Raw genomic sequence first — 56,430 nt, 5'->3', positions numbered from 1 at the left:
CGGCCGGTTCCACGCCCAATCGGCGGACCACCCAGTTCGCGGTGCTGTTGAGGAAGTGGATCATCCATTTGAACACGACCGAGAACGCGATCATCGGCCCCGCGGTCACCCGAGCGGTGCCCAGCGGCTTCGATATCGCGATGTTCTTCGGGACGAGCTCGCCGTAGATCATCGACAGCGAGGTGGCCAGCAGCAGCGCCAGCGTCAGCGAGATGCCCTGCGCCGCACCCGCGCTCAGACCGAGCGCGGTGAACAGCGGCGACAGGAGTCGGGCCAGGACGGGTTCGGCGATATACCCCGTGATCAAGGTGGTGATGGTGATACCGAGCTGGGCTCCGGAGAGCTGGAACGACAACGTGGTGTGCGCCTGCCGGACCATGCGTGCGCGGGCGTCCCCGACCGTGCGCACATGTGATTCGACGGTGCTGCGCTCCAATGCGGTGAGCGAGAATTCGGCGGCAACGAACAATGCGGTGCCAACCGTGAGGGCGATGAAGCCGATCAGGCTGAGCACGGTGAGCACGACGGACATCGTCAGCACCACCTGCGAGGCACACGATGAGCTGAATCGGATCGGGCGGCTGTGGGACGGAGGGCGCCGGGTTTGTCACCCGGCTCGGTAGAGGAGCCCTCCTGTGCGGCGCCCTCGGACGCGGGTGACAACTTGTTCCTCTCGGCAAATGGTTTGTGAAGCCGGAATCCGGCAACCACTATGCTACCGGCTCTGTCTAATGGCAGCGCCTTCGGCGCTGCCTGTTCGCGGCCCCCTGGTGTCTCGCGTCCGAGCCGTCGAGACTTGCTACTTCGTCGCATGCGTTTCGACGGCTCGGACGCGAGACGGGCCGCGAACTCCTCGCTCGTAAGACTCGCTCCGTCGTGGCCGGTTTGGGCGGGGGCTCGGCACCGGATGTATGCCCGCCCGCGGCGTGGCGCATGCGCCTCGATGATTCGGATGCGAGATGGGCCGTGAACAGGTCGTTCGTGAGACTCGCTTCGTCGTGGCCGGTTTGGATGGAGAGTTGTATGCCTGCCCGCGGCGTGGCGCATGCGCGTCGATGACTCGGCTGAGTCGATGGTCACGCCGTCGAGCAGTCGTGAGACGGGTCGTTTCAGGTGATCTGCTGAGGTGCTACCAGCCGCTCGGGAGCGGACGACCTTCGGCGAAACCCGCCGCGGACTGGACGCCGAGGACCGCCTTGTCGTGGAACTCGGCGAGGGTGCGGGCACCCGCGTAGGTGCAGGCGCTGCGGACGCCGGAGCAGATGTGGTCGATGAGGTCCTCGACGCCGGGGCGTTCCGGATCCAGACGCATGCGCGAGCTGGAGATACCCTCCTCGAAGAGCGCCTTGCGGGCGCGGTCGAAGCCGCTGTCGGTGGCGGTGCGGGCGGCCACGGCGCGCTTGGAGGCCATGCCGAAGCTCTCCTTGTAGGCATTGCCGTCGCGGTCCACGCGCAGGTCGCCGGGGGATTCGTAGGTGCCGGCGAACCAGGAGCCGATCATCACATTGGATGCGCCCGCGGCCAGGGCGAGCGCGACGTCGCGGGGGTGCCGGACGCCGCCGTCGGCCCAGATGTGCACGCCGAGTTCCTTTGCGGCGGTGGCGCATTCGGCCACTGCGGAGAATTGCGGACGGCCGACGCCGGTCATCATCCGGGTGGTGCACATGGCGCCGGGACCGACACCGACCTTGATGATGTCCGCGCCGGCCGCGGCCAGATCACGGGTGCCCTCCGCGGAGACCACATTGCCCGCGACCAGCGGTACACCGAGACCGAGATCGTGGATGGCGCTGAGGGTTTCGAGCATTTTGGCCTGGTGGCCGTGTGCGGTATCGATGACGAGCAGGTCTGCCCCGGCGTCGACGAGTGCCTTGGCCCTGGCCGCCACGTCGCCGTTGATACCGACCGCGGTGGCGACGCGCAGCTGGTTGTCGGCGTCGACATTGGGCTGGTAGATCCCGGCTCGGATGGCTCCGGTGCGGGTCATTACGCCCGCGAGGCCGCCGTCTTCGGCGACGAGTACGGCGAGTTGCGCGTGCTCGGCCTCGAGCAGGTCGAATAGATCGCGCGGCGAGGTGCTGGCCGATGCCTGCACGAAATCGGTGACCGCGACATCGCGCAGTCGGGCGAATCGGTCGACATCGGTGCAGGACGCCTCGGTGACCACGCCGACCGGCTTACCGCTGTCGACGACCACCACCGCGCCGTGGGCGCGCTTGTGCATCAGTGCGACGGCCTCGGAGACCGAACGCTGCGGATCCAGCGTGACCGGGGTATCGGCGGTAAGCGAGCGACTCTTGACGAACGCGATGGTTTCCGATGCTGCGGCGATCGGGAGATCCTGCGGGAGTACGACGATGCCGCCGCGACGAGCGACCGTCTCGGCCATCCGGCGCCCGGCGACCGCGGTCATATTCGCGACAACGATGGGAATGGTGGTGCCGGACCCGTCCACCGTCGACAGATCCACATCGAACCGTGACGCGACATCCGTCCGATTCGGCACGAGAAACAGGTCGTCGTAAGTCAGGTCGTACGGCGGCTGATGACCAGCGAGAAACTGCACTTAACCGATTCTAACCGGTACCCCACCCTCCCACGCAATCACCCAGCATCCCACCCCCGCCCCCGCGAAACACGGGGCGCGACATCGGAATCAAGATCAGGTGGCACTGGTGTCGGGGCCCTCTCGGCCGATGCCGCCATGGTTGCCACCTGATCTTGATTCGTGCGTTATGGCTCGGCTTGGACGCGGGAGAGTTGGATTGTGGTCGCGCACATGATGATTACGGCGACGGTGATGGCGGCGAGGCCGAGGTGGGTTGTGCGGAGGCGTTCGTCGAGGACGGTGATGCCGATGAAGGCGGCGGCCAGGGGCTCTGCGATGGTGACGGCGGGCAAGGATGCGACCAGGGGGCCGGATTGGTAGGCGCGTTGCTGGAGGTAGAGGCCGATGATGCCGGAGGCGACCAGGGCCCAGGTCTGCCAACTGCCCAGCACGTGGATGAGGCCGCCGTCGAAGAGTTCGGTTACATAGTCGGTGAGTGCGGCGGCCAGCCCGAACAGTGCACCGCCGACAGTGCCGAACAGGAGTGCCCGGCGGGTCGGGTTGGTGGTCTCGAGGGCGATGACGACGGCCACCACAGCCAGACCGAGCAGGACCGCCAGCGGCGGGATCCAATCACGCAGGGGCGCATTGGTATTGCCCTCGGTGGGATCTCCGATGATCAAGAAGCAGGCGAGGGCTGTGGCGAGGGCGATGGCGGTCCCCCAGGTGCGCCCGGTGATGCGGCGGTGGTTGAGCCGGGCGGAGAGTGGCAGCGCAAAGACCAGCATGCTCACCAGAATCGGTTGCACTAGCAACACCGCACCCTGGGCGAGTGCGGCGACCTGCATCGCGTAACCGCCGGTGTCGCCGACGATTCCGGCCCACCAGCGCGGACTGCGCAACAGCGAGCGCATGAGCGACTCGTTCTCCGGAACCGCGGCCGCCGCATGCTGCTGCGCGACCGCGGCCACCGCGAAGAGCAATGCCGCGATCAGTGCGCAGATGACCGCGCCGACCTGATTGTTCGCCACCTGGTCAGTTTGCTCCGCGATTGCGGCTGCTGGGCACCCCCTGCGCTCGCCCGGCGCGTCGACGCGTACGCCCAGGCGTGTCGCCGCTGGTCGCGGCGGTGCGACCGGAGGTACCGCGACCGGAAGGAGTCCCCGTGCCATGGCTGGTGGCCGCGCCGCGCGCGGCAGAGCTAGATCCGGCTGCACGTGTCGTGGCCGCCTTCGTCGATCCGGCAGCCCGACCCGGCGCGGCCGATGCCGCGCTCGTGGTCCGACCCGGAGCCGTCTTCGCCGCGCCGGTGCCACGGCCCGGTGCGGCCGCACCCGCGGTCCGCCCCGTGGCAGGGGTAGCCGTCGATCCGCGACCCGAAGTTCCGGCACCGCGTCGCCCTGACGTCGCGGTGGAGTTGGGCGAACCACCCGAGGACTTCTGCGCACCACCGGCACGACCGTTCGAACCGGCACTACGCCGCCCGACACCAGCTGAGCCCGCACCGCCCGAGCGTGCGCGGCCACGACCGCCGGATCCCGCACCACCCGACCGACGGCTCGGCTTGCCGACCGTCAACTCACCCTCGTCGCCCACCGTGACCGCCGAGGCGGCCGCGACGATCGGCACACCGGACGGCTGTTTCGCGCCGGTGATCTGGATCAGCCGCCGATCGCCAGGACGGACCTGCACTCCGTCCACATCGACGCCCGCCTTGCGGGTCATCTTCTCGACCTCGGCGCGCTCCTGCTCGGTGACCAGCGTGACGACGACGCCGTCCTCACCGGCGCGGGCGGTACGGCCCGCGCGATGCAGGTACGCCTTGGATTCCGCGGGTGGATCCACGTGCACGACAAGGGAAATCCCGTCCACGTGGATGCCGCGCGCGGCCACATCGGTGGTCACCAGCACCGGTGTCGTGCCGTCGGCGAATGCGGCCAGCGTCCGCACACGGTTGTTCTGTGCCTTTCCGCCGTGCAGCGCACCCGCGGCGATTCCGGTCGCACGCAACTGCTTGGCGAGCCGGTCGGCACCGTGTTTGGTGCGTACGAACATGATGGTCAGCCCGTCGCGGGCGGCGATCTGTGCGGTGATCTCGCGCTTATCGGTCTTGCGCAGATACAGCAGATGATGCGACATCGTCGCGACCGAGGCCGACGGCGGTGCCGTGGAATGGGTGACGGGAGCGCGCAGATAGCGCTTGACCAGCTTGTCGACCTCACCGTCGAGGGTGGCCGAAAACAGCAGGCGCTGACCATCCTTCGGCGTCCGGTCGAGCAACTTGGTGACCTGCGGCAGAAAGCCCATATCGGCCATGTGGTCGGCCTCGTCCAGTGCGGTGATCCGCACATCGGACAGGTCGGCGGAGCGCTGGTTGATCAGATCCTCGAGCCGCCCCGGCGTGGCGATGAGCAGGTCGACTCCGCGCGCGAGCCGGTCGGCCTGCCGCTTGATCGGTGCGCCGCCGACCACCGAGGCGACCCGCAGCCCGAGTGACAATGCCGCATTCTCCAGCGCCTTTTCGATCTGGGCCGCCAGTTCGCGGGTCGGCACCAGCACCAGACCGCGTGGACGGCCCGGCTTGGCTTGGGCGCCGGTGAGCAGGGCGAGCATCGGCAGTCCGAAGGCCAGGGTCTTGCCGGAACCGGTGGGGCCGCGCCCGAGCACATCCTTACCCGCCAGCGCATCGGTCGCGGTCGCGGCCTGGATCGGGAACGGCGTCTCGATGCCGTCACGGCGCAGCGCCTGGACGAGCACGGCGGGTAGGCCCAGATCCGCGAAGGTGGTGGCAGGGGTGGAGGAGGTCAACGGGGTTGTGTGCCTTTCATGTCTCGGCGCGGGCGGATCCGGGCACGTGTGGTGCCGCCGAGATGGTTGGGCCCGATCATCGGGATGCGGTAGGACCGGGTGTATCGGGGAGAACCGGAGGAATCAGTTACGCAGCAGTCGATCCAGTTCGACCAGCCAGGGTACCGCCACTGCCATGGTCGGGACCACCAGGATGGCCGCTGACCCCAGATACGCCGCCGCGGCGACTCGAATATCGCCGATCCGTCCACCCAGGCGTTGGATGCGGATCAAGGTGGTCGGCCCGCCTGCGGCGAGCGCGCCCTGCGGAGCGGTCGATTTGGCGCAGGCGACCAGCGCGCGGGCCAGCGGCTTCGGGCCGGTCACCTTCACTGCCGAATCGTCGGCGAGCAGTTCGATCAGCAGTTTCACCGAGCCGAGCGCGGCTTTGCTGCGCACTACCCGGGGGAAGGCCTCGTGCACCGCGGTGAACGCCTCGAGCACCAGGTCGTGCCGGGCGCGCAGATGCGAGCGCTCATGGCTGACGATGGCGGTGACCTCGGCGTCCTGCAGGCTGGTCAGCGTGCCTTCGCTCAGCACGACCCGCTGGCGCAGGCCGGGCAGACAGTAGGCGATCGGTTCGGTCGAGGCGAGCACCCGGATGTCGGCCGCGCGGCGCTGCGGTCCGCTCTGGTCGAGCAGATCGACGAGCATGCGGTGACGCGCCCGGCGTCTGCGGGTGTGCACGCCGACCCGCACGATCGCGTACATCAGCCGCGCGCCGACCAGCAGGGTCAGCGCGAAGACGAAGACGTAGGCCAGCCACAGCGGCAGTCCGAGCGCATCGATTTCCCGGGCCGGGGAGGTGGTCGGGCGACCATCCGGTCCGGGAACGAGTAATTGAGCGGCGATGGCCAGGCCCGAGCCGAACGCGCTGAGCACGGCGGCGAGCGCGATGGCCTGCCACAACACCAGCGCGGCGCGCGGCGTCCGGTACGGCCAGGTCGCGCGGCTCAGCAGCGCTGGGGCAGGCCCCGCGAGAAGCAAAGCGAGACCGGCGAAGACCGGCGCGGTTGCGTTCATCGACTCAGCTCACTGCGTTGTGGGGCCAGGGCACTCACCTCATTGTGAGGCCAGGATCCCAAGACTACTGCTTCGGTGGCGCAGTATCTTCGGATGCCTCGAGCTTAGCGAGTGCTTCTCGCAACGCGTCCGTATCGTCCCTACCGACCTGTTCGACGAAGTGCACCAGCGCCGCCGCGCGGCTGCCCGCCGCATCGGCCTGCTGCAGTGCGTCGACCATCAAGCTGGCCACCAGTTCGTCGCGGGTGTGCACCGGCGCGTAACGGTGGGCGCGGTCGTCGCGGCGCTGAACCACCAGGTTCTTCTTCGCCAGCCGTTGCAGCACCGTCATCACCGTGGTGTACGCGAGCTCACGGCGGGCGGCCAAAGCCTCGTGTACCTGCCGTACGGTCTGCGGCTCGTCACTGGACCACAGTTGGTCCATGACCGCTTTCTCGAGTTCACCAAGTCCTGCCATTCCACAAGTTTACGGACTCAACGACGCAATTGCGTACTACACCCCGTCGTAACTGCTGGATAGCTGGTGTGTCATTTGTCATACCCGGGCAAAACATGCCGGGTTCCGATGGGCACGACCATCGGACGGCCGGAGACCGGATCCTCGAGTATCGAGGCGTCGAGATCGAAGACCTCGCGCAGCAGCGCGGCATCGATGATGTCGGCGGGCGCGCCCTGAGCGACAATGCGTCCGTCGCGCATGACGATGAGTCGGTCGCTGTAGCGAATGGCCAGGTTGAGATCGTGCAGCACCATCACGACGGTGCGGCCGAGGTCGTCGTGCAGCCGGTCGATCAGGTCCAGGACCTCGACCGAATGTGCGAGGTCGAGGTAGGTGGTCGGCTCGTCGAGCAGCAGGATGTCGGTGCCCTGGGCCAGTGCCATCGAAATCCAGGCGCGCTGGCGCTGACCGCCGGACAACTCGTCGAGTGAGCGATCGGCCAGGTCGGCGATGCCGGTCGCCGCGAGTGCGGACATGACCTCGGCCTCGTCGGTGGCCGACCACTGCCGGATCCAGGACTGATGTGGATGACGCCCGCGCGCGACGAGATCCGCGACCGTGAGTCCCTCGGGCGCGACCGGCGACTGCGGGAGCATACCGATGATCCGTGCCACATCTTTGGTCTTCATCGTCGAAATCGCCTTGCCGTCCAAGAGGATTCGGCCCTGACGCGGACGCAGCAGGCGGCCGAGCGAGCGCAGCATGGTCGACTTGCCGCAGCCGTTCGGGCCGATGACGGTGGTGACGATGCCGGGGGCGATATCGATATCGAGTCCGTCGACGATGACGCGGTCGCCGTAGCCGAGGGTGACTTCCCGTGCGGAGAGCCGCGTATCGCTGGTCATGACAGGGTCGCCTTCCGATTCATACGCACGAGCAGGTACAGCAGGAACGGTCCGCCGAAGGCGGCGGTCACGACACCGACCGGCAGATCGACCGGAAAGAGCGTGCGCGAGGCCACATCCGCGCCGACTACCAGGATGGCACCGATGAGCGCCGAGCCGATGAGCGGTTCGCCGGGAGTTCGCAGCAGCCGGCGCGCGATCTGCGGTGCGGCGAGCGCCACAAAGGTGACCGGACCGACGGCCGCGGTCGCGACGGACGCGGCGACGACGGCCGCGCCGATCAAAATCGTCTGCTGGGTCTGGATCCGCACGCCGAGTATCCGGGTGGTATCGGTGCCGAGACGCAGTGCGGCAAGGGTTCTCGCGGAACCCACCGCGACGACGACCACCACGGCCAATGCCGATGCGGCCGGGGCGAGTTCGGTCCGGTCCGCGCTGTTGAGTGAGCCATTGAGCCAGAGTTGGGCGCGGGCGGCGTCCTGCAGGCTGGCGCGGGTGAGCAGAAAGCTGATGCCGGACAACAACAACGCGTTCACACCGATCCCGATCAGCACCAGGCGCATCGGCGTGACGCCGCGGTCACCGGTCACGCTGCGGCCCCAGGCGAGCAGGTAGATCACGATCGCGGTGAGCAGACCACCGGTCAGCGCTGCCAGCGGAGCCCCGATGCTCGCGGCGATTCCCGTTGTCGCGCCGCCGGTTCCGACCAGCACCGCGACGGCGCCGAGGCTGGAGCCGGTGGTGATGCCGAGCATATCCGGTGCGGCCAGCGGGTTGTGCAGGATCGATTGGGTGATCGCGCCCGCGATGCCGAGTGCGGCGCCGACAACCGCGGCGGTGAGCGCGCGCGGCAATCGGGACTCCAGCACGATGAAGCGCTGGGATCGGGTGCCGCCGCCGCTGAGCACCTCCAATACCCGGCCGACCGGAATGTGGGTGTCACCGAATGCGATATCGAGGCAGAACAGTGTGAGTACCGTCGCGGCGAGCGCGAGAACCACGAGCGCCATGGCAGGGCGCAGCAAAATCGACACCGGGCCCAGGCGCAGGGCGGGGCGGATGCGGCGCAACGGTGCCGCCGACCGCATCCGGTCGCATCCGGTCGCGGTGTCGTTCGACTCCGCCTCGTCGGTGCCAAACTCTGCTGTGCGCGGATGCGCGCGGTGCTGGACGGTTCGTTCGCTCATGACCGCGCCTCGTCGGCGCTCGGCTGCGCCATCACCGAGGGTTGTTCGACTGTGTCGACGGTTCGTTCGCTCACAGGCTCACCAGCTTCTTGCGACGAACGAGCAGAATGAAGAACGGTGCGCCCAGGGCGGAGATCATCACGCCGACCTGTAACTCGCCCGGCCGCGCCACAATGCGCCCGACCACATCGGCGACCAGCAACAGTAAAGCGCCGAGCAGTCCGGAGTACGGGATCAGCCAGCGATAGTCGGGACCGGTGACGACCCTGGCGATATGCGGCACTATCAGCCCGATGAATGCGATCGGACCGACCGCCGCTGTCGCGGCACCGCACAGCAAGACGATTGCGGCCAGCCCGAGCGCCCGGCTGCGTCCGATATGCACCCCGAGCCCGCGCGCGACCTCGTCGCCGAGGCTCAGCAGATTCAGGCCCGGCGCAGCCGCCACGGCCAGTACCACGCCGATCGCCAAGAACGGCAATACCTGCCAGAACACCTCGGCATCGCGCCCGTTCACGGTGCCGACCACCCAGAATCGGTAGGTGTCCAGCGCGGCATTGTCCATGAGCACAATGGCATTCGTCAGCGCCTGCAGGAATGCGGTCACCGCGGCGCCGGCCAATACCAAGCTGAGCGGACTCGCCTTGCCGCCGCCGATCGCGGACGCACCGAACACCGCCAGCCCCGCGATCAGCGCTCCCGCGAAGGCGAACCAGATGTACTGCTCAGGTGCGGTCAGCGCGAACAAATAGATGCTCAGTGCCGCAAGAACGGCCGCGCCCGCATTCAAGCCGAGCAGGCCCGCGTCGGCGAGTGGGTTGCGGGTATAGCCCTGGATCAGCGCACCCGCGATTCCCAGCGCGAGCCCGGTGACCAGCGCAAGTGCGGTGCGCGGCAAGCGAAGTCCGCGCACGATCTCTTCTGCGGTCGAGCCAGCGGGACAGGCGAACGGCCCGCCCTGGCAGATGAGCGCATGGTGCACGGCGTCGTAGACGGTGCCGGGGGACAGGGATCGGGTGCCGATGGTAATGCTGGCCACGGTGGCGAGCAGGAGCAGCGCGGTCAGGGCAACGAGTCCGAGCCGACGACGGCGCGTCGTATTCGCTCGTCGCGCGCCCGGCGCGATGGTGCTTGATGCCGTCACGGCGACGAACTACTCCTGACTCGAAATCTGGTGTCCGGTTGCTAGGTCTGGTAAGCCTAACCTATCTTTCCGATCCGACCCATCACGGAGCCGACCCGAGGAGGTTCGATGTCCGAGCCAGTCACGACGTACATGCCTCGCCAGCCCCAGGTGGCATTCGGTAGCGCCTGTGCCAGATTGCGCTCCTTGCAACCCGAACATCCGCGGGTATATGCGGTGGCCGCCATGTCCGAACAGGGCAAACGGCGCTGGTGGCGGCTCGCCGACGGATTGCGCGAGGGGCGGATCGAGCTGATGTACCGGCGGCACGCCGCGGAGATGATCAGTGCCGACACCGCCGCCGAGGTGGTGGCGACCGCGTTGATCCACGCGGTGATCGGCCGGGTGGTCGCGCTGCTGGTGGCCGAGGGGCGGGTCTGGGATCCGGGCCTCGAGAATCTGTGGATCCATACTGACAACGACGGTGGCATCGACTGGGCGGGCCTGGCGGACACCACGATTCGCGTCCTCGATGGTGATCGGCTGGTGGGCTCGGCCGGGGTGGTGACATTGCCGTGCGAGCAGGCCGTGTATGTCTGGCTCGCGCATCGCTGCGAGCCGTCGTTGCGGTTGATCCAGCGAACATTGGCGGGTTGCGCGGAGCTGGGTGAACGCCGATTCTGGTCGCTGGTCGGCGAATCCATTGTCGGCGCGGCCACTTACGTGCCAGACCTGGCGCGGACGGATTCGGTGGTCGGTGCGCGCCGGGGTGAGGGGTTGCTGTCGGCGCTGGAAGAGCGTGGTTTGCCGGTGCGACGGGTGGTGGGTTGCCTGGTTCGGTAATGCCGCATCGGAACAGCGGTTGTCGGTGCTCGCGTGGAATGGGTTCCGGCGGAAAGTGTTTGGTCGTCCGAACGGCCTCGATCGAATGCGGCACGTCGGGACTGAGCGGCATGGCCAGGATTTGCCGACTTAGGTACGCCTAACCTATAATGAATTCGGCGTTCGGATCGGCCGAGTGTTCCGGAGGGCTGCCGTGAACCCACGATCCACTGCCGCGGCGGGCTCCACGTGCGTGTGGGGCCCGCCGCTCTGCCTCGGCGAGCGAACGCCGGGACCTGGCCGTCGTGCGAGGGCTCGAATGTCCTGTGTCAAGGTGAATGCATGACACAGCAGCAAGTTGCCCAGATCAAGTCGCTGGCCGAGGTGACGCCCGAGCTGATGACCGAGCTCAGCAAGAACACCTTCACCGATCTGATCGGTCTCGAATTCACCGAGGTCACACCTGATCGGGTGCGCGGCCAGCTGACCGCGGGTCCGCAGCTGCTGCAGCTGGCGGGCATTGTCAACGGTGGCGTGTATTGCACGATCGTCGAAACACTGGCCAGCGTCGGCGCCGGGGTCTGGTACAACGCCCAGGGCAATAACGGCACCGTGGTCGGGGTGAACAACAACACCGACTTCCTGCGTTCGGTCCGCGAGGGCAAGGTCGTCGGTGAGGCGACGCCGCTGCACCGCGGCCGGTTGCAGCAGCTGTGGCAGGTAGTGCTGACCGATGACGAGGGTCGCACGGTGGCGCGCGGCCAGGTGCGACTGCAGAACCTGCCCGCCCGGGATTGATCGGCACCCCCGGAACGGGCGTGCCAGAATTACCGTCACCCCGATCCACGAGCGCGAGGAGCCCGGATGCGACTGTCGCCGCATGAGCAGGAACGGCTGCTGCTGAGCTACGCGGCCGAACTGGCCCGGCGCAGGCAGGCGCGTGGGCTCAAACTGAATCATCCGGAGGCGGTCGCGTTGATCACCGATCACGTGCTCGAGGGTGCGCGCGACGGGCGCACCGTCGCAGAGCTGATGTCCTCGGGGCGAACGGTCCTCACCCGTGCCGATGTGATGGAGGGGGTGCCGGAGATGATCCACGACGTGCAGGTCGAGGCCACCTTCCCGGATGGCACCAAGCTGGTCACCGTCCACCATCCGATCGGGTAGTGCGGCCATGATTCCTGGTGAATATCTCTGCGCCGAGGGCACTATCGAGTTGAACACGGGCGCGGACCGCATCGAGCTCGTTGTCCTGAATACCGGAGACCGGCCGGTCCAGGTCGGCAGCCATGTGCATTTCCCGCAGGCCAATGCCGCGCTGCGGTTCGATCGGGAGGCCGCCCACGGACGGCGGCTCGATATTCCCGCCGGTACCGCGGTGCGCTTCGAACCCGGTCTCGGCCAACGGGTTTCGCTGGTTTCGCTCGGCGGCACGCGCGAGGTGCACGGCATCAGCCTGAATCCTCCCGGACACTTGGATGGTGCGTCATGACCGAGCTGAGCCGCGCGCGCTACGCCGAACTGTTCGGCCCGACGACCGGCGACCGAATTCGCCTGGCGGATACTGATCTGCTGATCGAGATCACCGAGGACCGCAGCGGCGGACCGGGACTCGCGGGCGATGAGGCCGTCTTCGGCGGCGGTAAGGTGCTGCGCGAATCCATGGGCCAGGCCCGCGCGACCCGTGCCGATGGCACCCCCGACACCGTTATCACCGGCGTGGTCATCATCGATCACTGGGGAATCATCAAGGCCGATGTCGGAATTCGCGACGGCCGCATCTGCGCGATCGGCAAGGCGGGCAATCCGGACACGATGAACGGGGTACACCCGGATCTGGTGGTCGGCCCGAATACCGAGATCATCGCGGGCAACGGCCGCATCCTCACCGCGGGTGCCATCGACTGTCATGTGCACTTCATCTGTCCACAGCTGATGGACGAGGCGCTCGGCGGCGGCATCACCACCTTGATCGGCGGCGGCACCGGTCCGGCCGAGGGCAGCAAAGCGACGACCGTGACGCCCGGATCCTGGCATCTGGCCCGGATGTTGGAGGCCACCGACGCCTGGCCGATGAATATTGTGTTGCTCGGCAAGGGCAATACCGTCAGCGCCGAAGCCATGTGGGAGCAATTGCGCGGTGGCGCGGCGGGTTTCAAGCTGCACGAGGACTGGGGTTCCACTCCCGCCGCAATCGATGCGTGCCTCACCGTCGCCGATGCGGCGGGCGTGCAGGTGGCGCTGCACTCGGACACCCTGAACGAAGCCGGATTCGTCGAGGACACGCTCGGCGCCATCGCGGGCCGCGGCATCCACGCCTATCACACCGAGGGTGCGGGCGGCGGGCACGCACCCGACATCATCACCGTCGCCGCACATCTCAATGTGCTGCCGAGTTCGACCAACCCGACCCGTCCGCATACGGTCAATACCCTGGACGAGCATCTGGACATGCTCATGGTGTGCCACCACCTCAGTGCGTCCATTCCGGAGGATCTCGCCTTCGCGGAGAGTCGAATTCGCCCCTCCACCATCGCCGCCGAGGATCTGCTGCACGATTTCGGTGCGATCTCCATGATCGGCAGCGACTCCCAGGCCATGGGCCGCATCGGCGAGGTCGTCATGCGCACCTGGCAGACCGCGCACGTCATGAAGCGCCGCCGCGGCGCGCTGGCCGGTGACGGCGCCGCCGATAACGCTCGCGTGCGGCGCTATGTCGCGAAATACACCATCTGCCCGGCCGTTGCCCACGGACTCGACCACGAAATCGGTTCGGTGGAGGTCGGTAAGCTGGCAGACCTCGTGCTGTGGGATCCCGCGTTCTTCGGCGTCCGCCCGCATGCCGTCCTCAAGGGCGGCGCGATCGCCTGGGCCGCGATGGGCGATGCCAACGCCTCGATCCCCACCCCACAGCCGGTGCTACCGCGCCCGATGTTCGGTGCCGCACCGCTGGCGGCCGCCGCCACTTCGTTGCACTTCGTCTCCGAGCAGGCCATCGAGGACCGCCTCGGCGACCGCTTGGGCCTGCGCCGAAAACTGGTCCCGGTGGCGAACGTTCGCCGCGTCACCAAGACGGATATGCCGAACAATGACGCCATGCCACGGATCGAAGTCGATCCGGATACCTTCACCGTGCGCATCGACGGCGAGGTCTGGACCGAGCAGCCCGCCACCGAATTGCCCATGGCCCAGCGCTACTTCCTGTTCTGACTACCGCGAACGGAAGGGCTGGTTGCCGGGTAGCGGCTCGACATCGTAAGGCCGGTCCCGGCGTTGGGGGCGGAGCATTCGTCACCCCGGAACACGGCACCGCCGCCGGTGCCACCATGCGAAGGGGATCGAGTTGCTGAGCGGTGACCCAGGTCAGGCGGCGGACGAACTCGCCAAAAGCGGTGCTATCCGATCGCCGGCGCCCTGTTCGACCGGTATCGGCGCATGCGGTGGCAGACTTCATGGCATGACGACGTTCGAGTGGGCCGACGTGGACAGCTACATTGTGGACTCTCTGGTGGGTGGCGAGGATTCGACCGCGACGGCATTGGCCGCCAATGCGGCGGCCGGACTGCCAGCGATCGACGTATCGCCGGCGCAGGGAAAGTTCCTGCATCTGCTAGCGCGGTCGATCGGCGCCCGACGGGTGCTCGAGATCGGCACGCTCGGCGGCTACAGCACGATCTGGCTGGCGCGGGCGGTGGGGAAGAACGGCCAGGTCATCACCCTGGAATTCGAGTCGCGGCACGCGCGGGTGGCGCGGGAGAATCTGGATCGGGCCGAGGTCGGGGATCGGGTCGAGATCCGAGTGGGCGCGGCGCTGGACAGTCTGCCCGTGCTGGCGGAGGAGGATCCGGAGCCGTTCGATCTGGTATTCATCGATGCGGACAAGGTCAACAATTCGAACTATGTGCTCTGGGCGCTGCGCCTGACCCGTCCCGGTTCGGTGATCATCGTCGACAATGTCGTGCGCAATGGCGCTGTCGCCGACGAGCATTCGGATGATCCGGCCGTCCAGGCCAGCCGCGAGCTGGTCGAGTTGCTCGCCGCCGAACCCAGCCTCGATGCCACCGTGCTGCAGACCGTGGGCAGCAAGGGCTGGGATGGTTTCGCGTACGCCGTGGTCAATGGTGAGTTCACCGACTGAGCACCGTTGATGCCGCGGGCGTCCTGATGCACGGATACACGGTGGGCGAACGAGGCTGTGGCGGTTGATCCTTCGGTGTTCGGAGTTGGGTGGCATCCGTGTGAATGGGTGCTGCCTAGCGTGATTGGATGGAACCGACCAGCGGCGGGGTGCGTCATAGACTTCGAGCGACGTGCAATGGTTGGAACGGGAGGCCTTGGTGGGACGACGGGCGACGATGACCGTGGTGGCGGTGGGGGCATTGCTGGTGGCGACCGGCTGCGGAGCGACGAAGGGGGGGACGGCTACGTCGAGCACCGGAGCTGGCGGAACCTCGGCCGCGGCTGCGGCGCTGTGGGATCCGTGCACGCAGGTTTCGGATCAGGTGCTGCAGAAGATCGGCGTCTCTCCGTCGACGAAGCGGTCCGGTGTGGCGGGTGTCGAGGAGCCGGGCTGGAAGGTTTGTTCGTGGAACAACGAGGATTTCACAGTCGGTGTCTTCTCCACGATCAATTCGGTCGAGGATTTCAAGAGGAAATCGGACAACATCGACTTCAAGGACACCTCGGTTGCTGGTCGTAAGGGCGTCGAGCATCGCATGGCGTCCGATAAATTCGACGAGGTCTGCAGTCTGGTGTTCCCGGCCGATCAAGGCGCTGTACAGATCTTGATTCGCAACCGCACATCTTCGACGAATGTCGTCGCGCCGTGCGCTCGGGCCGAGAGTGCGGCCAACGATCTGGTGCCGGTTTTCCCACGTTGAAATAGGGGGTAGTAATGTCGATGGAGCAAGAGAAGTCGCGGTGGCAATTCCTTTCGGGTGAGGCGGATGCTGGCCGACTCTACCTGGATCCGTCCGTGGCAAAGGGGTGTCGGGATGCGTGTAATCGCCAGATCGGCCTGTACGAGACGATGCGGGATGATCTGACGTTCATGAAGAATGTTACTGGTTTCGGACGTTTCGAGTGCTCGGACGAGCTTGCGAAGATGTTCAGTGCCAAGGCGCTCGGTGGCGACGGAGACGTCGACACGGCCCTGAAAGAACATATCGACGTCTTGAAACTCATCCGCGACACCATCCAAAAGTCCGTCGACAAACTCGAGGCCCACGACGAGGCCTACGCAAAGCTCTTCGAAAACTGAACAGAAACGGGGGATAAGCCGTGGCGTTTCCACTATTTCCGGAAATCGGCATCGCGCTGTACGAGTGGAGCAAATCCGGCCCACCGAATTCGTCCTCGAGAGACGAGAGCGCGGATGCGACGCAGGCACGTAATCGGATCAAGGAAATCGAGAGTGCCGGGCTCGGGCTGCAGTCGCAATCTTCGAAGGTGCCCGAGTCCGCATATGTGAATCCGGACCAGCTGGATAATCTGTACGGTCGGGTTTCGGCGATGTCGGTCAGCGATGTCAAAGGACTCGAGCAGCGGTGGAATGCCCTGAAGAACGCGCTGGACGACGGTCTGAAGAATTTCAAGCCGGAGATCCTGAAGGCGATGGACGGCAAGTGGAATGGCGCGGCGGCCAAGTCGGCCTCGGATGGCATCACGGAGTATGTCGACAAGTCCGCCGGTCTGGTCGGGTCCGTGCAGCTGGTCGCCGAGAAAGTGAAGCTGGTCCGGTCGGGGATCGAGCTCACCACGGCCAATGTGCAGCAAGCGCCCGATCACACGATCACCAGCAACATTGCCAGCTGGATTCCGGGGCCGACCTGGAATATCAATAGCCATCGGGACGAGCAATACCAGTCGGCTGCCGAGAACACCGTGAAGAATGTCTTCTACCCGGCCGTGCGCGAGGCCGATACCGGCGTCCCCCTGGTGCCCAAGCCGTACAACCCGGTCCAGAAAACGGACGAGCCGTCGGGTCCGGTGAAAAAAGATGACGATGGGTCCGGGAAGAGCCCGAACGGCAAGCAGGTGAAGACCTCGGAGTCGGAGACACCGAAGACGGAGGATCCGGGTTCCAGCCAAGACGGCGCCGACCCAACCACGACCGATACGTCGGGCACCACCCCGAGTACGACCGACACCACCTCGACCACACCGACGACCACCGACACACCAACTGTTCCGACCTCGACGACCCCCACGGGAACCACTCCGAGTCTCAGCACGGGCACTCCCGGCACCGGCACGGGCACCCCGTCGACGAGCACGCCATCCCCGGGCAGAACTCTCAACCTCCCGCCGGTCGTCACCACCTCCGGCACCACGGGCACATCCACGTCCAGCGGCAGCACGGCCCGCTCGGGCATGTCGGGTATGGGTATGCCAGGTTCCCGCGGCGGCGGTAAGGATGACGAGAAAGAGTCGAAGTCGAAGGATTACCTGGTGAATCAGCAGAACGGTGCGGAGCTCACCGGTCTGGACGAGGCGCATCGGGTAAAGACGGTGCCGCCGGTGATCGGCGAATGATCGTGCGGGACTGGACTTTTACTCCGCTCGGCTTCAAGGTGCTGTGGCGGGCCATGGAACGCGATGTGCTGCCGTATCCGCTGCAGTACCGGTCCACCGAACGAACGCTGGCCGAATACGACCAGGCGTGGAAGGACGAGGCGGGTGCCCTGCACCGCCGACTCGACGACTGGCTGCGCTCCGCGCTCGGTATTCTCGCCCAGCCCGAAGCGCGCATTCAGGTCGCCGGGTTCCTGGGCAAGTCCAAACTCCGGGTGCATGTCGCGGTTCAGCATCAGCACGCGGTGTGGCTGCGGCAAGAGCCCACCGATGATCCGGATCGCGGTGGGACAGTCCACATGTCGATGCTGGATGCCGACTACGTTTCGCGTCGGGTGGCGGATCTGCTGCCGTCCGCCCGGCGCGGCAGCGGCCCCGGTCTGGAGGTTGCGCGCCACGACCTCGAGGACGGCGCGGATGACGACCGCCCGTATTACGTGGGCTCGCGCTCGCCGCGTCAAGAGGCCGCCCAGTTCTTCGAACGGCCGCGACCCAACGTCGTGCATGTCGCGGTGTACGCGGGCGCGGCCTGGGACAACCGGCCCGCGCCCTCGCGTGGTTTCCATGTGATGGACTATCCGGACGGCCGTTACCTGGTGCGCAGTGGCGGCACCATCAGCGCCGTTCCCGCGGATGCAATGGTGATCACCGACAACCTCGACCGCGCCGTCCGTGCCACGGTCGCGGGCTTTCGCGAGGAGAACGATCCGGGCTACCGCTCCTACGCCTGAAGTACCACCTTGCCGACGGTGCCGCGCGTCTCCAGCGCGCGGTGCGCGTCGGCGGCCTCGGCAAGGGGGAAACGCTGAACCGCGGGCCGCAGTCGACCGGCGGTGGCCTCGGCCATGGCCTTATCCTCCAGCGGACGCAGATCGCCGCCGACGCGCTGGAGCATGCGCGGTCCGACGACCAGCTCGGAAGTGATACCGCGCGCGGCCAACTCCGCCGCCGAAAGCGATAGCGGAGCACTGTCGGCCGCGCCATAGATCAGATGCTGCCCGCCCTCCCCGAGCAGATCGACTGCGGCACGGCTTATTTCGCCGCCGACACCGTCGAACAGCACCGTGACCCTGCGGTCACCGAGCTGGGCGCGCACCTGTTCGGGCCAGTCGGGGCGTAGGTAGTCGATCGCGATATCCGCGCCGTTGCGTTGCACCAGTTCGGCTTTCGCGGATCCGCCGGCCAGCCCGATCACCGTCGCCCCGACATTCTTCGCATGTTGAACCAGCAGAGTTCCGATGCCGCCCGCGGCGGCGGTCACCACCACAACACTGTCGGGGCCGAGTTCGGTGAACAACAGAATACCCATGGTGGTTCGTCCGGTACCGACGATCGCGACCGCCTGGGCCGGATCGAGATCGGTCGGAATCTCGTGCAGCCGAGCGGTTTCCGCCACGGCCAACTCGGCATAGCCACCGGGGACCGGACCGAGATGCGCGACGACCCGCTTGCCGAGCCACGACGACTCGACATCCGACCCGATTCGATCCACGGTCCCGGCGACTTCGCGACCCGGGATGGTCGGCAGCGTGGGCAGTGGATAGGGGCCGGGTACACCGCGACGCAGCGCCGTATCGATGAAGTGCACGCCCGCCGCCGCGACTCGGATGAGTACCTGATCCGGTCCGGGCACCGGATCGGGAACTGTTTCGTAGCGCAGGTTCTCGGCTGGTCCGAAGGTATGCAGGCGGATGGCGTGCACGGTGGCTCCTATTCGTCGGCGAACCAGCCAACCCTGCAACCTGAAGTGCCGTTCAGGTCAAGCGGTGCTGGACTTCGAGCACCGTGCCTCGAATCCGTCGCAGAGTGCCGACAGACCGAGATGCAGCAGATCTTCCGAGGTCAGATCGCTGACACCGCTGCCGTTCAGATCGGCGAGTGCGGGCGGAATGGGCAGTTGTGAAGTTCCTTCCAGCAGTGCCCGTAGTCCGTTCGAGCCCTCCGGATTCATGCCCTTGCGCGCGACCAGCGCACCGCTGACATGCGGCAGCGTGGCTCCGGAGATGTAGTTCCACACCGCGAAGGCCATGATGGACGCCTCGCGGGTCGACACATTCAGCTCGCGTAGCCCCTCGACCAGCCATGCGAAACAGGCCAGACCCTGCGGGCCGAAGCTGTAGCGGGGCATCGCGAAGGTCAGCAGCACCCACGGATGCTGCTGGTAGAGCTCCCAATCGATCTCGGCGGCAATGCGGACCCGGTCGCGCCAGTTCCAGTTCTTACCTTCCGGCGACGGATACGGGTTGCGCGCCGAGATTTCGTCGGTCATCAGTGCGAGCAGTTCGTCCTTGTTCGCGACGTGCCGGTAGAGCGACATGGCGCCGACCCCCATCCGGTCGGCGATATGTCGCATCGACAATCCGTCCAGCCCGTCCTCGTCGGCAAGGGCGATCGCGGTGTCGACGATGGCCGCTCGGGTGAGCTTCGGCTCGGTCATCCCATGACTCGCTTCCAGTTTTGGGCGGGCATGCGTACACTGTACCCGACTGATGCGTACGGCGTACGCGACACGGAGAGGTATCGACATGATTCAGGTGGAGGTCGCGCAGAAAGCGCCGACCGGTTCGCGGCGTGCTCGGCTCGGTCTCGCGGTGCTGCTGCTGCCGGTACTGCTGGTGTCGATGGACATCTCGGTGTTGTTCCTGGCCATGCCGACGCTCACCCTCGACCTCGATCCGTCGGCCGCGCAGCAGCTGTGGATTCTCGATATCTACGGCTTCCTCATCGCGGGCCTGTTGATCACCATGGGCAATCTCGGCGACCGGATCGGGCGGCGCAATATCCTGCTCGCCGGTGCGTCCGTGTTCGGTATCGCTTCGATCATGGCGGCCTTCGCGCCGAGCGCCGCGGTATTGATCATTGCGCGGGCTCTGATGGGTATGGGCGGCGCGACGCTGCTGCCGTCGAGTCTGGCGCTGATCTCCAGCCTGTTCCCGAATGCCCGCGAACGCGCCGCCGCGATCGGTGTGTGGACCGCATTCTTCGCGGGCGGATCCGCGGTCGGTCCGATTCTCGGCGGCCTGCTGTTACACCACTTCTGGTGGGGTTCGGTATTCCTCATCAATATTCCGGTGCTGCTGATCCTGCTCGCCTTCGGTCCGTTCGTACTGCCGGAGCATCGCGCCGGTGTGGTCGGACCGCTGGATATTCCGAGTGTGCTGCTGTCGATCGGTGGCATTCTGCCCGTGGTGTACGCGGTGAAACAGATCGCTGCCGAGGGGTTCGATGTCGAACCGCTCGTGATCGGACTCATCGGTGTGGCGCTGCTCGCGGTCTTCGTGCGGCGGCAGCGGCGGCTGGCCGAACCGCTGCTGGACCTGCGACTGTTCGGGCGGGCGCAGTTCTCGGTCGCCATCGGCTCCAGCCTGGTCGGGATGATGACGCTGGCGGCAATGAGCTACCTGACCAGCGTCTACCTCCAATCGGTGACCGGACGTGACCCGCTGGCGGCCGCATTGCTCGGGATTCCGATGGCGATCGCCGTATTCGTGTGCTCGATGGGCGGTGCACGGGTCGGGCATCGGCTCGGGGTGCGAGCCACCTTCGTACTGGCGCTGCTGGCTTCGGCCATCGGCAATGTCATGCTCATCGGTGTCGGTGTGGACGGCGGAATCGCCTGGTACCTGGCGGGATCCACGATCGCGGGCATCGGTTACGGGTTGGCGTTCACGCTGGTGTCGGATGTCGCGGTGTCCTCGGTGCCGTCGGAGCGGGCCGGATCCGCGGTCGGAATCTCCGAGACCAGTTTCGAATTGGGCAATGCACTCGGTCTCGCACTGCTGGGTTCGGTTGCGGCACTGGTCTTCCGGTCGGGTGGCGACTACGCGTCCACGCTCGGCGAGACCATCCGGCATGCGGGCGACAATTCCGCGCTCATCGATTCCGCGCGCGAATCCTTTGTCTCCGGAATGCATGTGGCGACCTCGGTCGGTGCGGTGCTGTTGGTGGTGATGGCGGCGGTCGCCGCATTCGCACCCCGGCGCTGACCGGCGCGTCTGCCCGGGTTCGGATGCGATTCGCGATATAATCAGATGTCATGATTTCGCATGACATCACCTCGATCGAGGGTTTCATCCGCAGTTACGACGAGATCGTCACGGCTTCGGATTTCGCCGCGCTGTCAAGTCTTTTCGAGCCGATGATACTCGTGACCACGCCGACATCGAGTCGCTGTGTGAGCCGGGACGAGTTCGTGGCCGCGGCGCAAGCGCGGGCCGCCCAGTTCGCTGCGGGATCTGTGCCGCGCACCCGGCTGGTCGAGCAGACCACCTTCGAACTGGGTGGTCATTGCTGGCTGACCTCGGCCCGGTGGGCGCTGTCGCTCGGCGCACGGTCCCTCGATGTATACAGCGACTTCCTGGTGCGCCGCGCCGAAGACGGGTTGCGGATCGCGGCATATCTGTCCCGACAGGATCTGCCGGAACTGCTGCGGACCTCGACAAATGATCGCGAATAGGGGAGGTCGGCGCATACAGTCGAAAGGTGAGCGACACTCCCGCTTCGAGCAAGGGCCGCCCGCTCGCCGAGCGCGTGGCGTCCCGGCTGCTGTACCCGACCGCACGACCGCGCGCGAAATCCCTGCGTCGGGCGGTCGAAGGCCGGATCGTGCTGGTGACCGGCACATCGCACGGCATCGGCAAGGCGAGCGCGCGCAAACTGGCCGCGGCCGGTGGGATCGTGCTGCTGGTGGCGCGCTCCGTCGATGCGCTGGAGCAGGTGGCTGCCGAGATCACCGCCGAGGGTGGCACCGCGCACGCGTATCCGACGGATATAACCGATATGGGTGCCGTCGAAAAACTCGGACGCGACCTACTGGCGGAGCACGGTCATATCGATGTAGTGATCAATAACGCGGGCAAGTCGATTCGCCGCTCGATCGACGAATCCTACGATCGCTTTCACGATTTCACGCGCACCATCGATGTGAACTATCTCGGGCCGGTCCGGCTGCTGCTCACCGTGCTGCCGAGTATGCGCGAACGCAAACAGGGCCATATCGTCAATATCTCCACCTGGGGTGTGCTCATGCCGCCCGCCCCGCGGTGGGCGGCCTACGGTGCTTCCAAATCGGCCTTCGATGTCTGGTTGCGCAGCACTGCGGCCGAAATCGCCGCCGACAAGGTGACAACGACCTCCATCTATATGCCGCTCGTGCACACCAGGATGAGCGCGCCGACCGATTTCAGCCGCATTCCCGGGCTGACTGTCGACGAAGCCTCCGATCTGGTCTGTCACGCCGTGGTCGCCAAGCCACGCGAGATCGCGCCGTGGTGGTCGCCGAGTGTTCGGGCCTGGACCGATCTGAAGCGTGGGCAGGCGCAGCGTTTCATGGAACGGACATTCCGTCGGTAATCCTCACGCGCCCGGTGTCCGCCGCGGACGCGGGCCGATCTGATCGAGCAGGTCGTTGACCTCGTCCGGGAAACCATTGGTCACCGCCTTCGGGGTCTTGTTCGGGAATCGGCGCATGACGTGCTCTTGTGCGGCCGATCCCGGCAGGACGTAGACGGGTTCGGCCTTGTGCTGCAGCGGACGGACCACCTCGTCGAGGTGGGTTTTGCGATCGTCGAGGTAGGCGCCGATCACATCCTCGCCGGCGGGGCAGACGGCCATGCAGTACCCGGCCTTGTAGTTGGGTTTGAACGACAGACTCTGCCACATCGAGAACGATTCACCGGTGGTGACGCGCTCGCGGTACTCGGCGGCGCTATCGCTGTCGGCGACGGTTTCGGCCCAATCGGTGAAGCCACCCATGAACTCTCGGTAGTTGTGGGTATAGCAGGCCTGGAAATCGAAGCCGCCGTCATTGGTGATCGCGCCGACCGGGCAGGCCGATACGCACAGCTTGCATTCCAGACACGGATTGAAATCCAGTGCCGCGCTCGGTTCGTCGATCACCGCATCGGTGACCACCGTCCCGAGTAGGATGAAATTGCCGAACTTCGGGTGAATGACATTGCGGTGTATACCCATAACGCCCAGTCCCGCCGCCTCGGCCACCACCTTGTGTGCGATCACCCAGATCCGACCCGGGAACTTATCGACCTCCATCGGATATCCGGGCGCGGGATAGACGGCGCGGTAACCGGCATCCTGCAATGCCCTGGTGATGCGGCGCGATATCGCATTGGTTTCGTCGTCGGCGTGGTTGAACTCGGTATTGGCCAGACTGCGCATGGTGCTGCGCAGGTTGTCGCGGTTCATCCGGACACAGAAGGCCACGAATGTGCGTGCGGAGGGCAGGATTTCGCGCGCATGCTCGAGTTCGACCGCCACCCCCGGATCGTCGACGGGAACGAAGCCCACATCGTCGGCTCCGGCCGCGAGGCAGAGCTCGCGCAGCCGTGCCGCACTCAGTACCCGATCCGGTGTGGCGCGCGCCGTCTCGGCCATCCGCCGCACAGTCGGATGCTCCGCCAATCGACGCTGGCCCGTTACTTCCTTATCCGACATCGGCCCTCCTCATAATCGCGAGACCGAAACGGCCTCAGGAAGATAGACCGCGCAGACCTCCGAAACTCATCGCACTCCCGGCGTGTCGCGCACGTCCGAAGGGACATCGCCGGCGGTATCGCGATTCGGTCGCATCTTGCCCGCTGTCCATGCGACAGCCGCGCCGATGCCCGCGCCGAGCAGCCAACCGGCCAAGACATCGGTCGGCCAGTGCGCACCGAGATACACCATGCACCCACCGACGAATACCACGGCAGCGGCCAGCGCGGTGCCCGCCGCACCTCGCATGCGGGCCGATCGCCAGTCGACCGCCAGGAATACGGCCATCGCCAGTGCCGAGGTGGCGGCGGCATGGGTCGAAGGCATTGCCCAGCTATGGATTTCGGGCCACACCGTCAGGGCACCATCGGGTCGCGGCCGCCTGACCACCTGCTTCAACCAATGCGCGATGAGATCGCCCGACAACACACTCGCCGCCGCGATACCGCCGACCCGCCAGCTCCGCGTGACGACCACCGCCGATATCCCGGCCAACGCGACCACCCCGAGCACCTCGATGCGCATTCCGATGTCACCGATGCCCCGAATCACCTGCGTCACCGTATCGGAGCGCCCGGCCGAGACGACACGCATGATGCCCTGATCGAACTCCATCGCACCGATGCTTCCAGACCCCCAATGCTGGCGGCAGGCATCCCGACCCCGCCCGGGTCCGAAGATCATGTGTGGCCCGGTCGGGGTGAGGGAGCCCGACCGTGCCACGCATAGGATCGACGGATGCATGGATCGGATGCGGGGGCCACGGGGTTGGCGACGCTGTTCGCATTGGCGGATTCGCGGCTGCCGATCGGCGGACATGTGCATTCCGGTGGTGTGGAGGAGGCGGTGGCGTCCGGAGTGGTGTGGGATGTCGCGACCGTCGAGCTGTATTTGCGTCGGCGGATCCGGACGTCCGCGCTGGTGGCGGCCTCCTTGGCGGCGGCGGTGTGTGCGGGGAAGCTCACCACGGAGCGGGCCGAGGCCGAGGCCGATGCGCGGACCCCGGCTCCGGCCGCGCGAGCGGCATCACGGGCGCAGGGGCGTGGCTTGATGCGGTTGGCGAAACAGGTTTGGCCGGAGGCGGATTGGGCCGTTCTCGGTGTGCGGCCGCATCTGTCGACGGCATTCGGTGTCGTCGGGCAGGTTTGCGGTGCGTGTCCGGAGCAGGCCGCCGCGGTCGTCGTCTACACGACCATGACCGGCGTGGCGTCGGCGGCCCAGCGGTTACTGGCGCTGGATCCCGCCGCGGTCGCCGCCTGCACGATCCGGCTCGGCGAACTCTGCGACCGGACCGCCGCCGCGGCCGCGACCGAACTCGCCGCGCTCTCGGATCCGCTGCAGGACGTGCTCGCACAGCGACACCTCGTACGCGATATGCCCCTGTTCGCGTCTTAGGAGCGCAATCCGCCAGGATGGAGACGGAAAGGAGCACGATATGCCACCCCATTTGATCGACGGCGAGCCTCACGATCACTCGCACGACCGGCCCAAGCGCGAGCGCACGCCCGGTGAGGCGCTGCGCATCGGTATCGGCGGACCGGTCGGTTCGGGGAAGACCGCCCTGGTGGCCGCCCTGTGCCGACAGTTGCGTGACGAGCTCTCGCTCGCGGTGCTGACCAATGACATCTACACCACCGAGGACGCCGACTTCCTGCGCCGGCACGCGGTGCTACCGGATGAGCGGATCACCGCCGTGCAGACCGGCGGCTGCCCGCATACCGCGATTCGTGACGACATCACCGCGAACCTCGATGCCATCGACGATCTGATCGCGGCCAATCCGCCCCTGGATTTGATCCTGGTCGAATCCGGCGGCGACAATCTCACCGCCACATTCTCCTCCGGCCTCATCGATGTGCAGATCTTCGTCATCGATGTCGCGGGCGGCGACAAGGTACCGCGCAAGGGCGGTCCCGGCGTCACGTTCTCGGATCTGCTGGTGATCAATAAGACCGATCTGGCCCCGCTGGTCGGCGCCGACCTCGACGTCATGGAACGCGATGCCGCGAAGGTGCGTGCGGGTCGCCGCACGGCGATGATCTCGCTGACCGAGGATCCGGCCGCCACCACGGTGCTCGCCTGGGTGCGCGAACAGCTGCGCGCCAGTGCCGAACAGGACAAATCTGCCACCGAATCCGCTGTTGCGCACTGAGGTTCGCATTGTCGCCACCGTCGGCACGCTGCCCGAGATCCACGCGAGTGGCGGGCTGGCGGCCCGGCGCACCGGTCCGGACACCGTCCATCTGATCGGCACCGCGGCCACTCCGCTGGGCGGTGATGAACTCGATATCGAGATCGTGGTCGGTGCGGGCGCACGTCTGGTGGTGCGCTCGGTGGCGGCCACCATCGCATTGCCGAGCACGCGGACGCCATTGTCGTTGGCGCACTGGCGTTTCGACGTCGCGGGCGAACTGGACTTCGATCCGGAGCCGACGCTCGTGGCGGGCGGCGCGCACCATCACGCGGTCACCGAGGTGCGACTGACCCCGGACGCCAGGCTACGGTTGCGCGAACGCGTACAGATCGGCCGCAGCGGCGAGGACGACGGCGGTTGGCGCGGTGACCTGATCGCCGATGTCGGTGACCTCCCGCTGCTGCGGCACCGACTCGAACTCGGTGCGGGTAGTGCCACCGATGACAATCTCGCTGCACCGAGGGCATTGGACAGCGAACTCGTCTATCCGGACGACCGACCCGCGGAAACGGACGGTCTGGTCGCGGCCCGCCTTCCGCTCGCTTCGGGCGGGACCCTGTCCACGCGAACAGGACCACAGCTCGTCAGTACGCGATAGCTACCGATTCGCCGCGAAATGTGTCATCCATCACAACGGGACGATTGCCTGGACCGCCGCGGTGTAGCGATGCGCCGGGCGGGGGAAAGAAAGGAGGTGGGAGCCCGACAACGTCGTCAGGTTCCCACCCTGGTTCGACGCTGGATCAGTCGCCGACAACCAATCCCACCACACTGCATTCGCGGTGCCGGTTCCCGTCGGCGCCAGAACGAGCGGCACTGTACCCGCCGCGATCGTCGTCCTCAGCGGGTCGGTCAGCCCACCTTGCGGTCGGCGGCCTTCTCGGTGACTGCGACCTTGCCGTTCTCCGCCGGTGGTGCCCCCAGCGCCGCCGCGAGTTCGTCGGCGTCCTGCTGATCGGCCTGCACCGCCTCCACCGCGAGCCTGGCGAAGACCCACTGCTCGGTCGCCGCCATCTGCCCGCGGCTGCGGCCGAGGAAGGTCACGAACCACTGAATGACGGTGATGATCCGGCTGCGGTATCCGACCAGGTAGTACAGGTGCAGCGCGAGCCAGGCCAGCCATGCGATGAATCCACCGAACTCCAGCTTGCCGACCTGGCAGACGGCGCTGAACCGCGACACCGTCGCCATACTGCCCTTGTTGAAGTACTTGAACGGCTTGCGATCCTGCGGCGCTTGCCCTTTCAGCCCGGCCTTGATCTGCTCGGCCGCATAGGTCGCACCCTGGATCGCGCCCTGCGCCTGACCGGGCACGTTCGGTACCGACATCAGGTCGCCGACCACGAAGACATTCGGATGGCCCTTGATGGTCAGATCGGGTTCGACGATCACGCGTCCGGCGCGGTCGGTCTCGGTGCCGTCGGAGCCTTCGGCGAGCATCTTGCCCAGTGGACTGGCCTGCACACCGGCCGACCACACCTTGCACGAGGATTCGATGCGGCGCACCGTACCGTCGGCATCCTTCACCGTGACGCCGTGCGCGTCGACATTGGTGACCATGGCGTTGAGCTGGATCTCCACGCCCATCTTCTCCAGCCGCCGCTTGGCCTTACCACCCAGCTTCGGACCCATCGGGCCCAGCACCGCGCCCGCACCCTCGACCAGGATGACCCTGGCATCGCGCGGATCGATGTTGTGGAACGTGCCCTCCAGGGTGCGATCGGCCAGTTCGGCGATCTGACCGGCCAATTCGACACCGGTGGGTCCGGCGCCGATCACCACGAAGGTGAGCAGCCGGTCCCGCAGTTCTTGGGTGGTGGCCAGTTCGGCCCCTTCGAATGCGCCCAGGATGCGCGCGCGTAGCTCCAGCGCGTCGTCGATGGTTTTCATGCCGGGGGCATACGTGGCGAACTGGTCGTTACCGAAGTAGGACTGCTGCGCACCCGTCGCCACGATCAGGCTGTCGAACGGGGTGACGGTGTTCTGGTTGAGCAACTGCGAGGTGACCGTGTTGTGCTCGAGATCGATATCGATGACATCACCGAGCAACACCTGGGCGTTCTTCTGCTTACGCAGCACCAACCGGGTCGCGGGGGCGATCTCGCCGACCGACAGGATGCCGGTGGCGACCTGGTAGAGCAGCGGTTGGAACAGGTGGGTCGAGGTCTTGGAGATCAGCGTGACGTCGACGTCGGCGTGCTTGAGGTGCTTGGTACCGAACAAGCCGCCGAATCCGGAGCCGATCACCACCACCCGGTGGCGATGGTTCTCCTCGACAGACTGAGTGCTCATCGTCGGTGCTCCTCAAACCTGGGGTGCGGCCCCTCGAACGTTCTTGACCCGACTTACGGTAGTCGGCGCCGTCCTGGCCGTCACGGCGAGATCCCGGTTGCTGATGTGCCGATTCTTTTCGAGCGAACGAATGTGAAAAAGAGAATACGATAGATCCTGTCGTTCAGGGAGGTTTGTCATGGTCGCCGGAGGCCGTGTCGTCCGCATCGGCGGCGGGAATGGAAAGCCCAGCGTGCCGCTCGAATCCGAGAATTCGTCGCTCATCGACATCCCGGACGACCACCTCATCGACCGATTGCTGCGCCGGGTGCCCGAGCGTCCGCATGTGCTGGCCGCACCACCGCGCGGCAGCACCGCAATCGCGGTCCACGGCGATGCCGGACTTCCGTATTTCGGCCGTGGCCTGCACTATCTGCGCTGGGGTCCGGCGGAGATGATGCAGCGGTATCGCCAGTACGGTCCGGTATCGCTGAATTCGTCGCTCGGCGTGGATCGGGTGCTGGTCTGCGGTCCCGACGCGATCGATGAGGTGCTCGGTAAGCGGCGTCGCGATTTCGGCCAGGGCTGGGACTACTTCATCGGTCCGTTCTTCCGGCGTGGACTGCTGCTCCTGGAATTCGACGAGCACATGTTCCACCGACGGATCATGCAGCAGGCCTTCACCAGGGAGCGGCTGGAGGCGCATCTTGCGACGTTGACGCCGGTGGCGCGGGCCGCCATCGATCGGCTGGTGCCGCCGCACGGCTGTACCGTCCGGCTCTATCCGACGATCAAGGAATTGACCCTGGAGATCGCGGGCGAGACCTTCATGGCCGTCGATGTCGGGGTGCGGCGGCGCGAGCTCATCGATGCGTTCATCGACTGCACCCATGCCGGACTATCGATTATTCGACATCCGGTGCCCGGTGGTAATTGGCGTGCCGGGCTGCGCGGACGCAAGGTGCTCGAGCAGTACTTCACCGATATGCTGCCGACCAAGCGACGGACCGAATCGGCGGACTTCTTCTCCGGACTGTGTCACGCGCGAACCGAGGACGGCGCTGAATTCAGCGATACGGATGTGATCAACCACATGATCTTCCTGATCATGGCCGCGCACGACACCACGACGACCACCGCCACCGCTGTGGCCTACTACCTCGGCAAACATCCCGAATGGCAACGCCGCGTGCGTGCCGAGGTGCGTGCCGTCGATGCCGAAATCGGTGGTGCCGCACCGACAATCGCCGATCTGGACCGGATGCGCGAGCTGGATCTGGTGCTCGCGGAGAGTCTGCGCTTGATGCCGCCGGTCCCGGGACTGCCGCGACGCGCGGTGCGCGACACCGAAATTCTCGGACATTACATTCCGGCGGGCACGCCGGTTGATTGCGCGTATACGGTCAATCACTTCCTGTCGGAGCTGTGGACCCGGCCGGAGGTGTTCGATCCGGAACGCTTCGGCGAAGCGCGGCACGAGGACAAATCACATCGCCTCGCCTGGATGCCCTTCGGAGCGGGAGCGCACAAGTGCATCGGGATGCACTTCGGGACATTCGAAGTGAAGACGATCATTGCCGCGCTGGTGCGGGATTACGAGTGGGAGCTACCGGGGGATTACCGAATGCCGTGGGGATTCACGACGATTCCGTTCCCCCGGGACGGTGCGCCCGTGCTGTTGCGTCCCGTCAGCGGCCGCTGAAAAGCAGTTCGGCGACCTTGGTATCGGTCGCGGCGCCCTCGGTGTATCCGCCGTCGCTGCCGAGTGAACTCATGATGGCCAGGGTGTAGCGTTCGCCGGGGCCGGCGAAGCCGACCGAGTTCACCACCCAGCCGCCCTGCTCCTCGGACCAGCCGTTCTTGAGGCCGGGCCGCATCGCGGCGCCCGCGCCCCACATGCCCCAGTGCTGGTTGCTGTCGACCGCGCGCATGCGGTCGAACAGGTAGTTCCGGTCGTCGGGGTGCATATTGTTGAAGATCGAATCCATCAGCCGATCCAGATCGGCGGGGGTGCACTTCTGAAACGACCAGTCCGGGAACATCGCGGTATTCGTCGGCTGCGGAACCAGGTTCACCATGCCGTTGGCGCGGAAGGCGTTGTTATAGGCCATCCGATCGAGGCCGGCGTATTTGTTCCAGAGGATATCGGCGGCTTGGTCATTGGAGGTGGCGAGCATCGATTCCATCAGACCGCGGTCCTCGGGACCGAGACCGATCACACCGGCCCGCGCGCGGTTGAGCAGATCGGCGGCGATCGCCAGTTTGATGGTGGAGGCGGTCCAGACCGAGTTTTCCGCATTCTCGTTCGCGTACACCCCGCCGCTGACTCGATCACGGACCACGTAGCCGGTCACGCCGGGCCGATTCTTCAAATACGCGTCGACAGCGCCGATCCGGCTGCTCATATCGCAATCGAAGCCGGCGATGCAGCCCTGCATATGCGCCGGAGGCGCCGCATTGGCCGACGGAATCAGCGCGGTGGTAGTGGGGACCAGGATCGCCGCAGCGGCGAGGACAGAGACGGAGGCGTGACGCACGAGGCAACACGATCGCACATCGGCGCGCCGGACGCACGTCTTGAGCTCTGACCGCCGCTGTGGTAGCCGGCGTTGCCTGCTTGTACCGCAGCGTCTTTCACCTAGTGGAATGCGGCGTGTAGTTCCTCGACGGTGCGACCGTTGAGGCGGTAGCAGTGGGCGAAGGCCTCGGTATGCTGGTCGCGCGGCCAGGAGTGTAGGACGACGGTGCGACCATAGGAGCGCGAGTTGACCAGCTCCCATCTGTCGCCGACCCGGCGGACCGTGAATCCGCCTCTCGGCATCAGGGGAATCACCATCGCCATCATGAACGCGAACCAGCCTTTCGTGCAGCTATCCCGTTCCTCCCCGGTTGAGCACTGTTGCACATCGACGGCCGCGATCCGACGTGACACGGCGAAGTAAATCGTTCGCGTGTGGCTTATTTCACTCCGGTGGGAATGGGGTCGGGAGGTTGCGTGCTGGTCGCTGGGCGTATAAACGTGCGGAAGCGCCGAGGCCTGCGGATAGGCGACTTGACGCGCTGTGCGGACACACCGGACCAACCGACGAGAGGGCGCAGATGCCGCTGCACATACATCGCGCCGAGCGCGCCGACGCGTTGGCGCAGGCATTGGCCGCGCTGCTTGCGGAACCTTTGCCGGACACCTTCGCGGCCGAGGTGGTCGCGGTGCCGGCGAAGGGTGTCGAGCGGTGGTTGACGCAGCGGCTGTCGACCGTGCTCGGCGTGTCGGGTCGCTCGGACGGTGTTGCCGCGAATATCGAATTCCCCTCTCCCGGTGCGTTGGTCGCCGAAATATCGGCGGCGGCCAGCGGCGTGCGCCCCGAGACGGATCCGTGGGCGTCGGAGCAGGTGGTATGGACATTGCTGCGGACGATCGACGCGTCGCTGGCCGAGCCGTGGGGTGCGGTGCTCGCGCGACATCTCGGGGTCGGGGAACCCGCCGGGCATCGGGTCGGTCGGCGGTATGCGACCGCTGCGCATCTGGCGGCGCTGTTCGACAGCTATGCGGCGCAGCGGCCGCGACTGCTCGCGGAGTGGGCCGCGGGATCGGATACCGACGGTGCCGGGCGGGCGGTGCCGGATGATCTGCTGTGGCAACCGGAACTGTGGCGGCGGTTGCGGGCCGAGGTCGGGGTGCCGAGTCCGGCCGAGCGGTTGGACGCGGCCTGTGCGCGGTTGCGGGACGAGCCGGATCTGTTGGATCTGCCAGGGCGTTTGTCCCTGTTCGGGGTGACGCGGCTGCCCAGCGATCAGCTGGCGGTGTTGTCGGCGCTGGCGGCGCGGCGGGATGTGCACCTGTGGCTCGCGCATCCGAGTCCGGCGATGTGGACGCGATTGAGTGCGCTGCCCACCGCGGTGACGCGGGCCGATGACGTCGGTGCGACGGTGGTGCGGCATCCGTTGCTCGCTGGGCTCGGCAGGGATGTGCGCGAGCTGCAGCAGCGGCTGGTCGGTGCCGTGGACCAGCACCATGCGGCCATCGGATCGAATCACGGTGGCCGTCGGGAGGATTCGGGTCCGACACTGTTGACCGCCCTGCAGTCCGGGATCCGGGACGATGCGTGGCCGCCCGAACCCGCGAGCTTCGCCGACGGCACCGTGCAGGTGCATTCGTGCCATGGGCCGGCGCGACAGGTCGAAGTGTTGCGCGAATGTCTGCTCGGCTTGTTCGCGGCGGATCACACCCTCGAACCACGCGATGTGTTGATCATGTGTCCCGAGGTGGAGGCGTATGCGCCGCTGGTGCGTGCGGCGTTCGGGCAGAAACTGGTGGGATCGGTCGAGTCGGTAGCGGATTCGGCCCATCCCGCGCATCTGCTGCGGGTGCGGCTCGCCGATCGGGGGCGCGGGGTGACCAATCCGATGCTCGCGGTGATCGCCGTATTGCTCGAGCTCGCCGACGGACGAGTGACGGTGACTCAGGTCCTGGATCTCGCGGCATCCGAAACCGTCCGTCGCCGTTGCAGTTTCGATGACGACGATGTCGAGCGGTTGCGCGAGTGGGCGGCCGAATCGGGTGCGCGGTGGGGGATCGGGCAGCGCCAGCGGCAGGCATTCGGTCTGGCCGACTTCGCGCAGAATACGCTCAATAGCGCGGTGGACCGCATCCTGCTCGGTGTCACCGCGGACGAATCCGCCGAGGACTGGCTGGATCTCGCGCTGCCGCTGGACGATGTGGACAGCAATGATGTGGATCTGGCGGGCCGGTTCGCCGAATTCATCGACCGGCTCGCGGTCTGCCTGCGTGATCTGCGCGGACCGCGTCCGGCCCAGCAGTGGGCGGCGGTGTTCGGGCGTTGCCTCGAACTGCTCACCGATGTGCCGGACAGTCAGGCATGGGTGCGCACCGAGGCCCGCCGTGAGCTGGCCGCCGCCACCGAACATGCTGGTGATGTGCCATTGCGGCTGGCGGATGTCGGTGTGCTGCTGTCGAGTCGGCTCGCGGCGCGACCGACCAGGGCGAATTTCCGGACCGGCGAGCTGACGGTATGCACGATGGTGCCGATGCGTTCGGTACCCCATCGCGTGGTGGTGTTACTCGGCCTCGACGACGAGGTCTTCCCGCGTACCAGCGGCGTGGACGGTGACGACGTACTCGCGCGCAATCCGCTACTCGGCGAACGGGATGCGCGCAGCGAGGATCGCCAGCTGCTGCTGGATGCCGTGCTCGCCGCCACGGAGCGGCTGTTGATCTTCCACACCGGAGCCGACCCGGTAACCGGTGCGCATCGCCCACCCGCCATCCCGGTCGCCGAACTGCTCGACGCACTGCGCGCACACATCGGCACGGCAGGTATGGAAACGGTGGTTACCCGACATCCGTTGCAGGGTTTCGACCGTCGCAATTTCCTGGCCGAGCGCCCGTTCAGCTTCGATACCGTCGCATTCGCCGGAGCACAGGCGGCCGGACAACCCACACAGCCGCGGGCCGCATTCCTGCCCGAACCCCTGCCCGCGCTCGAACTCGCCGATGTCGCACTGGCCGACCTGATTTCGTTCGTCGAACACCCGGTGCGGGCCTTCCTGTGGCAGCGTCTCGGGCTGCGCGTCCCCGAACCCGAGGACGATATCGCCGACCGGCTGCCCATCGAACTCGACGGCCTCGCGAAATGGGAGCTCGGCGAACGGCTGCTGTCCGCGCGGCTCACCGGCGCGGAGCCGTCGACGCTGCGCGCGGCGGAGTGGCGGCGCGGGACATTGCCGCCGTTCGGTTTCGGCGGTGCGGTGCTCGACGAGGTCGAGTCGACGGTGGACAAGCTGGTGCGGGCGGCGCTGCCGGAGTACCAGGGTGCACCGCGCGCGGTCGATATCGCGGTGGACCTCGGCAACGGCCGCCGGCTCACCGGCACGGTGCCCGAGGTGCGCGGTGAATCCCTGGTTCGCACCACATTCTCGCGGCTCGCCCCGAAACACCGCATCGCCGCTTGGGTTTCGCTGCTGGCCTTGACGGTCACCGAGGATCGCTCGTGGCGTGCGGTCACCACGGGACGTGGCCAATTCGGGCGTCCCGCATGGCGTTCCGAGCTCATGGCTCCGGAACCGCCTGCCGCGCTGGCAATCCTGCGTGAGCTGGTGCGGCTGCGTGATGCCGGTCTGACCGAACCGCTTCCGATCGCCCCCTCCGCCACCGCCGTCTATGCCGAACGTCGCTTCCGCGGTTCGAACGCCGACGAAGCGGTGAGTGCTGCCGAACGCGAATTCAATGGCGGACCCAACGGTCCAGGGCCGTTCGGTGACCACACCGACCGTCATCTGCGCTACATCTGGGGGCCTGCGCCGCGCCTCGAAGACCTCATGGCGGCTCCCGCGCCGGCGGGCGAGCCCGGGGAGACCACGCGCTTCGGGTCCCTGGCTCGTCGCATGTGGGCACCGCTGTTGGCGGCCGAAAGCCAGGGGCAGCCATGAGTGACGTGAAGTCGGTTGCCGGTGTTCACCGGGACGATGTCTGCGGCGGCTTGGCCTCGCCGCGCGCGGTCGGGCACGGAGTGGGCGTATTCGAAGGGCTCCGGGGCCCATCGGACACAAGTCGCGCTGCGAGGTCGGTGGTCGCGACATCCGATAACTGGTCGGCGCGCCTCCCCGATGCGGGCGGGTGTTGGGTGGACGGTGGAGTCGGCAAGGGAAGATCTTGCCGATGAGCAGTGCGAGCACCGGATTCGCCAGGTACGGAGAGGGACGGCGGGGATGACCATCGAGGACACCGCATTCGCCGCGCCCTCGCTGGACGCCGACCGATTCGATGCCAAGGGGCCGCTGCCGACCGGAACCACTGTGCTCGAGGCGAGTGCGGGGACGGGTAAGACGCATGCGATCGTCGGGTTGGCGGTGCGGTATGTCGCTGAAATCGGGATCGATATTTCGCAGCTGTTGCTGGTGACATTCAGTCGGGCCGCCACACAGGAGCTGCGGGAACGGACCCGAGACCGATTCGTCGCGGTGGCCGCGGCATTGGCCGACCCGGAGACGGCCCGAGCCCATGCCGATGAGCTGATTCGGCTACTGGCGCAGGCGGATTCGGCCGAGGTGCTGCGGCGTCGGCGGCGTTTGCTCAGCGCGCTTTCGGATTTCGATGCCGGGACCATCGCGACGACCCACAGTTTCTGCCAGCGCATGCTGGATGAGCTCGGCTTGGCTGGCGAACACGATCCCGGATCGCGGCTGGTCGAGACGATCGATGAGCTCATCGGTACGGTCGCCGATGACCTGTACCTGAACCGCTATGCCCGTGCGGAGCCACCGTTTTCGCTGAAGGAGGCGCATACGCTGGCACTGGCTGCGGTGCAGGATCGGCACGCCGTATTGGTGCCCGAGGGCGAGGGAACGGCGGGGGAGCGGGTCGCGTTCGCCGCCGCGGTGCGCGCGGAAACCGAGCGCCGCAAACGTCTCGCCGGACTGCGCGATTTCGACGATCTGCTGGTGTTGCTGCACGATGTGCTCGCCGATCCGCAGCACGGGCCGCGGGCCTGTCGCCGCATCCGCGATCGGTATCGGGTCGCCCTGGTCGACGAATTCCAGGACACCGATCCATTGCAGTGGGACATCTTGCGGCTGGCTTTCCACGGTCATTCGACCCTGGTGCTGGTCGGCGATCCGAAACAGGCGATCTACGCTTTCCGCGGTGCGGAAGTGCTCAGCTATCTGGACGCCGTCGCGCACGCCGACACCCGCAAGGAGCTCACCGACAATTGGCGCAGCGACGCGGGGCTGCTCGCCGCACTGGATCATCTGCAGGGTGGTGCCGCGCTGGGGCACAAGGAGATCACGGTCTACCCGGTCACCGCGACCCGCCGCTGGTCGCGGCTGTCCGGCCCCGAGGACCTGACGATGCCGCTGCGGATGCGGTGTCTCCCGCGCACCGGCGCGGGCCCGTTGAACAAATCGGGATTTCCGGCTGTCGGGCGCATGCGGGCGAAGGTCGCCGAGGATCTCGCCGCGGATATCGTGCGGCTGCTCGAATCCGGTGTGCTGTTCGAGGCGAAGACCGGAGCGCGGCCGATCGGACCCGGCGATATCGCGGTACTGGTCCGGACTCGATCGCAAATCGACGTGGTGCGAACCGCTTTGGATCGGGTCGGGGTCGCCTCGGTACTCGCCGGTGGCACCAGCGTCTTCGCCACCAGTAGTGCGACGGACTGGCTCTGGCTGCTGCGCGCGCTCGAACAGCCGCACCGCTCCGACCGCGTCCGCCTCGCCGCCTGCACACCGCTGCTCGGCGTGACCGCGGTCGAAATCGATAGCGGCGGTGCGGATCTGGTCGGTCGCATCTCGGCGCAACTCCGGGACGCGGCCAGGCTGTTCGCTCGCGCGGGTTTCGCAGCGGTCTTCGAAAAGATCTCCGCCGAAGCGAATCTGGCCCAGCGACTGCTCTCGGTCGAGAACGGCGAACGCGAGCTGACCGATCTGCGGCATATCGCGCAGTTGCTGGATCAGGTCGCGCTGACCGAAGGTCTCGGCCTCACCGCGCTGACCCGCTGGCTCGGCGACCGCGTGCGCGATCCCGCCTCCGGGGCGGTCGCCGACCGCAGCCGTCGCCTCGATCGCGATGCCGCTGCGGTACAGATCGCCACCGTGCACGCCAGCAAGGGACTCGAATTCCCCATCGTCTACTTGCCGTTCGCATGGGACAACGCGAAGAATCCTTACCCGCAGACCCTGCTGTTCCACACCGACGACGGCGCTCGTGTACTCGATGTCGGCGGCCAGGACGCATCCGGCTACGGCGAGCGCAAGCTGCGCAGTGAAACCGAGGAGGCGGGCGAGGAACTGCGTCTGCTCTACGTCGCACTCACCCGCGCGATGTGTCAGATCGTCGCCTGGTGGGCGCCCGCGATCACCACCGCCAACGCGCCCCTGCATCGGATGGTCCTCGGTCGCCCGGACGGCGGCGACCTCGTGCCGAGCAAGGCGGCGGTGCCGGCGGATGCCGTTGCGGTGTCGATGCTTTCGGCCTGGGCTGCCGGTGCGCCGGAGTCCGTTGCGGTGGAAGGCGTCGAGCACACCGATACGGTCGAGATCCGCCGCGTGCGCACCGAACTCCCGACCGGAGCCATCGCCGCGGCACACTTCGCCCGCACCATGGATCTGCAGTGGCGGCGCACCTCATATTCGGCATTGACGGCAGGTGCGCACGATGCCGCGATTCCGGAGTCCGAACCCGAGGACGACCGTGGCCCGTCCGATGAGCCCGGCACACCGCCGCTCGCCGACACCGAACCCGCGATCTCGGATGCGGCCCCGTCCCTGATGAACGCGCTGCCCTACGGCGCCGAATTCGGCACGCTGGTGCACGGTGTGCTCGAGCGAATCGATACCGATGCCGCGGATCTGGCCACCGAAGTGCACACCCGCTGCCGGGCAGCAACCGACGAGTTGATGGCCGAGGCCGATGCGGTGATACTCGGCAACGCCCTACTCGCCGTGCTGCACACCCCACTCGGATTCGGTTGTCTGGCCGATATTTCCACCCGCGACCGGCTCAACGAACTCGACTTCGAGCTCCCGCTGGCGGGTGGTGACATCCCCGGTGCGCACACGGTCACGTTGCGCGGGATCGCCGAGCTGCTGCGGACCCATCTTCCGGCCGACGATTCCTTGTCCAGCTATGCCGACCAACTCGCGTCCCTGGATGACGCCCCGCTGCGCGGTTACCTCACCGGCAGTATCGACGCGGTGCTGCGCAGCACCGCAAATCCGGGCGCGGAACCACGATTCGTCATCGTCGACTACAAGACCAACCGCCTCGGCACCGGCGATCTCACCGTCGAGCATTACACCCACGACCGCATGGCCGCCGAAATGCTGCGCTCGCACTATCCGCTGCAGGCCCTGCTCTACGCCGTCGCTCTGCACCGCTACTTGCGGTGGCGGTTGCCCGGTTACGATCCGGCGCGCCACCTCGGTGGTGCCCGCTACCTTTTCGTCCGCGGCATGATCGGACCCGAAACTCCATCGGGCTGTGGTGTTTTCGACTGGAATCCGCCGCCCGTGCTGATCGTCGCCCTGTCCGACCTACTGGCGGGGGAGGCGGCCCGATGACGTCGATTCAGGTGGCGCAACGGGGAACCGGGCTGTTGCGCATGTTCAACGAGGCCGGTGTGTTTTCGTCCGCCGATGTGCACGTCGCGCTCCGCTTGGGCCGGATGGGCCGCGAATCTTCGGAGGAGGTGCTGTTCGCGGCGGCGCTGGCGGTGCGGGCGGTGCGGTCCGGTTCGGTCTGTCTGGAAGTGCACCGCATGCGCGAAATCGGCGTCGATGCCGACGAAACCTGGAATGCGGGTGCGGGTATCGACCCCGCGACATTGCCATGGCCGGATATCGATGCGGTGATCGCCGCGCTGCGGGTCAGTCCACTGGTGTGCGGGGGGCCGGCTGGTCCCCTGCAGCCGCTGCGTCTGGTCGACGCGCGGGCCACGGGTCCGCTGCTCTACCTGGACCGCTACTACCAGCAGGAGCAGACGATCCGCCGGGTGCTCACCGAGCGTTCCGGACACCATCCGAAGGTGGATCCGGCCATCGTGCGCCGCGAGCTGGACCGGCTCTTCGACGTCCCGGTCGGTGCGGCACCGGACCGCCAGCGGATCGCCGCCGCACTCGCCGCGACGCACTGGACCACGGTGGTGGCGGGTGGGCCGGGTACCGGCAAGACCCACACCATCGCCCGCATCCTCGCCCTGCTCGCCGCGCACCAGCTGGCGCATCCGAAGCTGCCCGCACTGCGCATCGCCATGGCCGCGCCCACCGGCAAGGCGGCCGCGCGACTGCAGGAAGCGGTGCGCGACCAGGCCGAAGCGCTCACCCTGCCCGAGCTCACCGCCGCCACCCTGCATCGCCTGCTCGGTTGGCAGCGCGGCCGGGCGACCCGGTTCCGGTATCACGAGTTCAACCGGCTGCCCTATGACGTGATCGTGGTCGACGAAACCTCCATGGTCTCGCTGACCATGATGAGCAGTCTGCTGGCCGCGCTGCGGCCGGATACCCGCCTGGTTCTCGTCGGCGATCCGGATCAGCTCGCCTCGGTCGATGCCGGTGCGGTACTCGCCGACCTCGTCGCCGGACCCGTTGTCGGCAAACCGAATCCCGTCCTCGAACAGGTGCTTGGTGCGGAATCCATTGCCGTCGAGGGTAATCCGGAGGCATTGACCGATCTCGAGCGAACGCGGCTGCGCGGCGGCATCGTCCGACTGACGCGCGGTCGGCGATTCGGCGGCAAGATCGCCGAACTCGCCGTCGCGGTCCGCGCGGGTGACGCCGACACCGCACTCGCATTGCTGCGTGCGGGCGGTGCGGAACTCTCGCTGTGTACCCCCGAGGACACCGCACCGGTCCGAACCGATGTGGTGCGGGCCGCCCGCGAGGTCACCGCGGCTGCGCTCGACGGCGATGCCGCGGCGGCACTGACCGCCCTCGAATCCCATCGCCTGCTGTGTGCGCATCGCCAGGGCCCCTTCGGCGTCGAACGCTGGGACCGCATGGCCGGAGAATGGGCCGCGGCCGGTGGCGCGGGGCCGGATTCGCACCTGGCGCCGTGGTATCCGGGCCAGCCCCTGCTGGTCACCGCCAACGATCACGAGGCGCGCATCTACAACGGCGATACCGGTGTCATCGTGCGCATGCCCGACGGTTCGCTGCGGGCGGCCCTGCAGCGCGGCAGTGAGCCGTATCTGGTGCACCCGACCCAATTTCCGGCCGTGGTTACCGTCTTCGCGATGACCATCCACCGCAGCCAGGGCAGTCAGTACGACACCGTTTCGGTCGTCCTGCCCGAACCCGAATCCACCCTGCTCACCAGGGAACTTTTGTACACGGCGATCACCAGGGCCCGCCGCCACGTCCGCATCATCGGCACCGACGAGTCGATCCGCGCCGCCATCGACCGCCGGGTCCTGCGCGCCAGCGGCCTGTCGCGTATCCCGGAGTCACGGTGATATCCCGCCACGGGTCGACCCGGGAATCTCACGTTTTCCGCGTCCCCGACGTCTACCCAGCGTGAGATTGCCTCCGTTCGAGGAAGTGGTGGCCGAATACGGCCCGATGGTGCTGCGCGTGTGTCGGGCCGTGCTCGGTCCGACGGATGCGGCAGATGCGTGGTCGGAGACCTTTCTGTCCGCGCTGCGGGCCTACCCCGACCTCGATCCGACGACGAATATCGAGGCATGGCTGGTCACCATCGCGCACCGGCGCGCGATCGATGTTGGGCGCGCACTGACCCGCGCACCCGTTCCCGCCGAAACCCTGCCCGAACGCACCGCACCCGATGCCGACCCGGCCGATTACGACCCCGAGCTGTGGGATGCACTCGCGTCGTTGCCGACCAAACAGCGCCAAGCGGTGGCCTACCACTACCTGGCGGGCCTACCGCACGCCGAAATCGCTCAGCTGCTGGGCAATTCGACCGATGCGGCCCGTCGTGCCGCCGCCGACGGCCTGAAAACACTGCGCAAGCGCTACCCGAAGGATCGAACATGATGGCCACTATCGACCGGGATCCGGACGGCCTCTTCGACGGCCTGAACCCGAACTCCGCCGAGATCCTGTCCCAATTGCATCGACGGTTGGCCGCCGACGCCCAGGCCGCGGGCCTGCTCGACGTCGCCTACCGCACACTGGACACACCCGTCGGCACACTGCTGCTCGCGGCCACCCACGCGGGCCTGGTGCGGGTCGCCTACCCCAACGAGAACCACGACACCGTACTCACCACCCTCGCCGAGCGGATCAGCCCGCGTATCCTGGCCGCCCCGCGGCGTCTGGACGCCGCCGCCCGCGAGATCGACGAGTATTTCGCCGGTGCGCGAACACGATTCGATCTGCCACTCGATCTGCGGCTGACCGTCGGATTCCGGCGCCAGGTGGTCGAGCACCTGAGCGATATCGGCTACGGACATCGCGCGAGCTACGCCGATATCGCTGCGGCCGTTGGTAATCCGCGCGCGGTCCGTGCGGTCGGCTCGGCTTGCGCGCACAACCCGCTGCCGGTGGTTATTCCGTGTCATCGAGTGGTGCGCAGCGACGGCTCGATCGGACAGTACGTCGGCGGTGTCACCGCCAAGACCACCCTGCTCGCGCTCGAAGCGGCGTGACCGGACACGCCATGAAAACCTTTGCCGCACTGGAAGAACGAGTCGAAGCACAGCCCTGGCCGGCCTTGACCGAGGAGATCGACACCTATGGCTGCGCCCAGACCGGCCCGCTGCTGACCCCGGACGAATGCGCCGAATTCACTGCCATGTGGGCTGATCCGAGTCGCTTCCGGTCGACGATCGATATGGCCCGCTACCGATTCGGCCAGGGCGCCTATCGGTACTTCGCCGCTCCCGTTCCCGCACCGATCATGCGGCTGCGCAGGGCTTTCTACCGCAAATTGCTGCCCGTCGCCCGTACCTGGGCCGACCGACTCGGCGACCCGACGCCGTGGCCCGACGATTTCGACGACTGGCTCGACGCCTGCCACGCCGCCGGTCAAACGAAGCCGACGCCGATCCTGTTGCGCTACACCGAAGGCGACTGGAACGCCCTGCACCGGGACCTCTACGGCGAGCTCGTGTTCCCGCTGCAGGTGGTGATCGGCCTGGACCGCCCGGGTATCGACCACACCGGCGGTGAATTCCTCCTGGTCGAACAACGCCCCCGCGCTCAATCCAAGCCGACGGTCGCCATCCTGGAACAGGGGCACGCGCTCGTCTTCACCACCCGAGACCGGCCGACCTCATCGACACGCGGCTGGTCCCGCGCCCCGATCCGCCACGGCGTCAGTCGAATTCGCAGCGGTCACCGACATACTCTCGGTCTGGTCCTGCACGACGCCGAATGAGATGTACACCCTGATCGACGCCGATGGCCGCCCGTATTCCAGCCCCACTCCGGGCCGATTCGGCGGTCACCGGCGCGGCAAACTCTACGGCCGTCTCGACTGTCCTTCGGCCCTGCGTGCCTTGACGCGCGGCCACTACCGAGCGCACCGTGTCTTCTTCGCCGACGAACAAACCGCCATCGCCGCCGGTTACCGACCGTGCGCGGTCTGCCTGCCCGTCGCATACGCCGCATGGAAAGCCGACTCCGGCAGTTGATCTCACGTTTCGGCGCTGGGGAGCGTCTGCTCGGTGAAGGCACGATCGAGAGGAGCAACATCATGTCCGATACCACTGTCGCGCGACTTGTGCACGGTTCGGCACTGGGGAACGTGCTGATCGAAGCGAACCGGACCGGCGTCACCCGGGTCGCATTCACCGACGTGCCGCCCACCGGACCGACCAGCGAAAATCCCACGGCTCGTGCGCATTTGGAGAGCGCGGCAGATCAGATCGACGAATATCTCATCGGCGAACGCCAGCAATTCACGGTACCGATGGACCTGACGGGTATGCGTGCGTTCGATCGAGAGGTCTTGCAGACGCTCGAGGCGACCACGGGATACGGCCGCACAACCACCTACGGCGCCCTGACCCGCCGACTCGGCCGTACCCCGGCCGACGCTCGTAAGATCGGCGGCGCGCTGGCTCGCAACCGCCTACTGATCCTGCTCCCGTGCCATCGTGTGCTCGGGGCCGACGGGTCCCTGACCGGCTACGCGGGTGGGCTGTCCGCCAAACGAGCCCTGCTCGACCTCGAATCGGCCGATCTGCTGCTGCCGTTGGGCGGATAGCGGCCCGATCCGGGAATATCGGTGGCGACTGTGTGCTTGCATGGGTTCATGACGAGCGCTGAGTTGTTGGTCGATGCCTTCGGACGGGTGCGGGAGAATGTGCACGGCGCGGTCGCGGGGCTCGGACAGGACGAGCTGTCGGCTCGGATCGATCCCGACGCCAACTCCATCGCCTGGCTGATCTGGCATCTGACCCGGGTGCAGGACGACCACATCGCGGACGTGGCAAACCTGGAACAGGTGTGGACGGCGGCGGGCTGGGCCAAGCGGTTCGACCTGCCGTTCGTCGACGAGGCAACCGGCTACGGGCACCGCGCCGCGGAGGTCGCCGAACTCGACGGGATTTCCGCCGATCTGCTGTTGGGCTACTACGATGCGGTGCACGCGCAGACGATCGACTATGTCTCCGGACTCGTCGATGCCGATCTGCCCCGTATCGTCGACACCCGCTGGGATCCGCCGGTCACCCTGGGCGTGCGGCTGATCAGCGTTGTGGACGACGATATCCAGCACTCCGGCCAGGCCGCCTACATTCGCGGAGTGCTGCTGCGCCGCAGGTAGTTTCACAAACAGAACGTGAGCAGCGCGCGGGTCTCGATCTCATCCGGATCCGAGCAGATCTTGCCGAACAGTTCGCGCGCGTACTCCATCCGGTGGTTGTCCACGCGACGTAGCCGTTCGGCGACGGCCAGATCGCCGCGGGCCGCGCGATCGCCTGCCCGCTGAACTGCGGAACACACCCGGACCGGGCTTCGCGGGCGCGCCGTCTACCTGGCCGACACCGAATGGGCCGCCGAGATCGCCAACCGAACCATGCACGGTGTCGTCGCACATCGGTTGGATGTGCGACGACACCGGCGGATATCACGGCCGGATGGCCGTCCTGGTCAAGCCGAACGGCCCGCTCGGCAGGGCGCTATATGGCCGGAATCCTCCCGTTCCGGTACCTGCTGGTCTCTACCCGGCACTGATGCGCGGTATCGAGCGTGAGTGACAGGCACAGACCGGCAATTCGGTTGCGGAATGGCCGGATTCACTCCGACCAACAACCTGTCAGCTGCCTTGGGGGACAAGCTGGACGACGGCTTCGGCGACTTCGGTGACGTTATCGCAGGGGGACAGCTTGCGGGGGTGCAGGCCGCGCGGGTCGTCTACGACGATGTAGAGGGAGCCGGATTTCATCTCGATATTGATGGTACAGCCGCCAGGGACGTCGGGGCGGGCCTCGTAGCGTAGGGCCCCGCGGCCGTCGATGGTGAGTTCGGTTGCGGTGGGGAACTTTTCGCGAACCTGAGCGAGGGTTCCGTTGGTTGTCTGGACGCGGAAGGTATACGTGCTCTGGGCGACATATAGGCAGCCCTTCCACTGGAAGTTGCCCGTCGAATCCTGCTTGGGCGTAGGAGTGCGGGCATTCCACTGGTGTTCGGAGAGGAACTGTGGCGTCAACGCCGTGCAGGGGTCGAATGCGGCGTTCGATGAGCTGGACGGTGTGGCCGAGGTGCTGGACATGGCAGGTGTGGCGGCCGTCGAGGTCGATGTGGAACTGCTTCCGCCACCGCAGGCCGCGAGGACGAGGGCCGCAGCCACGGTCAGCAGGCCCGCTGTCGAAGAGCGCTCGGCGCGGATCTTCATACGCGGATCTCGCGCATCCGGCGGGCGAAGTCTTCATCGGTGCGCTCATAGGCGTCACGGATAGTTTTGAACAGCGTCTGGATTTCCGTCGCAACCGCGATGTAATCGCCGATCGTGTCGTAGGCGTTGTTCGGGCCGCCGAATGCCTTCTCCCTGAACAGTTTCACCAGCTCGATCGCCGAGATCAGGCGCGGGTTGTTCTCGCCGAGTCCCCAGATCGACCGCTCGCCGAGGGCGCGCGCATCGTTCTGGACCGAAGACAGGTCGATGATCAAATTCTGGCAGGCCGCGTCGATATCCAGAAACGCCTGCGGCTCCATCCGCACCTGCAACGCCCCGGTCTTCGCATCCTCGATATACCCGCCGAACGGACTGTCAACAGCCATAGCGGTCGCCCCTTCCACTAGTCCCGTCTGATCATAGAGACGCACGCGCCGACGAAACGGTTCCATGGAAACACGGATCCGTGCAACCGGGCGTTGTCAGGAAGTCGCCGTGCGCTCCTTGTCGACCACTCGGACACTCGCCCGCGGCAGCCGACCGCCGCCCGGCAGCCACCAATTCACCCGCCCCATCAGCTTGACCAGCGCGGGCACCGACAGCATCCGAGCCAGTGTCGCGTCGACGACCAGAGCTCTGATCACGCCGACGCCGAGGAAGCGCATCGGCGTCGGCGGCGACAGTGTGAATGCCGCTGTCACCAGGACGAGCAGCGTGGCAGCGGCAGTGATCACCCGCGCGGTCCGGCCGGTGACGACGGGCATCGCCGTGGTCGTGTCGGCCTCGGCGTCGTGGGTCTCGACCACGGGGCGCAGGAAACCTCGTATGCGGGGCGCCTTCGGAGAGTTCAGCGGAGCGTACCGAATCCGCTACGATGCCAAGGCTTTCCGGCGAGCCGAAGCGGGATCGCGGCGGTGGGGGGCGACGCGATGAGCACGGTGCCGGACAGATCGCCGTGCCCGGCCTCGACGAGTGCGTCGTGTGCGGCTTCGGCGGCCGCCACATCCAGCAGCGCGTTCTCTAAGCCCGGTTTCGCGCACCACGGTCGTGAGGTTGCGGCCGAGCGTGCCGATCGTCGCGGGCATCGACTTGGGTCTCCTCGACGGGCGAGCCCGCGCCCGAACGATACGTACCGGGCGCGACCGGTTCGACCGTTTGGAGTCGCGGAAATTCCTCGTGTCGATAGGCACCCCGACCCGCTCCAGGCGCTGGCGAATCGCCCACCGACAGCGAGGCGAATTGCAGATCATATTTTCGGAAATTTCGTTCACCCCGGTATCGACTCAGTCACTTTATTGCGAATCGCGCACATGAAAACCGGTCGGTATTGGTCGCGTGTCCAGTAGTGATGCCAAGGGCGTTGTCTCCGAAGACAAACCGCAGCGGATAGGCTGGAGGCGGACTCGGTGCGAATCGCGCCGCCGAATATCGGAGGACGAGATCGATGACGATCGCTGGCGAGCATGTGGATGTGCTCATTGTCGGTGCCGGGCTGTCCGGCATAGGCGCGGCGTATCACCTGCGGCGGGCTTTCCCAGGAAAGACGTATGCGATTCTGGAGAGCCGCGACGCGATCGGCGGCACCTGGGACCTGTTCCGCTATCCGGGAATTCGCTCCGATTCCGATATGTACACCCTCGGCTATCGCTTCCGTCCGTGGCTGGGGGATAAGTCGATAGCCGACGGCTCCGACATTCTCGACTATGTGCGCGCCACCGCCGCCGAGAACGGGATCGACCGTCGTATCCGCTTCCGGCACCGGGTCGTCGGTGCCGAATGGTCGTCGCGGGAAAACCGGTGGACGGTTCGCGCCGAACGTACCGATACCGGCGAAACCGTCACCCTCACAGCGGGATTCCTGTTCTGCTGCTCCGGTTACTACCGCTATGACGAGGGCTACAGCCCGGATTTCGCGGGTACCGAGCGTTTTGCCGGGCCGATCATCCACCCGCAGCACTGGCCGCACGATCTCGATGTCGCGGGTAAGCACGTGGTGCTGATCGGCAGCGGCGCAACCGCGGTGACACTGGGGCCCGCGCTGACCGATCAGGGCGCGCACGTGACGATGCTGCAACGCTCCCCGAGCTACATCATCTCCGCGCCCGCCCGCGATGACCTCGCCCTGAAGGCGCGCAGATTCCTGCCGACGCGTGCCGCCTACGCGGTGGCCAGGGCCAAGAATGTGGCGTTGGCCACCGCGATTTACCAACTGAGCCAACGGTATCCGCAATTCATGCGCAAGCGGATCAAGGGCTGGCAGCAGCGCTGGCTGCCCGAGGGTTACGACATCGATACGCACTTCACTCCGACCTACAACCCCTGGGATCAGCGACTTTGCTTGGCACCCAATGGTGATTTCTTCCGCGCGATCCGCAAGGGCCGAATGGATATCGTGACAGATAAGGTCGAGACGTTCACCGAGACGGGTCTGGCCCTTGCCTCAGGTGCCACCCTCGATGCCGATATCGTCATCACCGCAACGGGATTGAATCTGCTCGCCTTCGGCGGCATGGAACTCTCCGTCGACGGACAGCGCGTGCACCTCTCGGAACATATGGCCTACAAGGCCATGATGCTCTCGGATGTGCCGAATTTCGCGTACGTCATCGGATATACCAACGCCTCGTGGACGCTGAAGGCGGATCTGGTGTGCGAGTACGTCGTTCGATTGCTACGCCACCTGTACGACAACGAATACGCCCGGTGCACACCAGTCCGCGATCCGTCGGTCGGCGCGGCCTCGCTATTCCTGAACTTCAATCCGGGTTATGTGCAACGTGCCGCGAGCCAATTCCCGATTCAAGGCACCAAGGCGCCGTGGCGCCTGCGCATGAATTACCTGCGCGATCTGGTCACGCTGCGCCACGGCAAGATCACCGATCGCGCGATGGTGTTCGAACGGTCGCGGGACCGGGATCCGGTGTCCACGCAGGGGTAGTGCTGGTCAGTGCGTTTGTTGGGGCTCGGACGAGCGCGCGGCCGCGATCTTGCGCAACACGCTGGTCGCGTGATCATCGAACCGTTCGCGTGGGATATCGATCGTTCCGTCCAGCCAAGGGCGGTACATGTAAGCCATCGCGCCGAAGATGGCGTTCGAATTGAGGCTGTTCTCGTACTGGTCCGGTGGGGTCTGCGGTCCGTCGCCACCCAATCCGATCGTCAGGGCGATGGGGGCGGTGAACAGTTCGATGAGCTCATTGCCTCGGTCGCCCAGTACCCGCGTGGCCTGTGATTCCACGAACATGATCTGGCCGCGGCGGCGATCCTCGACCAGATAATCGGTGAACGCCGAAATGGCATGGCGAAAGAGTTTTTCCGGTTCGGGCGGGGCGGTGGCCAGCGCCGCGAGCAGGCGTTCCTGTGCACCGAGAACGACCGTTTCCAATGCCGCGGTGAGCAGTTTGTCCAGATTCGGGAAGCTCTCGTAGAAGTAGCGCTCGGTGAGTCCGGCCTGCCTGCAGACCCCACGCATGGAGATATCGGAGGCACCGATCGTGGCCATCAATTCGATGGCGGCCTCGACGAGCTGTTCGCGGCGCGCGGCGATTCGGTCGGCCGGGGGCGTGCCGCGCCAGCGGCGCATACCCGGTATCGATCCATCGGAAACGGCGTCGTTCATGGCTCGATCCTCCCATAGCGGGGAAGTTGACATCATGTGATGTTGACAGCATTTGATGTCGGCAATACATTGATCGTCCAGGGACCAGACGTGAGGACCATCAGATGGGCACTGCTTACGCCGATCAGGCTCATGCCATCAACGCGCGGGACGTCAGCTTCGATTTCGATTCGGTGCCGATGCACTACATCCCCGGCGAAGTCATGGCCACCCACATCATCAATGTGATGCACCTGGTGCTCCCCGAGGGCGAGCGGGCCATGGCGCAGGCGCTGGCCGAGGCGCTACCGCTGATCGATGACGAACGATTGCGGGAAGAGGTCCGCGGTTTCATCGGTCAGGAGACGATGCACGCCGGTTCTCATGAAAAGGCTCGCCACCAACTGGAACGCCTCGGACTCGAGGTCGGTCCGATGGTGGAGAGCGTCGCCTGGCTGATCGATCGGCTGCTCGGCGACCACGGACTGGCCGGCCGGGCCAAACACGAATGGCTGTGTGAGCGACTGGCCCTGTTCGCGGGGATGGAGCACTACACCGCCGTCATCGGCGAATGGTTGCTCACCAATGACAAATTGGCGGCCAAGGGGATGCATCCGGCAATGCTGGACCTCGTCCGCTGGCATGGCGCCGAGGAGGTCGAACATCGCAGCGTTGTCTACGACGCGTACATGTATCTCGATGGCGGCTATGCCCGCAGGGCGCGTCAGGCGTTGATCGCCAGTTCGGGACTGTTTGCGCTGTTTGTGATTTCGGGTGCCTATCTGTTCCATCGCGACCCGTCACCGAACAAGGGGCGGTGGTGGCCGCTACAGCTGGCCAGTGCGTCGCTGCGCGGTGTGATACCGAATGTCACCACCTTCTTCACCGAGATTCCGCGGTATCTGCGGCCGGGATTCCACCCCTCCCAACTCGGTCCCATGGATAACGCACTGCGCTACCTCGCGCAGTCGCCGGCGGCACGGACACGCGCATGACCGCCGTGGAGGAGCAGTTCCGGCCGGGGACCGGGCTGCGGATGATCGCGTCGGCGGTGGACACCTACAAGCGGGTATTCACCGAAGGGAAAACGGCGCAACTACTTTCGCGGCCGCAACCGGTGCGCCACACCGGTTACGATTTCGAGCTGGCGATCATGGGGATCGAGGTCGAGGCCGACGAGGTGGTCAGCTTGACCCTATGTGATCCGAGCGGTGCGGATCTGCCCGCCTGGACACCGGGCGCCCACATCGACGTATTCCTGCCCTCCGGGCGGCAGCGACAGTACTCGCTGAACAGCGATCCCGATGATCGCAGTTGCTACCGAATCGCGGTGCGGTACATTGCCGATGGCGACGGCGGTTCCCACGAGATCCACGAGCAGCTGTGCGTCGGCGACCGACTGCGCGTCCGTGGCCCGCGCAATGCGTTCCCGCTCATCGACGCGCCGGAGTATTTCTTCGTGGCGGGTGGTATCGGGATCACGCCGATTCTGCCGATGGTCACCGCCGCCGAACGTGCCGGAATACCGTGGCGGCTCATGTATTTCGGGCGTTCGCGGGCGCGGATGCCGTTTCTGTACGAGCTCGCCCACCTCACCGGTGGTGATGTGGTGGTGCGACCCGATGACGAGTTCGGGGTGCCGGATCCGCGGATGATCTTCGAGCAGACGCCGACCGGTGCCGCGGTATATGTCTGCGGACCGCCGGCATTGGCGGAGGCGGCGCGCAGAGTGCTGCTGTTACACGATCCGACGGCCTCGTTGCACACCGAGCGTTTCTCGGCGGTACCGGTCAGCGGCGGTTCGCCGTTCCGTATTCGATTGCGCCGCAGTGGAACCGAAGTCGACGTCGCGGCCGACGAGTCGGCGTTGGCCGCGATCCGGCGGGCCGTGCCCGGCGTCGCCTATTCGTGCCAGCAGGGTTTTTGCGGGACATGCCGGGCAAGTGTGCTCGCCGGTGAGGTGGAGCATCGGGACCGGGCACTAATGCCCGGCGAGCGGAGCAATGCGATGCTCACTTGCGTATCACGTTCTCGCGGTGGCGAACTCGAACTCGATCTGTAGTCGGTTTCACTCCGCGGGCGGGAAGATGCCCGGCAGTGTCATCGCGTATTCGAGATCGGCGCGGGTACCGAGCGTGGTGAGCAACACGCGGATCATGGTAAGTCGTGCTGCGGCAACGGTTTCCGCGTCCGGCTCGATGCCGGGCGCGGTACCCGCCGAAATGCGATAGACCACGTACTCGCAAACATGCAGGGCCGCATCGAGATCCAGCGGTGCGGGGACTACGCGGCCCAGTTCCGTGAACGTTTCGCGCACCAGCGCGCGGATATCGTCCAGTGCCCGTTCGCGATAAGCGGATACCGGTGAGGCCGGGTCGTGCAGTTCGGCGAATAGCGGACGCAGCATGGCGCCGTGTCCGCGGGCCCATCCGAGATAGGCATCGATGAGGCGGATGCCGAGTTCGACGGGTTCGTCCGGACCGGTCAGTGCCTTTCGGATGCCGTCGACGAGGCCGTCGTTGGATGCCTCCAACACGACGTGCAGCGGTTCGGTGGCATTGCCGAAGTAGCGATAGAAGGTGGGTCGGGCCAGTCCGGCCTGTTCGATGATCTGGGCGACGCTGAGTCCGCGCGAGCCGCCGCGGGTGAATACCGCCGCGGTGGCGAGCACGATGCGGGCACGGACCTCCTCGGCCTGCTCCTGCGTTTGTGGTGGCCGGCCGCGCCGGGCCGCGCCATTTGTGTGGGAAGCGTCAGCGGACATGGTGATGCCTCACAACTCGAAGCCCGGTCCGTCTGTGTTCCACACCGGACAGCTTGACATGGAGTGCGGCACTCGCATTAATCTAACACTAGTGTTCAGTAAATAGCCGAACCTCGGCTTACCGTCTCGTCCAGCACGGGCGCCCGACCCAGAAGAGGTCCGACAATGACGACCGCCCGCCAGTTGACCGAACCGACGGCCCTGTCGATGGCCCTGGTACAACCCCTGCTGGATCGTGCGATCGCGGGTGGCGCCCCCGCAGTCGAGGTGTTCGCGCCCGTGACCGGGCACAAGATCGCGGATCTGCCGCAATCCTCGACCGGCGATATCGAGACCGCCTTCGCGACCGCGCGGACGGCGCAGCGGGAATGGGCGCGGCGCTCGGTCCGCCAGCGGGTCGCGGTCTTGCGGAAATTCCACGACATCGTGCTGGCCGAACAGGACACCATCCTCGATATCGTGCAGACCGAGACCGGTAAGTCGCGGGCGCACGCCTTCGACGAGGTCGGCGATGTCGCGGTCAATGCCAGGTACTACGCGTCGGTCGCGGGCAGACTGCTGGCCACCCGCAAGCCGCGCGGTGTGTTGCCGGTATTGACCCAGGTCGATGTGCGGCATCGACCAAAGGGGGTGGTCGCGGTGATCTCGCCGTGGAACTATCCGCTGGCCCTGGCCGTCTCCGACGCACTACCCGCACTGGTCGCCGGAAATGCCGTCGTCGCGCGCCCGGATAACCAGACCGCGCTGACCGCACTGTGGGCCATCGATGCCGCCGAGCGCGCCGGGCTGCCGCGCGGACTCTGGCAGGCGGTCCTCGGGCGTGGTGCGGTGATCGGTGGTGCGGTGATCGCGCGCGCCGACTATGTCGATTACACCGGGTCGAGTGCGACCGGCCGGACCATCGCGCAGCAGGCCGGGGAGCGGCTGATCGGCTATTCGCTCGAACTCGGTGGTAAGAATCCGCTGCTCGTGCTGGCCGATGCGGATGCGTCCCTGGCGGCCCGGATCGCGATCCGGGCCTGCTTCGCCTCGGCGGGGCAGTTGTGCGAGTCGATGGAGCGAATCTATGTGCACGACAAGGTCTATGACCAGTTCGTCGGTGAGTTCGTCGAGCATGTACGGGCAATCGAATTGGGCGGTGCGCTCGATTACGCCAGCGATATGGGATCTTTGACGTTCCAGCGCCAATTGGACACCGTCGGTGCCCATGTCGACGACGCGGTCGCGAAGGGGGCGACGGTGCTGGCGGGCGGTAAGGCGCGTCCCGATCTCGGACCGTACTTCTATGAGCCGACCGTGCTGACCGGGGTGCGCCCCGGGATGACGGTGTATCGCGAGGAAACCTTCGGCCCGGTGGTGTCGATCTATCGGGTCGGTAGCGACGACGAGGCGGTCGAACAGGCCAACGACACCGCGTACGGGCTGAACGCGAGTGTCTGGACCAAGGATGTCGGTCGAGGTCGTGCGGTGGCTGCGCGCATCAATGCGGGTTCGGTCAATGTGAACGAGGGCTTCATCGCGGCCTGGGGCAGCGCGGACGCGCCCTCGGGCGGGCTCGGCATTTCGGGTACCGGGCGTCGACACGGTCCCGAGGGGTTGTTGAAGTACATCGACACCCAGACGATCGCGGTGCAGCGGATGTTCCCGATCGCACCGCTGCCCGGTATGTCCGAGGAACTGTGGGCGAAGACGATGACACTGTATTTCGGAGTCATGAAGGCACTGCGCCAAAGGTAATCGGGGCCAAAGGTAATCGGGGCCAAAGGTAATCGGGGCCAAAAACAGTCGGGCTCGAAAGTAATTGCGCCGGAAGCTATTTCATGACTGTATCAGGATGAGGACGGATGGAATTGGACACAGTAGCGGATAAAAAGGTCCTGGTCACCGGCGCGGCGATGGGCCTCGGCAAGCGGTTCGCCGAGCGTGCGGTGCGTGAGGGTGCGGCCGCGGTGGTGCTGTGGGATATCAACGAATCCGCGCTGAAGGAGACCGCGGTCGAGTTGTCCGGTCGTGGTGTCGCCATTCATCACTATGTTGTCGACGTATCCGCGCGGGACGATATCGGCGCGGCCGCGGCGACGGTGCGCGCCGACGTCGGCGATATCGACATCCTGATCAACAATGCGGGCATCGTGCGCGGCAACAGCTATTTCTGGGAGACCGCCGATCGCGCCGATATCGATAAGACGATGGCGATCAATGCCCTCGCGCCGATGTATCTTACGCTCGAATTCCTGCCCGCGATGGTGCGTGGCACCGGTGCGGCGCGCGTCATGACCATCGCGTCGTCGGCGGGTCTGGTTTCCAATCCGCGCATGAGCGTGTACGCGGCCTCCAAGTGGGCGGCGCTGGGCTGGTCCGATTCGGTGCGCATCGAACTCGAACACGCGGGCAACCACCACGTGCGGATCACCACGGTCTGTCCGACCTACATCAACACCGGAATGTTCGATGGCGCGAAGGGTTTCCTGTTCACACCGATTCTGGAACAGGACGATGTCGTCGATACCTCGTGGCGGGAAATGAAGGCGGGCACCCCACTGGTGATCATGCCGTGGACATCTCGGCTCAATAAGGCGATCTCCGGTCTGCTGCCGATCAAGCTGCGCGACCTGTTCCTGAATTCGGTTGGCGTGTACCACTCGATGGACGAATTCACCGGCCGCAGGAAGTAGCGGCCGCGGAACGTCGTGGTGCGCCGCGCTAAGTATTCGACTTGGTGCCGATGAGAACGGTGGCGTAGAACTCCTCGGATTCGGCGATGCGGCCGGTGAAACCGTGTGCGGAAAGGACCGTGATCGCGGGCCGAGCCTGGGCTTCGCTGGATTCGACCAGCAAGTGGCCGCCCGGCGCGAGCCAGGTGCGGGCGGCGGTGACGACACGGCGGAAGATATCCAGGCCGTCGGGACCGCCGTCGAGGGCGGCGCGCGGCTCATAATCGCGTGCCTCGGGCGGCATCCTGGAGATCATCTCCGATGGTACGTACGGAGTGTTGGCGAGCAGGATATCGATACGGCCGCGCAATTCGCGGGGCAGTGGTTGGAAGAGGTCGCCTTCGTAGACGTGCGCACCGATCGGTGTGAGGTTGCGACGGGCGCATTCGACCGCGGTGGGTTCGATATCGGCGGCGGCGAGTTCTATCGGACGGCCTTCGGCGGCAAGGATCGTCGCGAGGGCCAGACCCAATGCGCCAGAGCCACAGCACATATCGACGACGACCGGGTGCGCGGGCATAGTCCGGGCGAGTTCGGCAGCGTTGTCGACGAGGAACGCGGTGCGCTGGCGCGGTACGAAGACGCCCGAGGAAACCGCGACGCGGATGCCGTGGAATTCGGTCCAGCCGAGCAGATACTCCAGTGGTGTTCCGGAAACGCGTCGCGCGACCAATTCCGCGAGATCGGCGCCCGTCTGTGCCGCGGCGTCGGTGAGCAACCGCGCCTCGTCCTCGGCGAATACACAGCCCGCCGCGCGCAGTTGCGCGACCACATCTCCGATTGGTGTCACCGGGATATCGTGCCGTGTAATTCGGGGCCGGTGGGTCCGAGCGTGCACTTTGCGCCCGATTCATGACCCTTCGGGGTCGAAAGTGCACGCTCGGCCCATTCCGCTCAGCGCGAGGTGGCGAGCTGGAACGTCCGCGTCGCGTCCAGGTAGATGCCGCGCTGCGCCTGCTTGGCGGGCGGCGGCAACTGCGATACCAGCTGATCGAGTGAGGTGGTCGCCCCGACCACCTGAGTGCCCGCGACAATGAAATCGGCGACCGCGCGCCGGATGTGGTTCGGCGAGGTGACCACGACCGCGCTGTTCGCGCCGACATCACGCAACATCTTGGTGCTGAACAGCGCGTTCTGCACCGTCGATCCGGCCCGGCTCTCGACATTGATCCGGGATGCGGGCAGCCCCTTGCTGACCAGCCAGGCCCGCATGGCCTCGGCCTCGGAGATCCCGTTCTGTGGATTGCCGCCGGTGACGACGATCGGTGAGAGTGGTGCGGCGACCGCCTGCAACCAGGCCGCGGTCAGCCGGTTCACCAGCTCGGGGCGCAGCGAACCGTCCGGCAGCAGGCCGTAGCCGAGCACCACGATTCCGGTCTGCGGTCCGACGATCGCGGGCAGCGGATTCGGCAGGGTGCCGAGCGCGGCGCCGATCGCGCCGAGCACATTGTTGGTGCCCTGGGCCATTGCCGGGTCGATGGCGGTGAGGCGGGCCAGCGCATCGGCCATGGCGGGCAGGTCATTGGCGTAATGCGACCAGATCACCTGCAGCGACAGGGCCTCGGCGTCGGCCGGGTCGGCGGCGATCAGCTGTCGGAGTTCGGCGCGTCCTGCGGCATCGTCACCGTCGGTGAAGGCGCGCTGGGCGGAGTTGTAGAGGGCGTCGGTTTCCGGTGCTGCGATGGCGGGTGCGCCGGATATTCCGGTGATGGTCGCGGCCGCGAAGACGGTCGCGACCCATAGTTTCCAATGCCTCGAGATCTTCACTACAGTCGACACCTTTCCACGCGTGAAACGGGGTTTCGGTAGGTCAGCTGGCAGTTAGCCGTGGGCAAGCACAATCACGATACGACTGGTAGTGGCCATATTCCGGTAATTGCCGGGTGCTGTTTCCGGCGTCCGGTCAAACCGGGCCGCGCGCGGGGTGGGCACCGGAACCGGCTGGGCGGGGTAGCCGATAAGGTGTGACAACGTGGATACCGTTTCGCTGTCCGGCAAGGAACTCGCCGCCGCCATCAACGCCGACACCAAGGAGCGCGCCGCCGCGCTCACCGCTGGCGGAACCGCGCCGCGCCTGGCCCTGATCGTGGCCAATGACGATCCGGCCAGCGCGTGGTACGTGAACTCGCTGCGCAAGGCCGCCGAACGTCTCGGAATCGTCTGCGACACTATCGAACTCGGCGCCGCGGCGAGCATCGAGCGGATCCGCGACGAACTCACCGCCCGCAGCGCGGACACCACCGTCGACGCGATCATGCTGCAGACCCCGCTGCCCGCCGGGGTCACCCTCGACGATGTCAGCTCCGCCATCGCCGCCACCAAAGACGTCGACGGCGTCAGCCCGCTGTCGCTGGGGTTGCTGGCCTCCGGCCTCGACGGCTTCGTCCCCGCCACCTCCGAGGCCGTCATCGAGCTACTGAAGCATCACGAAATCCCGCTCGCTGGACGGCATGTCGCCGTCGTGGGCCGCTCGAATATTGTCGGCAAGCCGCTCGCGCAACTCCTGCTCGCCGAAAACGCCACGGTCACCATCTGCCATTCCCGCACCACCGACCTTCCAGCCGTCACCTCCGCCGCCGATATCGTCGTAGCCGCGGCCGGCCGCATCGGCCTGG

Annotated in this window: 56 protein-coding genes and 2 pseudogenes (2 of these 58 cut by a window edge); 33 read left to right on the top strand and 25 right to left on the bottom strand. The window is 66.4% G+C overall.

What is annotated here, in order from left to right; translation table 11 throughout:
• From AB0L58_RS05440 to AB0L58_RS05400, 9 genes and pseudogenes are all read right to left on the bottom strand, one after another.
• Window positions 1-532 carry the start of a hemolysin family protein gene (locus tag AB0L58_RS05440; RefSeq protein WP_364381452.1) on the bottom strand. It extends 842 nt beyond the left edge of the window, so the window shows 532 of its 1,374 coding nt (coding positions 1-532); it begins with the start codon at window positions 530-532; the stop codon falls past the left edge of the window.
• Between the two features lie 597 nt (window positions 533-1,129).
• Entirely contained in the window at window positions 1,130-2,566 is a 1,437-nt protein-coding gene (locus AB0L58_RS05435; protein WP_364381449.1) for a GuaB1 family IMP dehydrogenase-related protein, read from the bottom strand.
• A gap of 167 nt (window positions 2,567-2,733) precedes the next feature.
• Window positions 2,734-3,579 carry a DMT family transporter gene (locus tag AB0L58_RS05430; protein WP_364381446.1) on the bottom strand — a complete coding sequence of 282 codons (846 nt, stop codon included), beginning with the start codon at window positions 3,577-3,579 and terminating at the stop codon, window positions 2,734-2,736.
• 598 nt (window positions 3,580-4,177) lie between these two features.
• Window positions 4,178-5,356 (bottom strand): annotated as a pseudogene (locus AB0L58_RS05425) (DEAD/DEAH box helicase); the annotation flags it as partial.
• Window positions 5,357-5,479: 123 nt separating this feature from the next.
• Window positions 5,480-6,418, bottom strand: coding sequence for a M56 family metallopeptidase (locus AB0L58_RS05420; RefSeq protein ID WP_364381444.1), 939 nt, complete (start codon window positions 6,416-6,418; stop codon window positions 5,480-5,482).
• Between the two features lie 64 nt (window positions 6,419-6,482).
• On the bottom strand, window positions 6,483-6,875 hold the full coding sequence (locus tag AB0L58_RS05415) for a BlaI/MecI/CopY family transcriptional regulator (RefSeq protein ID WP_330254691.1): 393 nt from the start codon (window positions 6,873-6,875) through the stop codon (window positions 6,483-6,485).
• A gap of 71 nt (window positions 6,876-6,946) precedes the next feature.
• A complete protein-coding gene (locus AB0L58_RS05410) occupies window positions 6,947-7,762 on the bottom strand; it encodes an ABC transporter ATP-binding protein (RefSeq protein WP_364381440.1) in 816 nt (271 codons plus the stop codon).
• Window positions 7,759-8,850 carry an iron chelate uptake ABC transporter family permease subunit gene (locus AB0L58_RS05405; RefSeq protein WP_364381790.1) on the bottom strand — a complete coding sequence of 364 codons (1,092 nt, stop codon included), beginning with the start codon at window positions 8,848-8,850 and terminating at the stop codon, window positions 7,759-7,761. The genes AB0L58_RS05410 and AB0L58_RS05405 overlap by 4 nt, the downstream gene beginning before the upstream one ends.
• Window positions 8,851-9,019: 169 nt before the next feature.
• Window positions 9,020-10,093 carry an iron ABC transporter permease gene (locus AB0L58_RS05400; protein WP_364381437.1) on the bottom strand — a complete coding sequence of 358 codons (1,074 nt, stop codon included), beginning with the start codon at window positions 10,091-10,093 and terminating at the stop codon, window positions 9,020-9,022.
• A 108-nt stretch (window positions 10,094-10,201) separates the two neighbouring features.
• Between AB0L58_RS05400 and AB0L58_RS05395 the strand changes: the two genes are divergently transcribed.
• From AB0L58_RS05395 to AB0L58_RS05350, 10 genes are all read left to right on the top strand, one after another.
• Window positions 10,202-10,915 carry a hypothetical protein gene (locus AB0L58_RS05395; protein WP_364381434.1) on the top strand — a complete coding sequence of 238 codons (714 nt, stop codon included), beginning with the start codon at window positions 10,202-10,204 and terminating at the stop codon, window positions 10,913-10,915.
• 378 nt (window positions 10,916-11,293) lie between these two features.
• Window positions 11,294-11,692, top strand: a complete 399-nt coding sequence (locus AB0L58_RS05390) for a PaaI family thioesterase (protein ID WP_364381787.1) — start codon at window positions 11,294-11,296, stop codon at window positions 11,690-11,692.
• A 66-nt stretch (window positions 11,693-11,758) separates the two neighbouring features.
• Window positions 11,759-12,061 (top strand): urease subunit gamma, encoded by a 303-nt coding sequence (locus AB0L58_RS05385; protein ID WP_040689950.1) that lies wholly within the window; start codon window positions 11,759-11,761, stop codon window positions 12,059-12,061.
• Window positions 12,062-12,068: 7 nt separating this feature from the next.
• Window positions 12,069-12,386, top strand: a complete 318-nt coding sequence (locus AB0L58_RS05380) for an urease subunit beta (protein WP_364381431.1) — start codon at window positions 12,069-12,071, stop codon at window positions 12,384-12,386.
• Window positions 12,383-14,104 (top strand): urease subunit alpha, encoded by a 1,722-nt coding sequence (locus AB0L58_RS05375; RefSeq protein ID WP_364381428.1) that lies wholly within the window; start codon window positions 12,383-12,385, stop codon window positions 14,102-14,104. Before AB0L58_RS05380 ends, AB0L58_RS05375 begins: the two co-directional genes overlap by 4 nt.
• 247 nt (window positions 14,105-14,351) lie before the next feature.
• Window positions 14,352-15,032: an O-methyltransferase gene (locus AB0L58_RS05370; RefSeq protein ID WP_364381425.1), complete on the top strand. Its 681-nt coding sequence runs from the start codon at window positions 14,352-14,354 to the stop codon at window positions 15,030-15,032.
• 199 nt (window positions 15,033-15,231) lie between these two features.
• Window positions 15,232-15,774, top strand: coding sequence for a DUF3558 domain-containing protein (locus AB0L58_RS05365; RefSeq protein WP_364381422.1), 543 nt, complete (start codon window positions 15,232-15,234; stop codon window positions 15,772-15,774).
• A 14-nt stretch (window positions 15,775-15,788) separates the two neighbouring features.
• A complete protein-coding gene (locus tag AB0L58_RS05360; protein ID WP_364381419.1) occupies window positions 15,789-16,154 on the top strand; it encodes a hypothetical protein in 366 nt (121 codons plus the stop codon).
• A 20-nt stretch (window positions 16,155-16,174) separates the two neighbouring features.
• Window positions 16,175-17,428, top strand: a complete 1,254-nt coding sequence (locus AB0L58_RS05355) for a hypothetical protein (RefSeq protein WP_364381416.1) — start codon at window positions 16,175-16,177, stop codon at window positions 17,426-17,428.
• Window positions 17,425-18,198: an ESX secretion-associated protein EspG gene (locus AB0L58_RS05350; RefSeq protein WP_364381413.1), complete on the top strand. Its 774-nt coding sequence runs from the start codon at window positions 17,425-17,427 to the stop codon at window positions 18,196-18,198. The genes AB0L58_RS05355 and AB0L58_RS05350 overlap by 4 nt, the downstream gene beginning before the upstream one ends.
• Here AB0L58_RS05350 and AB0L58_RS05345 read toward each other — a convergent pair.
• The gene (locus AB0L58_RS05345) at window positions 18,189-19,169 is read right to left on the bottom strand and encodes a zinc-binding dehydrogenase (protein ID WP_364381410.1); all 981 of its coding nucleotides are present in this window, start codon (window positions 19,167-19,169) and stop codon (window positions 18,189-18,191) included. The genes AB0L58_RS05350 and AB0L58_RS05345 overlap by 10 nt on opposite strands.
• A gap of 57 nt (window positions 19,170-19,226) precedes the next feature.
• Entirely contained in the window at window positions 19,227-19,904 is a 678-nt protein-coding gene (locus AB0L58_RS05340) for a TetR/AcrR family transcriptional regulator (protein WP_364381406.1), read from the bottom strand.
• 88 nt (window positions 19,905-19,992) lie between these two features.
• Here AB0L58_RS05340 and AB0L58_RS05335 point away from each other — a divergent pair, with 88 nt between their 5' ends.
• From AB0L58_RS05335 to AB0L58_RS05325, 3 genes are read left to right on the top strand one after another with little or no spacing between them, the layout of a single operon-like run.
• On the top strand, window positions 19,993-21,453 hold the full coding sequence (locus tag AB0L58_RS05335) for an MFS transporter (protein WP_364381403.1): 1,461 nt from the start codon (window positions 19,993-19,995) through the stop codon (window positions 21,451-21,453).
• Window positions 21,454-21,503: 50 nt separating this feature from the next.
• Window positions 21,504-21,923, top strand: coding sequence for a hypothetical protein (locus AB0L58_RS05330; protein ID WP_364381400.1), 420 nt, complete (start codon window positions 21,504-21,506; stop codon window positions 21,921-21,923).
• A gap of 26 nt (window positions 21,924-21,949) precedes the next feature.
• Entirely contained in the window at window positions 21,950-22,819 is an 870-nt protein-coding gene (locus AB0L58_RS05325) for an SDR family NAD(P)-dependent oxidoreductase (RefSeq protein ID WP_364381398.1), read from the top strand.
• 3 nt (window positions 22,820-22,822) lie between these two features.
• On the opposite strand, the gene AB0L58_RS05320 is transcribed toward AB0L58_RS05325, so the two are convergent.
• Window positions 22,823-23,920 carry a 4Fe-4S binding protein gene (locus tag AB0L58_RS05320; RefSeq protein ID WP_364381395.1) on the bottom strand — a complete coding sequence of 366 codons (1,098 nt, stop codon included), beginning with the start codon at window positions 23,918-23,920 and terminating at the stop codon, window positions 22,823-22,825.
• 66 nt (window positions 23,921-23,986) lie between these two features.
• Entirely contained in the window at window positions 23,987-24,574 is a 588-nt protein-coding gene (locus AB0L58_RS05315) for a phosphatase PAP2 family protein (RefSeq protein WP_364381392.1), read from the bottom strand.
• 123 nt (window positions 24,575-24,697) lie between these two features.
• On the opposite strand from AB0L58_RS05315, the gene AB0L58_RS05310 reads away from it, so the two are divergent.
• The 3 genes from AB0L58_RS05310 to AB0L58_RS05300 are packed head-to-tail and all read left to right on the top strand — an operon-like array spanning window position 24,698 to window position 26,751.
• Complete coding sequence (locus tag AB0L58_RS05310; RefSeq protein ID WP_364381389.1) at window positions 24,698-25,354, top strand: urease accessory UreF family protein; 657 nt, start codon at window positions 24,698-24,700, stop codon at window positions 25,352-25,354.
• 40 nt (window positions 25,355-25,394) lie between these two features.
• The gene (gene ureG, locus AB0L58_RS05305; protein ID WP_364381386.1) at window positions 25,395-26,111 is read left to right on the top strand and encodes an urease accessory protein UreG; all 717 of its coding nucleotides are present in this window, start codon (window positions 25,395-25,397) and stop codon (window positions 26,109-26,111) included.
• Window positions 26,101-26,751 carry an urease accessory protein UreD gene (locus AB0L58_RS05300; RefSeq protein WP_364381384.1) on the top strand — a complete coding sequence of 217 codons (651 nt, stop codon included), beginning with the start codon at window positions 26,101-26,103 and terminating at the stop codon, window positions 26,749-26,751. The genes ureG and AB0L58_RS05300 overlap by 11 nt, the downstream gene beginning before the upstream one ends.
• Window positions 26,752-27,005: 254 nt before the next feature.
• Here AB0L58_RS05300 and AB0L58_RS05295 read toward each other — a convergent pair whose 3' ends face one another.
• Window positions 27,006-28,445, bottom strand: a complete 1,440-nt coding sequence (locus tag AB0L58_RS05295) for an NAD(P)/FAD-dependent oxidoreductase (protein WP_364381381.1) — start codon at window positions 28,443-28,445, stop codon at window positions 27,006-27,008.
• Window positions 28,446-28,623: 178 nt separating this feature from the next.
• Here AB0L58_RS05295 and AB0L58_RS05290 point away from each other — a divergent pair, with 178 nt between their 5' ends.
• On the top strand, window positions 28,624-30,126 hold the full coding sequence (locus AB0L58_RS05290) for a cytochrome P450 (protein WP_364381378.1): 1,503 nt from the start codon (window positions 28,624-28,626) through the stop codon (window positions 30,124-30,126).
• On the opposite strand, the gene AB0L58_RS05285 is transcribed toward AB0L58_RS05290, so the two are convergent.
• On the bottom strand, window positions 30,113-30,961 hold the full coding sequence (locus AB0L58_RS05285; RefSeq protein WP_364381375.1) for a tat pathway signal sequence: 849 nt from the start codon (window positions 30,959-30,961) through the stop codon (window positions 30,113-30,115). The genes AB0L58_RS05290 and AB0L58_RS05285 overlap by 14 nt on opposite strands.
• Window positions 30,962-31,062: 101 nt before the next feature.
• A complete protein-coding gene (locus tag AB0L58_RS05280; protein ID WP_364381372.1) occupies window positions 31,063-31,260 on the bottom strand; it encodes a hypothetical protein in 198 nt (65 codons plus the stop codon).
• A gap of 263 nt (window positions 31,261-31,523) precedes the next feature.
• On the opposite strand from AB0L58_RS05280, the gene recC reads away from it, so the two are divergent.
• The 9 genes from recC to AB0L58_RS05235 all read left to right on the top strand — a co-directional run bounded on the left by recC (window position 31,524) and on the right by AB0L58_RS05235 (window position 43,668).
• Window positions 31,524-34,871 (top strand): exodeoxyribonuclease V subunit gamma, encoded by a 3,348-nt coding sequence (recC, locus tag AB0L58_RS05275; RefSeq protein WP_364381369.1) that lies wholly within the window; start codon window positions 31,524-31,526, stop codon window positions 34,869-34,871.
• A gap of 279 nt (window positions 34,872-35,150) precedes the next feature.
• Window positions 35,151-38,501 (top strand): UvrD-helicase domain-containing protein, encoded by a 3,351-nt coding sequence (locus AB0L58_RS05270; protein WP_364381366.1) that lies wholly within the window; start codon window positions 35,151-35,153, stop codon window positions 38,499-38,501.
• A complete protein-coding gene (gene recD / locus AB0L58_RS05265) occupies window positions 38,498-40,390 on the top strand; it encodes an exodeoxyribonuclease V subunit alpha (protein WP_364381363.1) in 1,893 nt (630 codons plus the stop codon). Before AB0L58_RS05270 ends, recD begins: the two co-directional genes overlap by 4 nt.
• Window positions 40,391-40,457: 67 nt before the next feature.
• On the top strand, window positions 40,458-40,931 hold the full coding sequence (locus AB0L58_RS05260) for a sigma-70 family RNA polymerase sigma factor (protein ID WP_364381785.1): 474 nt from the start codon (window positions 40,458-40,460) through the stop codon (window positions 40,929-40,931).
• Window positions 40,931-41,545: a methylated-DNA--[protein]-cysteine S-methyltransferase gene (locus tag AB0L58_RS05255; RefSeq protein WP_364381782.1), complete on the top strand. Its 615-nt coding sequence runs from the start codon at window positions 40,931-40,933 to the stop codon at window positions 41,543-41,545. The genes AB0L58_RS05260 and AB0L58_RS05255 overlap by 1 nt, the downstream gene beginning before the upstream one ends.
• 11 nt (window positions 41,546-41,556) lie before the next feature.
• Entirely contained in the window at window positions 41,557-42,276 is a 720-nt protein-coding gene (locus AB0L58_RS05250; RefSeq protein ID WP_364381360.1) for a 2OG-Fe(II) oxygenase, read from the top strand.
• 1 nt (window position 42,277) lies between these two features.
• Complete coding sequence (locus AB0L58_RS05245; RefSeq protein WP_364381358.1) at window positions 42,278-42,532, top strand: Ada metal-binding domain-containing protein; 255 nt, start codon at window positions 42,278-42,280, stop codon at window positions 42,530-42,532.
• Between the two features lie 62 nt (window positions 42,533-42,594).
• Window positions 42,595-43,107 carry a methylated-DNA--[protein]-cysteine S-methyltransferase gene (locus AB0L58_RS05240; RefSeq protein ID WP_364381355.1) on the top strand — a complete coding sequence of 171 codons (513 nt, stop codon included), beginning with the start codon at window positions 42,595-42,597 and terminating at the stop codon, window positions 43,105-43,107.
• A 48-nt stretch (window positions 43,108-43,155) separates the two neighbouring features.
• A complete protein-coding gene (locus AB0L58_RS05235; RefSeq protein ID WP_364381353.1) occupies window positions 43,156-43,668 on the top strand; it encodes a DUF664 domain-containing protein in 513 nt (170 codons plus the stop codon).
• A gap of 2 nt (window positions 43,669-43,670) precedes the next feature.
• Here AB0L58_RS05235 and AB0L58_RS05230 read toward each other — a convergent pair whose 3' ends face one another.
• Window positions 43,671-43,847: a hypothetical protein gene (locus AB0L58_RS05230; protein ID WP_364381350.1), complete on the bottom strand. Its 177-nt coding sequence runs from the start codon at window positions 43,845-43,847 to the stop codon at window positions 43,671-43,673.
• A 101-nt stretch (window positions 43,848-43,948) separates the two neighbouring features.
• Here AB0L58_RS05230 and AB0L58_RS05225 point away from each other — a divergent pair, with 101 nt between their 5' ends.
• Entirely contained in the window at window positions 43,949-44,101 is a 153-nt protein-coding gene (locus AB0L58_RS05225; RefSeq protein ID WP_364381347.1) for a hypothetical protein, read from the top strand.
• A 59-nt stretch (window positions 44,102-44,160) separates the two neighbouring features.
• Here AB0L58_RS05225 and AB0L58_RS05220 read toward each other — a convergent pair whose 3' ends face one another.
• The 4 genes and pseudogenes from AB0L58_RS05220 to AB0L58_RS05205 form a co-directional block, all read right to left on the bottom strand.
• Window positions 44,161-44,739 (bottom strand): DUF3558 domain-containing protein, encoded by a 579-nt coding sequence (locus AB0L58_RS05220; RefSeq protein WP_364381344.1) that lies wholly within the window; start codon window positions 44,737-44,739, stop codon window positions 44,161-44,163.
• On the bottom strand, window positions 44,736-45,191 hold the full coding sequence (locus AB0L58_RS05215; RefSeq protein WP_364381341.1) for a hypothetical protein: 456 nt from the start codon (window positions 45,189-45,191) through the stop codon (window positions 44,736-44,738). Before AB0L58_RS05215 ends, AB0L58_RS05220 begins: the two co-directional genes overlap by 4 nt.
• Window positions 45,192-45,221: 30 nt before the next feature.
• A pseudogene (locus AB0L58_RS05210) lies at window positions 45,222-45,545 on the bottom strand (MMPL family transporter); the annotation flags it as partial.
• A gap of 41 nt (window positions 45,546-45,586) precedes the next feature.
• Window positions 45,587-45,742: a hypothetical protein gene (locus AB0L58_RS05205; RefSeq protein ID WP_364381338.1), complete on the bottom strand. Its 156-nt coding sequence runs from the start codon at window positions 45,740-45,742 to the stop codon at window positions 45,587-45,589.
• A 441-nt stretch (window positions 45,743-46,183) separates the two neighbouring features.
• Here AB0L58_RS05205 and AB0L58_RS05200 point away from each other — a divergent pair, with 441 nt between their 5' ends.
• Complete coding sequence (locus tag AB0L58_RS05200) at window positions 46,184-47,677, top strand: NAD(P)/FAD-dependent oxidoreductase (RefSeq protein ID WP_364381336.1); 1,494 nt, start codon at window positions 46,184-46,186, stop codon at window positions 47,675-47,677.
• A gap of 6 nt (window positions 47,678-47,683) precedes the next feature.
• On the opposite strand, the gene AB0L58_RS05195 is transcribed toward AB0L58_RS05200, so the two are convergent.
• The gene (locus AB0L58_RS05195; protein WP_364381333.1) at window positions 47,684-48,358 is read right to left on the bottom strand and encodes a TetR/AcrR family transcriptional regulator; all 675 of its coding nucleotides are present in this window, start codon (window positions 48,356-48,358) and stop codon (window positions 47,684-47,686) included.
• A gap of 104 nt (window positions 48,359-48,462) precedes the next feature.
• Between AB0L58_RS05195 and AB0L58_RS05190 the strand changes: the two genes are divergently transcribed.
• Window positions 48,463-49,332: a metal-dependent hydrolase gene (locus AB0L58_RS05190; protein WP_364381330.1), complete on the top strand. Its 870-nt coding sequence runs from the start codon at window positions 48,463-48,465 to the stop codon at window positions 49,330-49,332.
• Window positions 49,329-50,399, top strand: a complete 1,071-nt coding sequence (locus tag AB0L58_RS05185; protein ID WP_364381327.1) for a PDR/VanB family oxidoreductase — start codon at window positions 49,329-49,331, stop codon at window positions 50,397-50,399. The genes AB0L58_RS05190 and AB0L58_RS05185 overlap by 4 nt, the downstream gene beginning before the upstream one ends.
• Window positions 50,400-50,405: 6 nt before the next feature.
• On the opposite strand, the gene AB0L58_RS05180 is transcribed toward AB0L58_RS05185, so the two are convergent.
• Entirely contained in the window at window positions 50,406-51,101 is a 696-nt protein-coding gene (locus AB0L58_RS05180) for a TetR/AcrR family transcriptional regulator (protein WP_364381325.1), read from the bottom strand.
• A 165-nt stretch (window positions 51,102-51,266) separates the two neighbouring features.
• On the opposite strand from AB0L58_RS05180, the gene AB0L58_RS05175 reads away from it, so the two are divergent.
• Both AB0L58_RS05175 and AB0L58_RS05170 read left to right on the top strand, forming a co-directional pair.
• Window positions 51,267-52,838 (top strand): succinic semialdehyde dehydrogenase, encoded by a 1,572-nt coding sequence (locus AB0L58_RS05175; RefSeq protein WP_364381322.1) that lies wholly within the window; start codon window positions 51,267-51,269, stop codon window positions 52,836-52,838.
• A 107-nt stretch (window positions 52,839-52,945) separates the two neighbouring features.
• Window positions 52,946-53,776 (top strand): SDR family oxidoreductase, encoded by an 831-nt coding sequence (locus AB0L58_RS05170; RefSeq protein ID WP_364381319.1) that lies wholly within the window; start codon window positions 52,946-52,948, stop codon window positions 53,774-53,776.
• A gap of 28 nt (window positions 53,777-53,804) precedes the next feature.
• On the opposite strand, the gene AB0L58_RS05165 is transcribed toward AB0L58_RS05170, so the two are convergent.
• A complete protein-coding gene (locus AB0L58_RS05165) occupies window positions 53,805-54,605 on the bottom strand; it encodes a putative protein N(5)-glutamine methyltransferase (RefSeq protein ID WP_364381316.1) in 801 nt (266 codons plus the stop codon).
• Window positions 54,606-54,709: 104 nt separating this feature from the next.
• A complete protein-coding gene (locus tag AB0L58_RS05160) occupies window positions 54,710-55,582 on the bottom strand; it encodes a YdcF family protein (RefSeq protein WP_364381313.1) in 873 nt (290 codons plus the stop codon).
• A gap of 205 nt (window positions 55,583-55,787) precedes the next feature.
• Between AB0L58_RS05160 and AB0L58_RS05155 the strand changes: the two genes are divergently transcribed.
• On the top strand, window positions 55,788-56,430 hold the 5' portion of the coding sequence (locus tag AB0L58_RS05155; protein WP_364381310.1) for a bifunctional 5,10-methylenetetrahydrofolate dehydrogenase/5,10-methenyltetrahydrofolate cyclohydrolase. It continues 212 nt past the right edge of the window; 643 of the gene's 855 nt are visible here — the first part of the coding sequence; it begins with the start codon at window positions 55,788-55,790; the stop codon falls past the right edge of the window.

The sequence above is a fragment of the Nocardia sp. NPDC052112 genome (assembly GCF_040680135.1).
Lineage (GTDB): Bacteria > Actinomycetota > Actinomycetes > Mycobacteriales > Mycobacteriaceae > Nocardia.
Note: the sequence above shows the minus strand (reverse complement) of the source record. Positions and strands in the feature narration are given on the sequence as shown.

Excerpts from the sequence above, each read along its gene's own strand:
- AB0L58_RS05200 (WP_364381336.1), top strand. The coding sequence starts at position 46,184 with ATGACGATCGCTGGCGAGCATGTGGATGTGCTCATTGTCGGTGCCGGG.
- AB0L58_RS05330 (WP_364381400.1), top strand. The coding sequence starts at position 21,504 with ATGATTTCGCATGACATCACCTCGATCGAGGGTTTCATCCGCAGTTAC.
- AB0L58_RS05320 (WP_364381395.1), bottom strand. The coding sequence starts at position 23,920 with ATGTCGGATAAGGAAGTAACGGGCCAGCGTCGATTGGCGGAGCATCCG.
- AB0L58_RS05190 (WP_364381330.1), top strand. The coding sequence starts at position 48,463 with ATGGGCACTGCTTACGCCGATCAGGCTCATGCCATCAACGCGCGGGAC.
- AB0L58_RS05375 (WP_364381428.1), top strand. The coding sequence starts at position 12,383 with ATGACCGAGCTGAGCCGCGCGCGCTACGCCGAACTGTTCGGCCCGACG.
- AB0L58_RS05335 (WP_364381403.1), top strand. The coding sequence starts at position 19,993 with ATGATTCAGGTGGAGGTCGCGCAGAAAGCGCCGACCGGTTCGCGGCGT.
- AB0L58_RS05395 (WP_364381434.1), top strand. The coding sequence starts at position 10,202 with ATGTCCGAGCCAGTCACGACGTACATGCCTCGCCAGCCCCAGGTGGCA.
- AB0L58_RS05270 (WP_364381366.1), top strand. The coding sequence starts at position 35,151 with ATGACCATCGAGGACACCGCATTCGCCGCGCCCTCGCTGGACGCCGAC.
- AB0L58_RS05405 (WP_364381790.1), bottom strand. The coding sequence starts at position 8,850 with ATGCGGTCGGCGGCACCGTTGCGCCGCATCCGCCCCGCCCTGCGCCTG.
- AB0L58_RS05220 (WP_364381344.1), bottom strand. The coding sequence starts at position 44,739 with ATGAAGATCCGCGCCGAGCGCTCTTCGACAGCGGGCCTGCTGACCGTG.
- AB0L58_RS05410 (WP_364381440.1), bottom strand. The coding sequence starts at position 7,762 with ATGACCAGCGATACGCGGCTCTCCGCACGGGAAGTCACCCTCGGCTAC.
- AB0L58_RS05180 (WP_364381325.1), bottom strand. The coding sequence starts at position 51,101 with ATGTCCGCTGACGCTTCCCACACAAATGGCGCGGCCCGGCGCGGCCGG.
- AB0L58_RS05415 (WP_330254691.1), bottom strand. The coding sequence starts at position 6,875 with ATGGCAGGACTTGGTGAACTCGAGAAAGCGGTCATGGACCAACTGTGG.
- AB0L58_RS05290 (WP_364381378.1), top strand. The coding sequence starts at position 28,624 with ATGGTCGCCGGAGGCCGTGTCGTCCGCATCGGCGGCGGGAATGGAAAG.
- AB0L58_RS05240 (WP_364381355.1), top strand. The coding sequence starts at position 42,595 with ATGTCCGATACCACTGTCGCGCGACTTGTGCACGGTTCGGCACTGGGG.
- AB0L58_RS05420 (WP_364381444.1), bottom strand. The coding sequence starts at position 6,418 with ATGAACGCAACCGCGCCGGTCTTCGCCGGTCTCGCTTTGCTTCTCGCG.
- AB0L58_RS05360 (WP_364381419.1), top strand. The coding sequence starts at position 15,789 with ATGTCGATGGAGCAAGAGAAGTCGCGGTGGCAATTCCTTTCGGGTGAG.
- AB0L58_RS05350 (WP_364381413.1), top strand. The coding sequence starts at position 17,425 with ATGATCGTGCGGGACTGGACTTTTACTCCGCTCGGCTTCAAGGTGCTG.
- AB0L58_RS05380 (WP_364381431.1), top strand. The coding sequence starts at position 12,069 with ATGATTCCTGGTGAATATCTCTGCGCCGAGGGCACTATCGAGTTGAAC.
- AB0L58_RS05250 (WP_364381360.1), top strand. The coding sequence starts at position 41,557 with ATGAAAACCTTTGCCGCACTGGAAGAACGAGTCGAAGCACAGCCCTGG.
- AB0L58_RS05170 (WP_364381319.1), top strand. The coding sequence starts at position 52,946 with ATGGAATTGGACACAGTAGCGGATAAAAAGGTCCTGGTCACCGGCGCG.
- AB0L58_RS05390 (WP_364381787.1), top strand. The coding sequence starts at position 11,294 with ATGACCGAGCTCAGCAAGAACACCTTCACCGATCTGATCGGTCTCGAA.
- AB0L58_RS05175 (WP_364381322.1), top strand. The coding sequence starts at position 51,267 with ATGACGACCGCCCGCCAGTTGACCGAACCGACGGCCCTGTCGATGGCC.
- recD (WP_364381363.1), top strand. The coding sequence starts at position 38,498 with ATGACGTCGATTCAGGTGGCGCAACGGGGAACCGGGCTGTTGCGCATG.
- ureG (WP_364381386.1), top strand. The coding sequence starts at position 25,395 with ATGCCACCCCATTTGATCGACGGCGAGCCTCACGATCACTCGCACGAC.
- AB0L58_RS05225 (WP_364381347.1), top strand. The coding sequence starts at position 43,949 with ATGTGCGACGACACCGGCGGATATCACGGCCGGATGGCCGTCCTGGTC.
- AB0L58_RS05295 (WP_364381381.1), bottom strand. The coding sequence starts at position 28,445 with ATGAGCACTCAGTCTGTCGAGGAGAACCATCGCCACCGGGTGGTGGTG.
- AB0L58_RS05385 (WP_040689950.1), top strand. The coding sequence starts at position 11,759 with ATGCGACTGTCGCCGCATGAGCAGGAACGGCTGCTGCTGAGCTACGCG.
- AB0L58_RS05315 (WP_364381392.1), bottom strand. The coding sequence starts at position 24,574 with ATGGAGTTCGATCAGGGCATCATGCGTGTCGTCTCGGCCGGGCGCTCC.
- AB0L58_RS05280 (WP_364381372.1), bottom strand. The coding sequence starts at position 31,260 with ATGGTGATTCCCCTGATGCCGAGAGGCGGATTCACGGTCCGCCGGGTC.
- AB0L58_RS05370 (WP_364381425.1), top strand. The coding sequence starts at position 14,352 with ATGACGACGTTCGAGTGGGCCGACGTGGACAGCTACATTGTGGACTCT.
- AB0L58_RS05195 (WP_364381333.1), bottom strand. The coding sequence starts at position 48,358 with ATGAACGACGCCGTTTCCGATGGATCGATACCGGGTATGCGCCGCTGG.
- AB0L58_RS05255 (WP_364381782.1), top strand. The coding sequence starts at position 40,931 with ATGGCCACTATCGACCGGGATCCGGACGGCCTCTTCGACGGCCTGAAC.
- AB0L58_RS05215 (WP_364381341.1), bottom strand. The coding sequence starts at position 45,191 with ATGGAACCGTTTCGTCGGCGCGTGCGTCTCTATGATCAGACGGGACTA.
- AB0L58_RS05245 (WP_364381358.1), top strand. The coding sequence starts at position 42,278 with ATGTACACCCTGATCGACGCCGATGGCCGCCCGTATTCCAGCCCCACT.
- AB0L58_RS05185 (WP_364381327.1), top strand. The coding sequence starts at position 49,329 with ATGACCGCCGTGGAGGAGCAGTTCCGGCCGGGGACCGGGCTGCGGATG.
- AB0L58_RS05340 (WP_364381406.1), bottom strand. The coding sequence starts at position 19,904 with ATGACCGAGCCGAAGCTCACCCGAGCGGCCATCGTCGACACCGCGATC.
- recC (WP_364381369.1), top strand. The coding sequence starts at position 31,524 with ATGCCGCTGCACATACATCGCGCCGAGCGCGCCGACGCGTTGGCGCAG.
- AB0L58_RS05310 (WP_364381389.1), top strand. The coding sequence starts at position 24,698 with ATGCATGGATCGGATGCGGGGGCCACGGGGTTGGCGACGCTGTTCGCA.
- AB0L58_RS05235 (WP_364381353.1), top strand. The coding sequence starts at position 43,156 with ATGACGAGCGCTGAGTTGTTGGTCGATGCCTTCGGACGGGTGCGGGAG.